We start from the raw sequence: 52,150 nt of genomic DNA, 5'->3' as shown, positions 1-52,150 counted from the left end.
CCCAGCACGATCAGCAGCACCGTCATCGCCCACCGGCCCCTCGCCGCACGTGCGCCACCGCCGCCCGCCTGGCAACCGCCGCTGTCATTTCGCCCCCGCCCGCGTGACGCCGGCGAACCGCCTGGTCAGCCACATGCCCGCGGCCACCGCCGCCACCGCCGCCAGCGGGGTGCCCACCAGATAGGCCAGCCCCGTCACCGGCGCGTCCGCCTCCACCGCCTGCCGTACGCCGTCCGTGTACGTCGAGAACGTCGTGTAGCCGCCCAGCACCCCCACTCCCAGGAAGGGCCGCACGAGCCGGTGGGCCCGCCGCACCTCGGTGATCACCACCATGAGGACCCCGATCAGCAGGCAGCCGGACACGTTGACCCAGAACGTCGCCCATGGGAAGTCCGCAGGACCGGCGGGCATGACGGTCTGCACGCCGTACCGCCCCAGCGCTCCCAGCGCACCGCCGGCCGCGATCACCGCGAGCACCCCGCCGCTCACCTCGGCGCGCTGTGCGGGAACATGGAGATCGACATCCGGATCGATCGGGCGTTCAGTCACGAAACACTCCCCGTGTCGGCACACTGGATGCCGGGAACCTCTCTAGACAGCCTGGGGAGCCGCACGGAGGACCGGTTGAGCACGAAGGACGCGATCGCCTTCCTCACAGGAGCCGTCATCGTCGTTTCTCTCATCAACAGCGCCAAGACCACACCGGCCACCGCGGCCGGCCCTCTGGGCAACGTCAGCGGGACGCTGCCCGGTCTGGCACCCATCATCTCCGATGCCGAGAAGGCCCACGCGCGCGCCCTCATCCGACGCCTGCGCGTGGCGAAGCAAGGCCCCAACACCGGATACCGGCGCACCAGGTACGGCGAGAACTGGGCCGACGACGCCGCCGGGGTGCCGTACGCGCGCAACGGCTGCCGCACCCGTGACGACCTCCTGGCCCGCGACGGCCGCGACGTGACCTACCGGGCGGGCTCCAGCTGCGAGGTCGTCTCCATGGAGCTGACCGACCCCTACACCGGCCGGACCATCCACTGGCGCAAGTCCCGCGCCGACGAGGTGCAGGTCGACCACGTGGTGCCGCTCAACTACGGCTGGCGCATGGGCGCGCCGCGCTGGTCGATGTCCAAGCGGCTCGACTTCGCCAACGACCCGCTCAACCTGCTGCCCGTGGACGGCGACACCAACGAGGACAAGGACGCCTCGGGCCCGTCGCGCTGGCTGCCGCCGCGCCGGGTCATCCGCTGCGCCTACGTCACCCGCTTCGCGCAGGTGGCGCTCAAGTACGACCTGCCCGTCACCCGCGCCGACAAGAAGGCCATGCTGGCCCAGTGCCGGTGACGGCTACCGCGGGTCGAGCCAGTCGAAACCGCGCTCGAACGTCTGCTCCGCCAGCACCCGCTGCCCGGCCGTGCTGGGGTGGAAGTAGTCCCACCTGCTGACGTGGTCGAGGGTGAAGGGGAAGGAGAACACCGCGCCGCCGTCGGTGCGGCAGGCGGGCCCGTACGCGGCGCACGCCCTGGCCGCCTCGCGGTTGTAGGCCATCACCCGCTCCCGCACCCTGGACCTGCGCTCCTTGTCGGCCCGCTTGACCGACTTGGGCCTGGCCAGCATCGTCTGGCAGATGCGGCCCAGCGTCCAGAACGATCGGGCGAGCGGGTTGTCCTTGCCCACGCGCCACAACCGCCGCAGGTCGGGGATGCTGGCGAAGAGCACCCTCGCGTCGGGCATCCCCGCCCGCAGCTCCCCCAGCGCCCGGTCCAACCGGGCCCGGTAGGTCGACACGGGGGTCATCGCCTGCTCGGTGCGCACGCAGGCGTCCTGGGCGCCGATGAGGATCGTCACGTAGTCGGCCTTGGCCGCGACCGCCTTCTTCACCTGGCCGAGCAGGTCGGCGCTGGTCGACCCGGGGGCGGCGAAGTTGAGGTTGTGCTTGTGGAGCGTTCCAGAGAGGTGCGACAGGCGCAGGTAGTGGCTGGACACCTCGCGGTGGTCGCCCGACGACCAGGAGCGCGAGGCGCAGGAGACGTACCAGCCGCAGGCGTTGAACCCGGTGGAGATCGAGTCGCCGAGCGCGGCCATGATCTCGGGTACGGGCTGGACGGCGGCGCGCGCGGCGCCGGTGCCGGAGCCGGAGAGGACGACCACGGCGGCGAGGGAGGCGGAGCCCAGACGAGCGATCATGGCCCCAAGGTAGGGAGCCGATCACGATGGTCCTATGGCGTCAGGGCAAGGCCTGCCATTTCAGGACCGACTTCATATCGCCGCTTGACAGGTCCGCAGGTGGTCGAGGTGTGGCCGATGCCCCTGCGCGTGCGGTTATATCCGGGTTCGATGTCCGTAACCTCACATTCACGGGGGTCCGAGTCGAACATGTTCAGTTCCCGCATAGAGTGTCTCGGGTGAGTGTCGCGCTCGGAACAACCCGCCCGCTACCGGTTCGCACCACCCCTGTCGGCGACCCCGGTGACCTGCTGGCTTCCCTGCCCAGGACGACACCTTACGCCTGGGTCAGAAACGGCGAGGGCCTGGTCGGCTGGGGTGAGGCCGCTCGGGTCGCCGTGCCCCCCGGTCCCGGCCGGTTCGCCTGGGCCCGCCAGTGGCTGGCCACCGTCCTCGGCGACGCCCACGTCGACGACGCCGTGCACGCCCCCGCCTCGGGCCCCGTCGCCTTCGGCAGCTTCACCTTCGACGAGGACGCCCGCGGCTCCGTCCTGGTCGTGCCCCGGGCCGTGCTCGCCCGGCGCGACGGTCACGCCTGGCTCACCACGATCGGCGAGGCGCCGCTGGAGACGTTCTCCCCCGTACGCGAGCCCGGCCGCATCAGCTACGGCGACGGCAGCCTGAGCGCCCCCGAGTGGGAGCACGTCGTCGCCCGCGCCGCGCGACGCATCCGCGACGGAGAGCTGGAGAAGGTGGTGCTGGCCCGCGACCTGCTCGCCACCGCCGAACGGCCCATCGACGTGCGGCTGCTGCTCACCCGGCTGGCCCGGCGCTACCCCGAGTGCTACACGTTCTCGGTGGCGGGGCTGGTGGGGGCCACGCCCGAGCTGCTGATCCGGCGCACGGGCCAGGAGATCGAGTCGCTCGTGCTGGCCGGCACGACCCCGCGCGGCACCGGCCCCGCCGACGACCTCGCCAGGGGCGCCGCGCTGTTCGCCTCGACGAAGGACCGCCACGAGCACGAGTGCGCGATCGCCTCCGTACGCGACACGCTGGCGCCGCTGTGCTCCGCGCTGATGACGCCCGACGAGCCCGAGCTGCTGATGCTGCCCAACGTCCAGCACCTGGCCAGCCACGTCACCGGCCGGCTGGCCGACGGGGCGTCGGTGCTCGACGTGGTCGCGGCCATGCACCCGACGGCGGCCGTCGGGGGCACCCCCACCGGCACCGCCATCGAGGTCATCCGCGAGCTCGAGGGCATGGACCGCGCGGGCTACGCCGGCCCCGTCGGGTGGATCGACGCCAACGGCGACGGCGAGTGGGGCATCGCGCTGCGCTCGGGGCTGGTGCAGGGGCGGCGGGCGCGCCTGTTCGCCGGCGGCGGCATCATGGGCGACTCCGACCCGGCCGCCGAGCTGGCCGAGGCCCAGGCGAAGTTCCGCGTCATGCAGTACGCCCTGGAGGGCTGACCGCTCCCGGCGTGATGATCCTCCCCGACGCCCTGGAGGGCTGATCACCGCGGGACCGGAGGTCCTCCGCCGACGCCCTCGAGGGCTGATCACTCGGGGACGTGGAGGTCCTCGCCCGGCGAAACGCGGGCCCGGCCGGCCGTAAGCCCGGCCACCCAGCCGGTGAACGCCGCCACCTCGTCGGCGCCCACCGCGACGGCGAAGCAGACCTCGCCCGCGTACGTCACGTCCCGCACCGTGTGGCGGGAGGCGCGCAGGTCGTTCTCCACCCGGCCGGCCTGGTCGTGCGCGACCGCCACGCGCACCAGCTTGGCCGGCACCATCCGCACCGGCTCGACCCGGTCCAGGGTCTCGGTCACGGCCGACCCGTAGGCCCGCACCAGCCCGCCCGCGCCCAGCAGGGTGCCGCCGAAATAGCGGGTCACCACCGCCACCACGTCGCTGAACCCCCTGCCCACCAGCGCCTGCACCATGGGCGTGCCCGCGGTGCCGCCCGGCTCGCCGTCGTCGTCGCCCTTCTGGACGCGCTCACCGATGACGTAGGCCGTGCAGTTGTGGGTGGCGGACGGGTGCCGCCGCCTGCGCTCGCCGATGAAGGCCGCCGCCTGCTCGACCGTGCGCGCCGGCGCCAGCGCGCAGATGAACCGCGAACGCCGCGCCTCGGTCTCGTGCTCGACGGTGGTGGTGATGGTCAGGTACGGCGCAGGCACATCCGACAGCGTATTGTCTCCCGGCCTCACCCCGTCGCCCCGGCATCCTCCTCCACCGGCAGGACCGGTGGCCCGTGGCCGCACAGCCGGTCCATCTCCCGCCATTCGGGCCGCAGACTCGTCAGGCCGGTGGTGAACCCGTAGGTGGACCCGCAGGCCAGCAGCACCGGCACCAGCCCGGCCGCCGCAATCGCGACCCCGCCCAGAAGACCGCCCAGCGGGATTCCGGCCCAGGCCAACGATGTCTGCAGGGCGTTCACCCGGCCGAGCAGGGGCCGCGGCACCCGCTCGTACGAGATCGCCCCCAGGATGGGGTTGACGAAGCCGCTGGCGAACCCGCCGACCGCGAACACCGTCACGATCGCCCATAGCGGCAGGTCGGTGGCCAGGATGAGGAACCTCGGCGGCCCGGCGATCAGGAAGGCGAGGAAAAACACCGGCCTGCGCCGCATACGGTGCGCGACCGCCGCGGCGACCAGGCTGCCGCAGACCGCGGTGAGCCCCATTACGGCGCTGTTCAGACCCAGGGCCGCGGGGCCGTGGCCGGACTCCATGGCCCACACGGGCGCGAGCACCTGGCTGAAGGCCGCGTCGAGCAGATTGGTGATGCCGACCATGACAGCGACGGCGAGAAGCAGCGGCTCACCACGCAGGAACGTGACGCCCTGGCCGAAACGCCGCCAGTACCCCTCCTTCTCCTCCGGCGCCCGCGCGCGGTGCCCCATTCCGCGCGGCAGCGCCCACGCCACGACCATGGAGCCGAGCGCGAAACACACGGCGCTGACCACCAAGCTCGTCATCGCGCCGGCCAGCGCCACGACCGCACCGCCGACTGCGGGCCCGGCCGTCTGCGCCAGGCGTTCCGTCACGCCCATGAGCCCGGCGGCCCGCTCCAGCGGCAGCCGCCCCCGCTCGGCCGCCTCCGGGATCATGACCTCCTTGGCCAGGTCTCCGGGCCCCCGGACCGCGCCGATCATCGCCACCAGCACGATCAGTGCGCCGAGCGGTAGCAGGCCGAGCCCGTGCAGCAGGACCACCGCCCCGGCCCCACAAGCGCTCACCACGTCGGTGACCCAGGAGATCCGGCGCGGCCCTCGGTCGACCATCGGCCCGGTCAGCGCCTTGGCCAGCACATACGGTGCCATCTCCGCGAACGCCACCAGCCCCGTCTGGGCCGCACTGCCCGTGGTCTCCAGCACGAACCAGGGCAGCGCGATGGCCGACACCCGCGTCCCTGTCAGCGACACGGTCAGGGCGGCGAGCAGCCCGGCCATCGGACATAAGGACCTGCGCGGTCCCATCAGGTGCTCTCCGGCGGCTCGGGCAGGACCTTCACGATCAGCGTGACTCGCGCGGCGCCCTCTGGCGCGGGCTCGCCGGGCACGTCACGCCGGTAACGCGCGACGACCTCGCCCAGCTCCTCGCGCAGCCGCCAGCCCTCCTCTGTGGTGAGCCGCAGCGCGAAGGAGCTGAGATCGAGCACGCGACGCCACTCGCCCGGCATCGTCTGCATCTCGTTGAGGGCCTGCTGGGTGCGCAGGTTGAACAGGGCGGCGACGGACTGCATGTAGGCCAGCACCGCTTCCGGCTCCCGCTCGGCCAGCTCGTCGCCGGTCAGGCGCGTGTTGCGGTGCACCGATCGCCACCAGCGTTCGCGCGCGTTGCCGCGTTCGGCGTCCTCCTCGACAAATCCCGCTGCGCCGAGCCTGCGCAGGTGGTAGCTGGCCGTGCCCGAGTTCACCCCGAGGCGCTCGGCCAGCCGGGTGGCGGTGGAGGGACCGTGCCGTCGCAGCAGGTCCACAAGCTGCACGCGGACCGGGTGGGCCAAGGCCCGCAGGCCCTTGGTGTCGAGGACGACCTCGCTCTCACTGGGTTGCGTCATGCGGAGAGGTTAAACCACCAACAGTTCTTCGCAAAGACATCTTCGCGAAGAACTGTTGGTGTTTGACTCGGGCAGGACATGCGACGGCCGCCCGGCCTCTGAGGGCTCGGGCGGCCGTCGCGGTCGGTAATAAGGGGCCGTACAGGAGCGAGCGCCACCGTACGACGCCGGGCGCCTTTACGTTGTAGATCAAATGATCCCCCGATGGCACTAGGCGTACCTATGGGGTCTTTGCCCCGTCCATCCGCCCAGGGGATCGCCAATCGGTCAAATGTCGCCCAAATTCACTCTCGTTCCAGCTCGTGTGCCAGTTCCTCCAGCTCCGCCCCGCCGGACATGAGCGCGGTCAGCTCCTGCGTGGTGATCTCGCCCTTGCCGTACTCGCCGAGGCTCGTGCCCCGATTGAGCAGCAGGAACCGGTCGCCCACCGGGTAGGCGTGGTGCGGGTTGTGGGTGATGAAGACCACGCCGAGCCCCCGGTCGCGGGCCCTGGCGATGTAGCGCAGCACCACGCCCGCCTGCTTGACCCCCAGCGCCGAGGTGGGCTCGTCGAGGATGAGGACGCGGGCACCGAAGTACACGGCCCTGGCGATGGCCACCGACTGCCGCTCGCCCCCGGACAGCGTACCGACCGGCTGGTCCACGTCGCGGATGTCGATGCCCATGGCCCGGAGCTCGTCGCGGGCCACCCGCCGGGCCTTGGCCACGTCGAAGGCCAGGCCCTTGCGCGGTTCGGAGCCGAGGAAGAAGTTCCGCCACACCGACATGAGCGGGATCATCGCCAGATCCTGGTAGACGGTGGCGATGCCGCGGTCGAGCGCCTCGCGCGGGCTGGCGAAGCTCACCTCCGCGCCGTCGACGAGCAGCGTGCCCGTGTCATGCCGGTGCACCCCGGCAAGGATCTTGATGAGCGTCGACTTGCCCGCGCCGTTGTCACCGAGCACGCAGGTGACCTGGCCGGCCGTCACGCTCATCGACACGTCGCGCAGCGCCAGCACGGAGCCGAACGTCTTGCCGATGCCACGGGTCTCGAGAATCAATGCCGCACCTCCTCGGCGTACCGCCGGACCAGGCGGTTGGCCAGCGTCGCCAGCAGCAGCATCGCGCCGAGGAAGAACTTGAACCAGTCGGCGTCCCAGCCCAGGAACACGATGCCCTTGTCGGCCATGCCGAAGATGACCGCGCCGATGGCGGCCCCGACGGCGGAGCCGTAGCCGCCCGTCAGCAGGCAGCCGCCGATCACGGCCGCGATGATGTAGATGAACTCCTGCCCGATGCCGATGTTGGCCTGCACGGACGTGTAGCGCAGCGCCATGATCGAGCCCACCAGCCAGGCCGCGAACGCCGTGGTCATGAACAACGCGATCTTCGTCCGCGCGGCCGGCACGCCCACGGCGCGGGCGGCCTGCTCGTTGCCGCCCACCGCGAAGATCCAGTTTCCGGCTCTGGAACGTACGAGCACCCAGGTGGCCACCGCGGTCACCAGGACCCACCACAGGATCGCCACCCGGAACGAGGTGCCGCCGATCTCGATCGTGCCCGCGAAGAGCGCGTTCGCGCCCTCGAACCCCTCCGCCCGGCGCAGCCCGCTGACCTGGACGGTCCCGGTGATGGCCTTGGTGACGCCGAGGTTGATCCCCTGCAGCATGAGGAACGTGCCCAGGGTGACGATGAAGCTGGGCAGCCGCGTCCTGGTGACGATCAGGCCGTTGGCGAACCCGACGGCCAGCGCCACGACGAGGCCGACCAGCATGGCCACCCACACGTTGAACCCGAACCGGGTGGCCAGCGTGACCAGGATCAGCCCGCTGGTTCCGGTCAGCACCCCGGCCGACAGGTCGAACTCGCCGCCGATCATCAGCAGCGCCACCGCGACCGCCATGATGCCGAGCGTGGCGGCCGGGTCGAGCCAGTTGGCGATGCCGGCCGGCGACCGGAACACCGGTGACTGGGAGGCGAAGAACACGAACACCACGACCAGGCCGACCACCGCGCCCAGTTCGGGCCTGATCAGCAGCCGCCGGACCAGGCCGACGTCGGCCATGCGGTCGTCGGCCCGGGCCTGCGCGCCCGTCATGCGGCCTCCCCGGCGGGCGGCGTCATCGGGTGCCCGCCTCGGCCAGCTTGGCCACCTGCTCGGCGTTGTCCTTGGTGACGAAGCCCGGCCCCGTGTTGACCGGCAGGCCGCCGCCGACGGTGTTGAGGTTGTTCTTGTACAGGTTCAGGAACGTGATCGGCAGGTAGCCCTGCAGGTACTGCTGCTGGTCCACGGCGAACAGGATCTCGTCCGCCTTGATCGCGTCGACCACGTCGGCCGACAGGTCGAACGTGGCCAGCTTGGCCTGCGAGCCGGAGTCGCCGATCGCGTCCCTGGCGGCGATCGCGATGGCCGGATTGAGCGCCAGCACGCCGTTGACCTGCTGGTCCGACTGGAGTTTCGCGGTGACCTTGGACGTCACGTCGGCCAGGTTGCTGATGTCCACCTGCAGCCGCTCGACCGTGCCGCCCAGCGTCTCCTCCGCTCCCTTGCAGCGCTGGTCGAGGCCGACGTTGCCGGCCTCGTGGACGACGCAGACCAGCTTGGTGACGCCGGCCGCCTTGAGCTGCTCGCCCGCGCCGCGCCCGGCGACGTCCTCCGACTGGCCGACGTGTGTGAGGGCGCCGAACGCCTTGGACGACTCCGCGCCCGAGTTGATCGTCACTACCGGGATCTTCGCCGCGACGGCCTTGCCGATGGCTTCCTTCAGCGCGTCGGGGTTGGCCATCGAGACCACGATGCCGTCCACCTTCCCCGAGACGGCCTGGTCGATGAGCTGCGACTGTTTGGCGGGGTCGCCGTCGCCCTGGTAGGTCACCCGCACGCCGTACTGCTCTCCCGCGGCCTCGGCGCCGTTCTTGACCACGTCCCAGAAGGAGTCGCCGGGCGCGCCGTGGGTGATGACCGCGAAACTCGCGTCACCACCCCCGGCCGCGCCGGAGGACGAGGCGGGCGGGGCGCTCTGCGCGGTCTCCCCTCCCGAGGAGCAGCCTGTCATGGCAAGCGCGCCCACCAGGGCCAGCACGATCGGGGTACGTCTCACAGGACACCTCCAAGACCAACGGGCTAGCCACGGTTCTACCTCAATGTCAACTCTATGTATAGACATACGGACTAATGCGGCGATCATTCCCTTCCCCGCGGGCGCGGCGCGAACGTGCTCGGGCACGTCTCCCCCGGTCACGGGGCACGGAGGATCAGGCGAGCAGCGGGGCGGGGGAGCGGCGGGCCCGTTCCAGGCGTCCCGCGCTCTCCTCGTCGCCGCCGAGCCGGTGGCAAAGCCGGCACGGGGAGCGGGGCGTCGAGCAGCGTCCACCCGGCGCGACGGGCTCGGGGATGCCCCAACCGGCGAACCGGCGCGAGCGCTCGGTGAAGAGCGACGCGGTGTCGACGGGGAACTCGAACATGCCGTCACCTCCGCGCGGCTCGATGCGTATCATATACGCATATCAGAGGGAATAGAACGGAACCGTACGTTCCCGTATGATGGCGGCATGACCAGCGCACCCATGAGCGGCCGCAAGGCCCAGGCCGCACGTAACGACGAGCTGATCCTCCAGGCGGCCAGGGCGGTGTTCACCGCCGACCCCGGCGCCCCCATTGCGGCCGTGGCCGAGAAGGCGGGGGTCGGGATCAGCGCACTCTACCGCCGTTACCCCAGCAAGGAGGCCCTGTTGCAGAAGCTCTGCGGCGACGGGCTGAAGCGATACATCGAGGTCACCGAGCTGGCGCTGGCCGAGGAGGGCGACGCGTGGGAGGCGTTCGCCGGCTACCTGCGCGGCATCGTCGACGCCGACACCAACTCGCTGACGATCCGGCTGGCGGGCACCTTCCGCCCGACGGAGGAGCTCTATCACGACGCCGCCAGGGCCGACGTCCTGGCCACGGCGATCCACCGCCGCACGGTCGAGGCGGGCGCGCTGCGGCCCGACGTGACGGTCGCCGACATCGCGCTGCTGCTGGAGCAGATCGCCTCGATCAAGCTGGGCGACGAGAAGCGCACCGCGCAGCTGCGCCACCGCTTCCTGGCACTGGCGACGGACGCGCTGAGGGTGCCGCCCGGCCACCGGGAGCTGCCCGGCCCGCCACCCGAGGACGGGGAGCTCGCGGCCCGCTGGAGCCCGGCCGGCTAGTCCCGGCTGGTCCTCGCCGGGCTTCCGGCCGGACACGTAAGCCACCCGGCTAGTCCTCGCCGGGCTTCCAGCCGAACACGTAGGCCATCACGAAGGCGAGCAGACCGGTCGCCCCCGCCGCCACGGTCATCGCCAGGCCCAGCGCGGACACCACGCCGGAGACCAGGCCGGGACTTCCGGCGGCGAGGCCGACCGCCTGGGTGAGCACGACGACGACCCCGAGGGCGAGGAACAGCACCAGACCGATCTTGAACAGGATCATGGTCGCGGTCTTGACGGCGTTCACGATGTGACTTCCTCTCAGATCGGCAGCGCGCCGGTCGCCACCAGCACGCCGATGACCAGGGTCGGGATGACGAACCAGACGATCAGCCGGACGAACGTCCTGGCCGGGTCCACCTGGGCGATGCCGCAGGCGATGTAGATGGGGGCCGCGCCCGGCGGTGACGCCCCCTCGGTCGAGGCGAAGATCATGACGGCGGTGGCCGCGGCCGCGGGGTCCATCCCGGCCGCGGTCAGCGCGCTGAAGGCCACCCCGCCGACCGCGGCGATCGTCGCGGTGGAGGTCAGCGGCGCGGCGACGACCACGATCAGCAGGCCGACGAGGGTGGCGATGACCACGGCGGGGGCGTCGAGCGCCTGCATGATCGCCGTCAGCTGCTCGACCAGGCCCAGCTCGCCCAGGGTGGCGGCGGCCGCGAAGGCGAAGAACAGCGTCGCGCCGATGACCGCGTATCTGGGGCCCATGTCGCCGAGCAGCTCGCTCCAGGCGCGGCCGGTGCGCGGCAGCCGCTTCCACGCCACCGCGAGGGTGACCAGCACCGTCAGCACGGGGATCCACACGACGATGCTGACGTCGTCGGCCGCCTCCCCCACCCGCGACTCCATGAGCTCGACGCCGAAGTCCAGGGTCATCAGCACCGGGATGACGATGCCCGCATACACCAGCAGCGACGTCCACCCGGCCCGCAGCGCGGCACGCAGCGGCACGATGTCGGCCGCGTCGGTGGCGGCGATCCCGTGCCGCCGCACCCAGAGGAACACCAGCACGAACCGGTACGCCACCGTCCACAACCCGCCCACCAGCGCGGGCACGAACAGCTGGTCGGCGGTCAGCACGGGCGCCACGGCGGCGGAGCCGAGCAGCAGGAAGATCGACGAGCTCGGCGGGATCGAGATGCCGAGCCCGGCGTTGCCCGCCACCAGCGAGGCGGCCAGGTCGGGCCGCCAACCCGATCTGGTCATCCACGGGATGGTCACCGACCCCACGGACGCGGCGATGCCGGACCCCGAGCCCGACGGCCCGCCGAGCAGGGCGGCCGCCGAGGTGGAGACGTATCCGGCGCCGCCGCGCAGCCGGCCGAAGACGGAGTTCAGCACGGTGACCTGCTCCTGGATGAGCCCCAGTTTGGTGAGCAGGTAGCCCATGAACACGAACGCCAGCGCGGCGAAGACGACCTCCTCGGCCAGCGCTTCGGTGATGCCCGCCCAGGCCAGGCCGAAGAACTCGGTGCCGCCGAACAGGCAGATGGCGACGAACCCGAGGAGCATCGCCTCACCGATGCCGCGTTTCAGCACGCCGTTCCAGACGACGATGATGGCGATGTAGGCGACGAGCGCCCATACGGCGATTCCCATGGCGAGATTTCCTTCGGTGGGGGACGGTTCCATGCGTGCCGGGGGACGGCGGCGGACGGGGTCCCGGGGGTCAGCCGTCCGGGGACGGCGGGTCGGCGAGCCTGCGGGCCAGGGCCACGGTGCGGCGGGCCCTGGCGACGATCGGGGCGTCCACGAAACGGCCGTCGGGCAGCGCGATCGCGCCCGTGTCGGTCCGCTCGGCCCGCTCGGCGGCCTCGACGATCTCGGCGGCTCTGGCCACCTCCTCGGCGTCGGGGCGGAAGGCCCGCCTGATCACGGGGATCTGGCGGGGGTGGATCGCGGTCCTGCCGAACAGGCCGAGCGCGCGGCCGGCCCGGCAGGAGGCCAGCAGGCCGGCCGCGTCCTTGACGTCCGGGTGGACGGACATGGGCACCGGCGGCAGTCCCGCCGCCGCGGCGGCCAGCACGACCTGGAGCCTGAGGTGGTTCATGGCGTGCTCGTCGCTGATGGCCAGCTCGGCGGCCAGGTCCTGCTCGCCGAGCGCGACGCCGGCGACGCGCGGGTGGGCGGCGATCTCGCGGGCGGCGACGATACCCGCCGCCGACTCCAGCAGCGCGTACGCGGGCGCCCCGGCGGTCGGGTCAGCTGCGCTGCCGAGCACGGTGTCGAGTACGGCGGGCGATTCGACCTTGGGCAGCCGTACGCCGTCGGCCAGTTCGGCGACCGCCTCCAGATCGGCCCGGCCGCGCCCGGTCGCCAGGTCGTTGACCCGGACGTGCACCTGGACCGCCGCGTCGCCGGGCGGGCCGTCACCGCGGGAGCGCAGGTAGGCGACGGCGTTGGCGCGGGCCTCGTCCTTGCGGGCGGGCGCGACCGCGTCCTCGAGGTCGAGGATCACCACGTCGGCCCCGGACGCGACCGCCTTGCCGAACCGCTCGGGCCGGTCGCCGGGAACGTACAGCCAGGTCACGGGCGGGTTCACGCGATCACCCCGGCTTCGCGCAGCGCCGCGACGCGGTCGTCCGGGTAGCCGAGCCCGGCGAGCACCTCGTCGGTGTCCCTGCCCAGGGGCCGGCCCGGCCAGCGGATCTCGCCGGGCGTGTCCGACATGCGGAACAACACGTTCTGCATGGTGACCGAGCCGAGCTCCTCGTCCGGCACCTCCACGAACGTGTTCAGCGCCGCGTACTGCGGGTCGCTCGCGACGTCGGAGACGTCGTGGATGGGCGCGACCGCGGCCTGCACCTCCTCGAAGCGGGCGATGACCTCGTCGGCGTCCCGCTCGGCGATCCACGAGGCGACCGCCTCGTCCAGCTCGTCGACGTGCTGGACCCGCCCGTGCCCGCTGGCGAACCACGGCTGCTCGACGAGGTCGGGCCGTCCCACGAGGGTCATCACCCGCTCGGCGATCGGCTGGGCGCTGGTGGAGATGGCCAGCCAGCGGCCGTCGCGGGTGCGGTAGGTGTTGCGGGGGGCGTTGCTGGTGGAGCGGTTGCCGGTGCGCTCGGGCACGATCCCGAGCGCCTTGTACGCGCTCACCTGCGGTCCCAACAGGCCGAGGATGGGCTCGATGATGGCCAGGTCGATGACCTGCCCGCGCCCGGTGTGCTCGCGGGCACGCAGCGCCACCATGATCGCGTACGACATGGCCAGGCCGGCGATGCCGTCGGCGAGGGCCAGCGGCGGCAGGGTCGGCGGGCCGTCGGGCTGGCCGGTCATGGCCGCGAACCCGCTCATGGCCTCGGCCAGTGTCCCGAACCCCGGCCGCGCGGACATCGGCCCGAACTGCCCGAAGCCGGTCATCCGCGCGACGATCAGCCGCGGGTTGAGCCGCAGGAGGTCGTCGGGGGCCAGGTTCCAGCGCTCCAGGGTGCCGGGGCGGAAGTTCTCGATCAGCACGTCGGACCGCTCGGCCAGGCGGCGCAGGATCTCCTGCCCCTCGGCCTGCGACAGGTCGACGGCCGCGTTGCGCTTGTTGCGCGACAGCGTCTTCCACCACAGCCCCACGCCGTTCACGGAGGCGCCGTGCCCGCGTGAGGGGTCGCCGCGGCGGGGATGCTCGATCTTGATCACGTCGGCGCCGAAGTCGCCCAGCATCATCGCGGCGGAGGGACCGGCGAACAGCGTCGCCGCGTCGATGACCCGCAGGTCAGCGAGGCTTGTCATGGGAATGTAACTTATAAGAAATATGTCATAGGTCAAGACTTTCGCCTGATCAGTCCGGATTCTGGGAGACACTTGACGCATGCCGACCCCACGACCTCCCATGAGCAAGGCCGAGTACGTCTACAGCGTGCTCCTCGACGAGATCCGCAGCGCGCGGATCCCCGGCGGCACGGCGTTGCGGGCCGGCGAGGTGGCCAAACGGCTCGGGGTGTCGGTCACGCCCGTACGCGAGGCCCTGCGCAGGCTGGAGAAGGACCGGCTGATCAGCTATGAGGCGCACCACGGCGCGACCGTGGTCGACCTGGGCGACGAGGCGCTCGCGGAATACTACGGCCTGCGCGCGGTCGTCGAGGGCCTGGGGGCGCGGCTGGCGGCGGCCAGGATCACTCCGGAGCAGCTGGCCTCGCTGCGCGAGCTGCACGCCGCGATGGCCGAGGACGCCGAGCACGGCAGGTACGACCTGCTCGGCGAGCAGAGCAGGCGTTTCCACCTGAGCATCGTCGACATCGGCGGCCCAGCCTTCCTGGGCGCGCACGCCCGATCGGTGCGCAACAGCTTCCCCGTGCCGGCCGAGGCGTCGCTCTGGCTGGACGAGGCCCAGGTCAAGGCCCAGATGGAGGCGCACGAGGGCATCCTCGCGGCGCTCGCGGCCGGTGACGGGGCGGCCGCGGAACGCATCATGGTCGACCACGTCAACCGCGCCGGCGAATATCGTAAGGAGACTCCCGGCCCGCTGACGGGCGGCCTGGCATGACCGGCGTCAAGGGCGTGCCGCCCGGCAGGGCCGGCGAGAGCGGCGTCAAGGGCGTGCTGTTCGACCTGGACGGCACGCTGCTCGACCACCGGGGCGCCGCAGACGCCGCCATCGTCTCCTGGGTGTCCGCCCGCGCGCCCGGCCATCCCCGGCTGGGTGAGGTGGCCGCGCTCTGGGCGGAGCTGGAGGGGCCGTACCTGGCGATGTGGCAGCGCGGCGAGTGCTCGGTCCAGGAGCAGCGGCGGCTCCGGCTGCGCGCGCTCTGCGCGGAGCTGGCCGTCCCCGAGCCCGGGGACCTCGACGCGGCCTACGCCGACTTCACCGACCGCTACCGGCGCGGCTGGGCGGCCTTCCCCGACGTTGCGGAGGCGGTGAAGGAACTGGGCGGGTATGCGCTCGGCGTGCTGACGAACGGCGCGCAACCGGTGCAGGAGGCAAAGGTCCGGGCGATCGGGCTCGGCGGGCTGGTCGGCCCGGTGCTGACGGGCGAGGTGCTGGGCGGGCACTTCAAGCCGTCACCCGCGTCGTACACGGGGGCCGCCGCGGCGCTCGGCCTGGCGCCGGAGGAGGTCGTGCTGGTGGGCGACGACGTGGAGAACGACGTGACGGGGCCGGCGGCGGCCGGGATGCCCTCGGTCTGGCTCGACCGGCTCGGCGTGCGGCGGCCGCCCGCCGGGTTCCCCCGCATCACCTCACTGGCCGGCCTGGCGGGGCTCCTCTGCGACCTCGGCCAGCGCGGAGTCCTCTAAGGCGAAGCCGCCCACGTGCGCCAGGTAGTCGCCGGGGACCAGGGGGTCTCCCAGATAGACGCCGCCGGCCTGGCGCACCAGCAGGGCTCCCGCCGCCACGTCCCACGGGTTGGACCGGGTGCCGTACGCGGCGTCGGACCATCCGGCGGCCACGTGCGCCAGGTTCAGCGCCGCGCTGCCCGGCCTGCGCACGGCGGCGAAGGACTCGAGGAAACGCCGGTAGCGCCGCAGCGCCTCGTCGCCCTCCGCGTCCAGGTCGTGGGGCGAGGGGTAGCTCGTCAGCAGCATCGCCTCGCGGTCGGTGGCCGCACCGGCGCTGCGCAGGGGGGTGCCGTCGCACCAGGCGCCGTCGGCGGAGGCGGTGAACTCGTCCTCGCGCACCGGGTCGTACACCACCCCCGCCACCAGCTCGCCACCGACGGCGGCGGCGATGGACACGCAGAAGAACGGCAGCCCGGCGGCGAAGTTGGCGGTGCCGTCGATGGGGTCGACGTACCAGACGAGGTCGCCGGAGCCGGTCGTGCCGCCCTCCTCCCCCACGATCACGCTGCCGGGGAAACGGGCGCCGATGACCGCGCGGATGGTCTCCTCGGCCGCCCTGTCGTGCTCGGTCACCGGATCGTGGAAGTCCCGTTTGGTGGTCACACCGGGCCGGGATCTGAAGGCCTTGCGCAGCCGGGGGCCGACGGCCCTGGCCGCCTCGGTGGCGGTGTCCAGCAGATGGGTCACGTCCATATGGGGCTCCAGCTTCAGCCGATCGAGGTCATCGCAACCGTCATGCCCAATCCCGAGCGCCCCGCACGCCCATTCATGACCTGTTTGTCAGGACATTATGACCTCGGTTAAGCTGATCAGCATGACCCGCGATCTCGCCATCGACCTGGATCGATCCAGCCCTGTGCCGCTTTATTTCCAGGTGGCCGAGCAGATCGCCGAGGCGATCCGGCGGGGCGACCTGGCGCCGGGCTCGCGGCTGGACAACGAGATCCTGCTGGCCGACAAGCTCGGCCTGTCGCGGCCCACGATCCGCCAGGCGATCCAGTATCTCGTGGACAAGGGCCTGCTCGTACGCAAGCGCGGCGTCGGCACGCAGGTGGTGCACGGGCAGGTCAAGCGCTCGGTGGAGCTGACGAGCCTCTACGACGACCTGCGCAGGGCCGGCCAGGAGCCGGCCACGCAGGTGCTGGCCCTGGAGCCGCGCCCGGTCGACGAGGACATCGCCGGCATCCTGGGCGTGGAGGCCGGCACGGAGATCCTCTATCTCGAACGCCTGCGCTTCGCGGCCGGCGAGCCGCTGGCCGTGCTGCACAACTGGCTGCCGCTCGGGCTGGCCCCGCTCACCGCCGCCGACCTCGAGGGCCGCGGCCTCTACGAGCTGCTGCGCGGCGCGGGCGTGCGGATGCGGGTGGCCAACCAGCGCATCGGCGCGCGCGCCGCCAGCCAGTCCGAGGCGAAGCTGCTGGACGAGCGCCGCGGCGCCCCCCTGCTCACCATGATCCGCACGACGTACGACGACCAGGGCCGGGCCGTCGAGCACGGCTCGCACGTCTACCGGGCCTCGCACTACTCCCTGGAGGTCACCCTCATCGAACGCTGAGGGTGACACGACGGGCCCCTCAGCGGCCCTCCGCGAGCGAGCGCGACAGGCGCGTGACGTCGGCGGGCGAGGCGATCCTGACGAAGGTCAGGTGAGCGTTGGCCGGGTCGGCGGCGGCCTCGCGGAAGAGCTCGCGCAGGCGGGTGTGGCCGGTCCAGGCGTGCCAGAGGATCGACTCGTCCTTGTCGAGCAGGAAGCGGAACGACTCCTTGTTGCCGTTCCACAACTCGGCGCCGGTCGCCATGCGCCTCAGCGTCCTGCCCAGCAGCCGGCGCATCATCGTTCGCCTCGGCAGGTCCAGCCAGACCACGGTGTCGGCGCGCGACCACACCAGGTCGCGCACCGCCGAGTAGTTGCCGTCCACCACCCATCCGACGGCGGCGGTGAACCGGTCGACGTCGGCGCGGAACTCCTCGGCGGGCCGGGGCGTCCAGCCGGCCATGTGGAAGATGGAGTCGAGCTCCAGCCAGGGCACGCCCAGGAGCTCTGCCAGCCCGGCGGCCAGGGTCGACTTGCCCGAACCGGAGTTTCCCACCACGGATATGCGTCGCACCGGGCAAATCTACTCGGCGCGCGGCGCGCAGGGAGCTTACGGAGACTCAACAGGTTCTCAACACGGCCCCGCCTACCGTCCTGTCATCGGCCATGACACCGACGGAAGAGGAAAGATGCGTACCAGAACGATCATCGCCGCGGGCGTCTTCGCGGCCGCCGCCATAGCCGTCTCCCCCGTCCCCGCGCAGGCGGCGGCGCCGTCGTGCCTCACGTACGAGCTCGACGACGACGGCGGCAAGGACGAACTGTGGGTCTGGAACACCTGCGAGGGGGCGCAGAGCTACAAGGTCAGGCTCGCCAACGGTCAGGACTTGCCCTGTAAGTACAAGAAGCCCGGCAGCGGCTACGACAAGTGGTGGTGGAACTGGCCGCGCCGCTTCGACGGGCTCGTGAGCTGCTGACCGCGCCCGACAGACCCCTTACGGACGAACAGGGAGAACCACGACATGCGCGCAACCACCATCGCCATGCTCGCCCTCGCCGGGTTCGCGGCCACGACGGTCGCCACGCCCGCCCATGCCGCTGCCGCGGCCTCGGGCCGGGCGCCCTCCTGCCTGGCGTACACGCTGGACGACGACGGCGCCCAGGACGAGCTCTGGGTCTGGAACAACTGCTCCAAGGGCGTGGAGTTCCGGGTCAGGCTGGCCAACGGGCCGGACGGCGTCTGCACGTACAAGGAGCCCGGCAGCCGCTACAGCAAGTTCACGTGGGAGTGGCCGCAGCGCTTCGACGGGCTCAGGACCTGCTGAGACGCGGCCGCCGTGCGCCCCGGCGGCGGCCGGCGGCGCCGAACTGACGCTACACCTCCCGACCCGTCCGGAAATTTCCGGACGGGTCATCTTCTTGTCACCAGTGCTTCCCCAGCCCTTGGCAACAGACCTTCCCGACATTTATGGTTCAGTGCAATGCCACACATTACTGGGATGGTTCATGACGTCTAAGCAGGTCAAGCCCACGGCGGGAGCCGTGCGTACGACCGCGGGAGCGGTACGGCCCGTCTCCGGGGTGCGCATTACCGGCGGTCTGCTCCACGACTGGCGGCGCCGGAACAGCACGGCCACGATCCCGCACACCATCGAGCAGCTCAGGGCGGCCGGCAACGTCGCCAACCTGAGCCGCCTCCTGGAGCCGGACCCCGCCCCCTACCGCGGTCGCTACCCCTTCCTCGACACCGATCTGTACAAGACCCTCGAAGGGCTCGCGTACGACCTGGGCGACGGCCGCGCCGCGGAGCCGGTGCGGGAGTTCTACGAGGAGGTCGTCGGCCTCCTGGAGCGTGTCCAGGCCCCCGACGGCTACCTCAACTCCTTCTTCCAGGACCCGGCGGCGGCCAGGAAGCCGTGGGAGGACCTGGCCTGGGGCCACGAGCTGTACAACCTGGGCCACCTGATCCAGGCCGCCGTCGCCGCGCACCGCCGGATGGGCGACGACCGGCTGCTGCGGGTGGCGGTGCGCTTCGCCGACCTGGTGGTCTCCCGGTTCGGGGAGGCGGGCGTCTGCGGGCATCCCGAGGTCGAGATGGCACTGGTCGAGCTGTTCAGGGAGACGGGCGAGCGCGGCTATCTCACCCAGGCGGCGCGGTTCGTCGACCGCCGCGGCACGGGCGCGCTCGAGCACCGCATCTTCCCCGGCGACTACTTCCAGGACCACGTGCCCTTCCGCGAGCTGCCGTCGGTGACCGGGCACGCGGTGCGCATGGGCTACCTGGCGGCCGGCGCGGCCGACGTCCTTCTGGAGACGGGCGACCCGTCGCTGGCCGGGGCGCTGGAGCGGCTGTGGGACGACATGGTGGCGGCCAAGCTGTACATCACGGGCGGGCTGGGCAGCCGGCACTCCGACGAGGCGATCGGCGACCGCTACGAGCTGCCGTCGGAACGGGCCTACAGCGAGACCTGCGCGGCCATCGCCGTCATGCAGTGGGCCTGGCGCATGTTCCTGGCCACGGGCGGCGCGAAGTACGTGGACGTGTTCGAGCGCGTGCTCCACAACGCCTACGCCGTCGGCCTGTCGGCGGACGGCACGGCCTTCTTCTACGACAACCCGCTCCAGCGCCGCCCCGACCACGAGCAGCGCAGCGGCGCGGAGCCCGGCGGCGAGCCGCTGCGGCGGGCCTGGTTCGGCTGCCCCTGCTGCCCGCCCAACATCGTGCGGTGGACGGCCCAGCTCGCCGGCTACGTGGCGGCCGAGCGGGACGGCGCCGTGCTGGTCGCCGCCTACACCGCGGCCAGGGTGGAGACCTCGGAGCTGGACCTGGCCATGGAGACCGGTTACCCGTGGGACGGCGACGTGCGCCTCACGGTCGGGCGGGCGCCGCGCGAGGCGTACGAGCTGGTGCTGCGTCACCCCGGCTGGGCCAGGGACGTGACGGTCACCGTCAACGGCGAGCCGCAGGACGCGACGGCGCGAGACGGATGGATCACCCTGCGGCGCGCGTGGGCGGCGGGCGACGAGGTACGGCTGCGCCTGCCCATGCCGGTCAGGGCGCACGGCTCCCACCCCTACCTCGACGCCACCAGGGGCGCGGTCGCCCTGGCCCGCGGCCCGCTCGTCTACTGCGTCGAGCAGCAGGACAGCCCGGTGCCCGTCGATGACCTGGCGGTCGGGGTCGCCGACATTGTTAACGCGAACATCGAGCGGCGGGACGGCGCCGTCGTGCTGCGCGTGGCGGCCGGCGCCGCTCCCCCGCCCTCCGCCGAGCTCTACCCCGAGCTGCCGCTGGAGGAGACGTCCCCGCGAGTGAAGGTCACCGCGACCTTCATCCCCTACTTCCTGTGGGGCAACCGCGGCCCCCAAGCCATGCGGATCTGGGTCAGGACCCCCGCGACCAACGGAAAGAAGGCGACATGAGGAGATCGGCGGCGCTCGCGAGCGTGACCATGACCGTCGTGCTGGCGCTGACCGCGTGCGGAGGGGGTGGCGGCGCGGCTCCCGGCCCCGGCACGGCGGCGGCCGGGCCGGCCGCGGAACCCGCGACGGGCGGCACGGTGCACGTCCTGGCCAAGGCGGACTTCTCCCACCTTGACCCGGTGCGCGGCTTCGACGGCGGCGTCAACAACTTCTACCGGCTCATCTACCGGGGGCTGACGATGTTCGGCGCGGGTCCGGGCGCCGAGGGCACGAAGATCGTGCCCGACCTGGCCACGGACACGGGCACGCCGTCCGACGGCGCCAAGACCTGGACGTTCACGCTCAAGGACAACCTGTTCTTCGAGGACGGCACGCCGATCACGAGCGAGGCCGTGAAGTTCGGCTTCTCACGCACGTTCGACCCGGAGGCCGGGATCGGCTCACCGTACGGGAAACTGCTGCTGGACGCGCCGAAGGACTACCAGGGCCCGTACCTCGACGGCGACCTGGACACCATCGAGACGCCCGACGACAAGACGGTCGTCTTCCACCTGAAGAAGCCCTTCGCCGACTTCCCGAGCGCGCTGGCGCTCGCCAACTTCACGCCCTTCCCCAAGGGCACGGGGGCGGGCGCGGCGTTCGACACCAAGCCGATCGCGAGCGGGCCGTACAAGGTGGCGAGCTACCAGCGCGGCTCCTCGCTGAGGCTGGTGCGCAACCCGCAGTGGAAGCCCGAGACCGACAGCGTGCGGGCGGCCAAGCCGGACGCCTTCGAGTGGACGTTCGGCCTGGACCCGGCCACGATCGACGAGCGCATGCTGGCCGGGCAGGGCACCGACGCCGACGCCATCGGCGAGTCGATCCAGGCGGCGACCGTGGCCCGGGTGCAGCAGCCGCAGATCAAGCAGCGCACCCTGTCCGGGCTCAACGGCTGCACCACGTACATGAGCCTGAACACCACCAAGAAGCCCCTGGACGACGTGCGGGTGCGGCAGGCGATCAATCACGCGATCAACAAGGACACCGTGGTCGCGGGGATGGGCGGCAGCGCCCTGGCCGCCAAGGGCACCTCGATCCAGCCGCCCACGGTCGCGGGCCGCGTGGACTACGACCCGTACCCGTACAACGTCGAGCAGGCCAGGAAGCTGCTGGCCGAGGCGGGCCTGGAGAACGGGTTCTCCCTGACGCTCGACACCCGCCCGGACCCGAAGATGGCGGCGGTGGCGGTGGCGATCCAGGACGCGCTCAAGCAGGTGAAGATCGACGTCAAGATCAACAACATCGACACCTCGACGTTCTACGAGGTCATCGGCACGCCGGCGCAGCAGCACGACGCAGCCGTCACCGGCTGGTGCCCCGACTGGGCCTCCGGCGCGACGTTCCTGCCGCCGCTGTTCGACGGCCGCAACATCACCACCAAGGGCAACGCGAACCTGGCCCAGATCGACGACAAGGCGATCAACGAGCGGATCGACGGGATCGCCGCGATGACCGACGTCGACGAGGCCAACGCCGCCTACGGCGAGCTGGACAAGGAGATCATGAAGCAGGCGCCGATCGTGCCGCTGGCCTACGAGAAGCTCATCCTCGTCGTCGGCCCGAACATCGCGGGCGCCTACCAGTCCAGCTCGTTCTCCGGCGGCATCGACCTCATCTCCGTCGGCCTGGCCAAGCCGGCCGAGTAGATGACGGTCGCAGCTCACTCACAGCAGGTGGCGGGCGCGCCCGCCACCTCGGGCCGGCGGGTCGCGGGCGCGCTGCTGCACGACAGGGCGGCCGTACTCAGCAGCGCGTTCCTGGCGCTGATCGTGCTGATGGCGATCTGCGCGCCGCTGATCAGCGCGATCACCGGGCACGGCCCGAACGACTTCGACACCGCCGCGGTCAACACCGACCTGGGCGGGGTGCCGCACGGGTCGCTGGGCGGGATCGGCGCCGAGCACCCGCTGGGCGTCGAACCGCAGAACGGCCGCGACATCCTCGCCCGCATCGCGTACGGCGCCCGGGTGTCGCTGCTGATCGCGCTCGCCGCCACCGCGCTCACGACGCTGCTCGGCGTGGTGCTGGGCATGCTGGCCGGGTTCTACCAGGGCTGGGCGGACCAGGTGATCTGCCGGGTCATGGACTTCCTGATGGCCTTCCCCGCGCTCATCTTCATGATCGCGATCCTGTCGTCGCTGCCGCAGGGCAACCGGTCGGTGCTGCTGGTCGTGGTGATCAGCGTGTTCGGCTGGCCGTACCTGGCGCGGGTGGTGCGCGGGCAGACGATGACGCTGGCGAACCGGGAGTTCGTGGAGGCCGCGCGGGCCTCGGGCGCCTCCACGGGGGCGCTGGTGTTCAAGGAGATCCTGCCCAACCTGCGCAGCTCGCTGATCGTCATGACCACGCTGGCGGTTCCCGGCTACGTCGGCACCGAGGCGGGCCTGTCGTTCCTGGGCGTCGGCGTCGCGCCGCCCACGCCGTCGTGGGGACAGATGATCGCCAGTTCGGTCGGCTGGTACGCCGTCGACCCGATGTACTTCGCGATCCCCGGCACGTTCCTGTTTCTCACCGTGCTGTCGCTGACCGTGCTCGGCGACCGGCTGCGGGCCGCGTTCGACTCCGGGGAGGCCGCGTGATGGCGCGTTACCTGGCCGGGCGGGCCGCCGGGGTGGTGCTGATCCTCTTCCTGGTGTGCCTGTTCACCTTCGTCATCTTCTTCACGCTCTCGCCCGACCCGGCGGTGATGATCTGCGGGAAGACGTGCACGCCGGAGCGCATCGACCAGATCCGCGACGTGCTGGGGCTGGACGAGCCGTTCCTGGCGCAGTTCTTCGGCTTCCTCGCCGGGATCTTCGCCGGGCGCGACTACGGCGCGGGTGCGAACCTCGTGCACTGCGCCGCGCCCTGCCTGGGCTACAGCTTCCAGACCAACCAGTCCGTGTGGGACATGGTCGTCGAGCGGCTGCCGGTCAGCGCGACCGTGGCGGTCGGCGCGGCGGTGCTCTGGTTGTTCCTCGGGATCGTCGCGGGCCTGCTCAGCGCGGTCAAGGAGGGCACCTGGTGGGACCGCGCCGCGATGGGTCTGGCGCTGGGCGGCTCCAGCGTCCCCAACTACGTGCTGGCGCTGGCCCTGCAGTACGTGCTGGTGGTGCAGCTCCAGGTGCTGCCGTTCCCGCAGGCCGTGGCGTTCTCCGACGGCCCGGCGCTCTGGTTCCAGTCGTACCTGATGCCGTGGCTCGTGCTGGCGACCGGCTACGCCTGCCTGTACGCGCGGCTCACCCGCGCCAACGTGATCGACACCCTGGCCGAGAACTTCATGCGCACGGCCAGGTCGAAAGGGCTCAGCCCGGCGCTGACCATGCGCAGGCACGCGCTGCGGCCGGCGCTGACGCCGATCGCCACGATCTTCGGCATGGACTTCGCGGCGCTGCTGGGCGGCGCGCTGATCACCGAGACGGTGTTCGGGCTGAACGGGGTCGGCAAGATGGCCGCCGACTCGATCGCCAAGAACGACCAGCCGGTGATCATGGCGGTGACGCTGCTGGCGGCGTTCTTCGTGGTGATCGGCAACGTGGTGGTGGACCTCGTCTACACGAGGCTGGACCCGAGAGTGAGGATCACGGCGAGATGAGCGAATTGCTGGTCGTAGAGGACCTCACCGTCACCTTCCCCACCACGCGCGGCCCCGTCGACGTGGTGAAGGACGTCTCCTTCACCGTCGGCAGGGACGAGACGGTCGGCATCGTCGGCGAGTCGGGCTCCGGCAAGTCGATGACCAGCCTGGCGATCATGGGCCTGCTGCCCAGGGGCGCCACGACCCGCGGCAGCATCCGGCTGGACGGCACCGAGGTGCTCGGCGCCTCCGCCAGGGAGCTGCGGCGGCTGCGCGGCGACCGGATGTCGATGATCTTCCAGGATCCGCTGTCGTCGCTCAACCCGTATTACACGGTCGGCCTGCAGATCGAGGAGCTCTACCGCGCGCACCGCGGCGGCTCGCGCGCGGCGGCGCGCGAGGTCGTCACCGGCGCGCTGCGCCAGGTGGGGCTGCCGGACCCCGAGCGGCGGGCGCGCCACTACCCGCACCAGTTCTCCGGCGGGCAGCGGCAGCGCATCATGATCGCGATGGCGCTGGTGTGCTCGCCGTCGCTGCTGATCGCCGACGAGCCGACCACGGCCCTGGACGTGACCGTGCAGGCGCAGATCCTGCGCCTGCTGGCCGACCTGCGCGGGCAGAGCGGCATGGGCATGGTGTTCATCACGCACGACCTGGCCGTGATCAGCTCGATCGCCACCCGCGTGCTGGTGATGCGGCGCGGCGAGCAGGTCGAGTACGGCACCGCCGAGCAGGTCTTCGCCGAGCCCCGCCACGACTACACCCGGATGTTGCTGGACAGCATCCCCCGCATCGACGACCCCCTCGACGAGGTGAGCGCATGACGCTGCTGCGCGCGAAGGACCTGACCAAACGCTTCGTCGCCCGCGGCCCGCTCGGCGCGAAGGCCGGGTTCACGGCCGTCGACCGGGTCAGCTTCGACGTACGGCTGGGCGAGACGCTGGCCGTGGTGGGCGAGTCGGGCAGCGGCAAGTCGACGACCGCCAGGATGATCGCCAAGCTGCTGGAGCCGAGCGAGGGCACGCTGGAGTTCGAGGGCGAGGACGTCACCCACGCCAAGGGGGCGGCGCTGGCCCGCTTCCGCGGCAACGTCCAGGTCGTCTTCCAGGACCCGTTCTCCTCGCTCAACCCGCGGCACACGGTGGAGCGCATCCTCATGGCGCCGCTGGTCTACCAGGGCATCGCGCCCAACGGCGGCCGGCGGGCGCACGCCAAGGAGCTGATGGAGCGCGTCGGGCTCAACCCCGACCACTCGCTGCGCTACCCGGCGCAGTTCTCCGGCGGGCAGGCGCAGCGCATCGGCATCGCCCGCGCGCTGGCCGTCAACCCCCGGCTGGTGATCTGCGACGAGGCCGTGTCGGCGCTGGACGTGTCCGTGCAGGCGCAGGTGATCGAGCTGCTGCGGCGGCTCCAGCGCGAGAGCGGCTTCAGCTACGTGTTCATCGCCCACGACCTGGCCGTGGTGCGGCAGATCGCGCAGCGCGTCGCCGTGATGAGCAAGGGCCGGATCGTCGAGCTCGGGACGACCGGCCAGGTGTTCGACGACCCCCAGGACGAGTACACGCGCACGCTGCTGGCGGCCATCCCGCGCATCGACCCGGAGTGGGAACGCCGGAGGAGGGAGAAAATTTGATCACCGCGACTTACACGATCCCCGGGATGCGGATGCGCGACCACGTCGTGGAGGTTCCGCTCGACTGGTCGCACCCGGAGGCGACGATCAGCGTGTTCGCCCGGGAGGTGGTGGACCCGGCGCGCGACGGCGAGGACCTGCCGTGCCTGCTCTACCTGCAGGGCGGCCCCGGGGGCAAGGGGCCGCGACCCACCGGCACGTCGGGCTGGCTCGGGCGGGCGCTGGAGACGTACCGCGTGATCCTGCTCGACCAGCGCGGCACGGGCCGCAGCTCGCGCGTCGACGGGCGCGTGATGAGCGCGCTCAGCCCGCGGGAGGGAGCCGGCCACCTGGCCCATTTCCGCGCGGACTCGATCGTGGCCGACGCCGAGCACCTGCGCACGACCGTGTTCGGCGGGCGGCGCTGGTCGACGCTGGGGCAGAGCTACGGCGGCTTCCTCACCCTGACGTACCTCTCCCGCGCGCCCGGCGGGCTGAGCGCCTGCTACGTGGCGGGCGGGCTGCCCTCGCTCGACCCCGACGCCTCGGAGGTCTACCGGCGCACCTATCCCCGGGTGGCGGCCAAGAACGACGCGTTCTACCGCCGCTACCCGCACCACGTGGAGACCGCCGGCCGGCTGGCCGACCGACTGGCCGCCGGCGACGTGCCGCTGCCGGACGGCGACACCCTCACCGTGCGGCGGCTGCAGTCGCTCGGCGTCGACTTCGGCATGAAGCCGGGCTACGAGCGTATGCACTGGCTGCTCGACGAGGCCCTGCCCGAGAACGTCCTGCCCGACGGGCGCGGCGACCTGCCGGAGACGTTCCTGCACCAGGTGCTGGCCCGCTCCTCCTACGCCGACAACCCGCTGTTCGCGGCGCTGCAGGAGAGCATCTACGGCTCGGGGCCCGGCGCGACGGCGTGGGCGGCCGAGCGGGAACGCGCCCGCCATCCCGCCTTCGCCGAGGACGCCAGGCCGCTGCTGTTCACCGGCGAGATGATCTACCCCTGGATGTTCAGGGAGATCCGCGCGCTGCGCCCCTTCGGCCCGGCCGTCGAGCTGCTCGCCGAGCGCGCCACGTGGCCACCGCTGTACGACCTGGACCGGCTGGCCGCCAACGAGGTGCCGGTGGCCGCCGCCGTCTATTTCGACGACATGTACGTCGACGCCGGCCTGCAACTGGACACCGCCGCCCTGGTCGGCAACACCCAGGCGTGGGTCACCAACGAGTACGAGCACGACGGCATCGGCGACGACCGGGTCTTCGCCCGGCTGACCGGGCTCGTCCGCGACCTAGGAGGAGGAATCACGCCGTGACCGACGGCCGGTTGCCCAAGCTGACGGAGATCCCCGCGTTCGCCGCGTACATCGCCGAGGGCTGGGACTCCCCCGCCCGCACGCCCGCGCTGGAGCCCGGCGCGGCCGAGGCCGCCGCGGCCCACCGGGCCAGGCTCGCCGCCGCGCTGCCCGGCACGACCGCCGTCGTGGCGGCCGGCCGGGCGCCGGTGCGCAGCAACGACACCGCCTACGACTTCCGCGTGGACAGCGACTTCTACTGGCTCACCGGCTGCGCGGTGGAGAACGCCGTGGCCGTCGTCGCGGGCGGGGAGGCCACCCTGTACCTGCCCGCGCCCGCCCGCCCCGGCGACCGGGGCTTCTACGCCGACGCCGCCTACGGCGAGCTGTGGGTCGGCCCCTCGCCGTCCCTGGCCGAGTGGGCCAGGGCGCTCGGGGTCGAGGTGCGGCCGCTGCCGGAGTTCGCCGGGCCGCCGGGCGGCGCGCTGCTCGCGGGACCGGGCTGGACGGAGCCGCCGAAGGGGCCGTCCGAGAAGCTCGGGCGGGTGCTGGCCGAGCTGCGCATGATCAAGGACGAGTGGGAGACCGCCCGGCTGCGCGAGGCCGTCGACCGTACTGTGGAGGGCTTCGCCGCGGTGCTCGCCGAGATCCCCGCCGCGGTGGCGGGCGGCGGCGAGCGCTGGCTGCAGGGCACCTTCGACCGCTACGCCAGGACGCACGGCAACGGCCCCGGCTACGCCACCATCGTCGGCGGCGGCGCGCACGCCCCCACGCTGCACTGGGTGCGCTGCGACGGCCCCGTCACGCCCGGCGAGCTGCTGCTGCTCGACATGGGCGTGGAGGTGCGCAGCCACTACACCGCCGACGTCACCCGCACCTTCCCCGTCTCCGGCGCCTTCTCCCCCGCCCAGCGGCAGGTGCACGACCTGGTCGAGCGGGCGCACCGGGCGGGGCTGGCGCAGGTGGCGCCGGGCCGCCGCTTCACCGACTTCCACCACGCGGCCATGGAGGTCATCGCGCGCGGGCTGCACGACTGGGGGCTGCTGCCGGTCTCGGTGGACGAGGCCCTGTCGGAGCGCGGCCAGCACCACCGCCGCTACCTGGTCTGCGGCATCGGCCACCACCTGGGCCTGGACGTGCACGACTGCGCGCGATCCCGCCCCGAGGCGTACCACGGCGCGGAGATGGCGCCGGGGATGGTGCTCACCGTCGAGCCGGGACTGTACTTCCACGCCCACGACCGCACGCTCCCCCCGGAGCTGCGCGGGATCGGCGTGCGGATCGAGGACGACCTGCTGGTCACGGCGGGCGGCGCGGAGAACCTCTCCGCCGCCCTGCCCATCGACGCGAGCGGGCTGGAGAACTGGAACAAGGAGAGATCATGAACGCCCCCGTCTGGCACGGCGTGCACGTCGCGACCGCGCTGCCCTTCAACGAGGACCTGTCCGTCGACTACGACGGTTACGCCGAGCACGTGCGGTTCCTGGCCGAGGGCGGCTGCGACGGCGTCTGCCCCAACGGCTCGCTCGGCGAGTACCAGACGCTCACGGACGACGAGCGCGCCCGCGTGGTGCGCACCGCCATCGAGGCCGCCCCCGACGGCTTCCACGTCATGCCCGGCGTGGCCGCCTACGGCGCGGCCGAGGCGCGGCGCTGGGCCGAGCAGGCGGCCGAGGCGGGCGCCGCGTCCGTGCTGCTGCTGCCGCCGAACGCCTACCGCGCCGACCGGCAGGCCGTGGTCGGCCACTACCGGGAGGTCGCCAGGGCGGGGCTGCCGGTCGTGGCCTACAACAACCCGCTGGACACGAAGGTGGACCTCACCCCCGACCTGCTGGCCGAGCTGCACCAGGAAGGGCTGATCGTCGCCGTCAAGGAGTTCACCGGCGACGTGCGGAGGGCGTACGAGCTGTCCGAGCGGGCACCCGGGCTCGACCTGCTCATCGGGTCGGACGACGTGCTGCTGGAGCTGGGCATCGCCGGGGCGGTCGGCTGGATCGCCGGCTACCCCAACATGATCCCGCGCTCCACGGTCGAGCTCTATCGCCTGGCCACCTCCGGCGACCTGGACAAGGCGCTGCCCGTCTACCGCGACCTGCACCCGCTGCTGCGCTGGGACTCCAAGACGGAGTTCGTGCAGTCCATCAAGCTGTCGATGGACCTGGCGGGGCGCAAGGGCGGCGTCTGCCGCCCGCCACGCACCGCGCTCCCCTCCGAGCTGGCGGCCCGGATCACCCGTGACACGCGGGAGGTGCTGGCGAAGGGCTACCGGTAGCCCTTCCTCTAGGCCCGCTCCACCTCGATGACCAGCGCCGACGCCGGGCGCAGCGTCGGCGCCGGCAGCCCGATCTCGCCGAGCACCGAGCCCGGCAGCCGCACCGGGGCGGCGGTCCACCCGGGCAGCCCGGCCCCCTCGGGGAGCGGCCCGGCCACCCGCACGTCGTAGGAGGCCGCGGGGTCGAGGCCGGGCAGCCGCAGCGGGTCGGGCCCGATGGCGAGCCGGGTGGTGAGCTGCACGAACGCGAACACGCTGCCCTCGGGCGTCACCACGCCGTGCAGCAGCGCCGACGGGTCGGGGTGGTCGGCCCGCACCACCCGGCCGGCGTGCAGCACCGGGCGCAGCCGCTTGTGCAGGGCGATCCACGTGGCCAGCTCCTGGAGCTCGGCCTCGCTCGCCGAGGTCAGGTCCCACTCCACGCCCATGTGCCCGAACAGCGCTGTGGCGGCCCGGAAGGCCAACGGCAGCCGCCGGCCGGAGCCGTGGTCCTTCGGCGCGCCGACGTGGCAGCCCAGCCGCTCGGGCGGCACCAGCAGCCCGGTCCAGCGCTGGATGGCCTGCCGGTCGAGCGCGTCGTTGCTGTCGGAGGTCCACACCCGGTCGGTGCGGGCCAGGATGCCGTAGTCGACGCGCGCGCCGCCGGACGAGCACGACTCGATCTCCAGCCCGGGATGGCGGCGGCGCAGCTCGTCGATCAGCCGGTAGGCGGCCTCGGTCTGGGCGTGCACGCCCGGCGCGCCGTCGTGCACGGGCTCGGCGATGTCGCGGTTGTGGTCCCACTTGATGTAGTCGAGCGCGTACTCGCCGACCAGGGTGTCCAGCCGCTCCAGCAGGTACGCGTACGCCTGCGGCCTGGCCACGTCGAGGACCTGCTGGTTACGCTGCGGCGGCGGCAGGCGCTCGGCGTGGCCGAGGATCCAGTCGGGGTGCTCGCGGGCCAGGTCGGAGTCGGGGTTGACCATCTCGGGTTCGAACCAGAGCCCGAACTGCATGCCGAGCTTGCGGACCCGGTCGGCCAGGGGGTGCAGGCCGTCCGGCCACACGTCCTCGTCGACGTACCAGTCGCCGAGCCCCGCCCGGTCGTCGCGGCGGTGGCGGAACCAGCCGTCGTCGAGCACGAACCGCTCGATCCCGGCCGCCGCGGCCCGCTCGGCCAGCTCCAGCAGCCGGTCGAGGCCGTGGTCGAAGTAGGTGGCCTCCCAGTTGTTCAGGGTGACGGGCCGCACCGGCAGCGGGCCCTCCGCGCGCAGGTGGTCGTGCAGCCGCCCGCTCGCCTCGTCGAGCCCTCCGCCCGACCAGGTGAAGAACACTCGCGGTGTGCGGTAGCTCTCCCCCTGCGCCAGCACGACTTCCCCGGGCTCGAGTAACTCGCCCGCGGCCAGCAGCGCCGGCCCCTCGGGCAGGCGCTCGGCGTGGTGCAGGTGGTTGCCGCTCCAGCCCGCGTGCACCCCCCACACCTCGCCGGAGCGGAAGCCGAACCCTCCGGTCCCCGCCACCAGCAGCCCGGTGCCGTCGTGCCCGGTGCGGCCCCGCCGGCTCTCCCTCGACCACACGCCGAACCCGAACGCCCGGCGCTGCGGCGCCTTCTCCATCGCCCACCGGCCGGTGAAGTCGAGCAGCTCCCCCGCCCGCGGCGGCACCGGCAGCGAGCAGGTCAGCCCCTCCAGCCGGTAGGGGGAGGCGGCGGTGTTGGTCACCGTGTGCCGCATCGTCACCAGGCCGCGGGCGTCCATGGCCAGCTCGCTCTCCAGCGCGAGCCCGGCCCTCGCGTCGGAGGCCGCGACGGTCACCGTGCCGCCCGCGCCGGGGGTGGCCGTCACGTCGAGCCGGTCGAGGCTCCAGCGGACCGGCCAGTGCTCGCCGGCCCGGCCGCCCGACAGGCCCGGCCTGCCGTACCAGCCGTCTCCCTGGGCCGGCAGCAACGGCGGCGCGGGAGTCAGGGACGCCAGCACTGGCTCCAGCGCGGATCCGGCGACCGGCCCCAGGCGGGCGCCGAAGTGGAGCACGCGCGGCAGACCGGGGCCGGAGCCGTCGAGCACCAGGGCGACGCCCGCGGCGGAAAGGATGTGGGGGGACACGTCGGGCTCCTCAACTCGGGGCAGGCGCGGGCCGGCGCCTGGCGGGCTTCAGCGGTACGACGCTATCGGACCACGCCGCGCCGCACCGTGCCGAGACTCCTGGCACGCAGGGATCTTTCCCGGGATGAAATCTTCGTCGCAGGACTGGTCACGCCGCGTGAAGAATGGCCTCCACCTGCACGTTTCCTGTCATGGCGGACATTCGATGACTCGGCGTGCACGTCCCCCGGCTGGTCATAACGGACGCGATCGATTAGGTTAGGCTCACCTAATTAAGATCGGAGAGTGCACGGGGATGACCGAGCCGTATCGCATGTTCGACGTACGGGTGGACCGGCTTGAGCGGCTGAGCCCGTCCTTCCTGCGGGTCACCTTCAAGGGCGACGACCTGCAGGTGTTCGCCGACAACGGCTACGACCAGCGGCTCAAGCTCATCCTGCCGCTGCCGGGGCACGGCCTGGCGCACCTGCCGACCGGCACCGACTGGTACATGCGCTGGCGGCAACTCGACGACGACAAGCGCAACCCCATGCGCACGTACACCGCCAGGCTGGTGCGCCCCGAGGCCGGCGAGGTCGACGTGGACGTGGTCATGCACCCCGACGGCGGGCCGGTCGCGCGATGGGCGGAGCAGGTGCGTCCCGGCGACGTCGCGGCGCTCTTCGGCCCCGACGCGCGCTACGACGGCACGCACGGCGGCCTGGAGTTCCGCCCGCCGGCCGGCACCGGCTGCGTGCTGCTCGCCGGGGACGAGACCGCGGTTCCGGCGATCTGCGGCGTACTCGAGCGGCTGCCCGCCGAACTGGCGGGCGAGGTGCTGATGGAGGTGCCCGGCGAGGACGACTTCCTGCCCGTGGAGACGGCCGCCTCGGTCAAGGTGACCTGGCTGGCCAGGAACGGGGGCGAGCGCGGCGCCGGCCTCATTCCCGCCGTACGGGCCGCCGCCGGACGCCTGCTGCCCCCGCTGCCCGTCCCCGAGACCTTCGACGACGTCGACGTCGACGTCGACGCCGACGCCGAGGAGCTGTGGGAGGTGCCGCAGGAGGAGCCGCCTTCGTACGGGCCGCTGTACGCGTGGCTGGCCGGCGAGGCGTCCGTGATCAGGACCCTGCGACGGCACCTGGTCGCCGAACGCGGCATGGACCGGCGCGCGGTGGCCTTCATGGGCTACTGGCGCCAGGGCCGCGCCGAGAACTGACGGCACACCGCCCCGCCTCGTACGACGGCGAGCCGTACCGGCGGGATCAGTGCGAGCCGGGTGAGCCCGTACCGGCGAGCACGATGCGCAGGTCGTCCTGCGAGGGCGGCCGGGTCCAGGTCAGCCCGGGCCCGCCGGAGGCGATCAGGCGCGGCAGGACCTCGCGCAGCAGCGCCTCGGGGGTGGCGTCCGGCTGCTTGCCGCGAGCCTCCCGGTAGCGGTCGAGCACCCGGGCCAGATCCAGCATCATCGTGTTGACGCGCCCGCTCGGCGTACCGTCCGGCACGGGCGCTTCGTCCGTACGGTCCTTGACCACCGCCGCAGCCGACCCAGGCGCTTCGTCCCTACGGTCCTTGACCGCCGCAGTGGTCGGCCCGCCCATCTCGTCCGGACGGTCCTTGACCGCCGCCGTGGTCGGCCCGGCCATCTCATCCGGACGGTCCTTGACCGCCGCCGTGGTCGGCCCGGCCATCTCATCCGGACGGTCCTTGACCGCCGCCGCTGCCGACCCGGCCATTTCGGGCACCGGCCTGCCGTTGACGTGCGCCGGTTCCTCGCTCTGCGCGGCGGACGGGTCGCCGAGCACGGCCACCTGGAGCGCCCCGATCGTCTCGTCGACCGACCGGCTCACGACGCCCTCGGCCTGTGCGCCGCACACGATGTCACGCACCGCCTCGGTGAAGCGCGCCCGGTCCATGCCGTCGACCTCACCGCTCAGCCAGCCGGGGCGCAGGTGCAGCACCCCCGGCCGCTCGGCCCCCGCCAGCCGGTCCATCAGCGCCGTCACCGTCTCCTGCGGGTCGTGCAGCGCGGCGTCCCCCCGGGCCGCGAACACGTCGGCGAGCAGGTGCAGCGAGATGAGCCGCGGCGGGTCGTACGTCGTGAGCACTCCCTGCTCGCCGACGACGGCCAGGCGGTTGCCCGCGTCGTTGTAGGCCCGCAGGCCCTCCATGAACGCCGCCTGGGCCTCCGGCGTGAGCCGGAGCTCCCAGGGCCACTTCCGCTCCACCTCGAACTGATCGGCGGCATCGCCACCGACGGGGTCCCTGCGGAGCCACCAGACCACCATGCCCACGACGATGGCGGCCGGCACTGCGACTGCGATCCACACTGTTCTTTGCTTTCCCTCGTACCTTACCGAGTAGCAGCGTAGTGTGATCATGCCTGACAAATCATACAATTTCCCTAAAATTCGGCTGGTCGTTCCCGGTGCGAGAACAGCGCCCGGGTGGCGGCGCTGTTCCACGGCGACAAGGCCACCGGGCGGCACCGTTCGCCACACGCATGCCCCTGGTCCACCGCCTGGGCGGCCTCGCCCAGGCGAACCCCCGCCACTGCCCAGGCGGACGCCGGCGCGACCACCGTCTGCCACCAGCCAGGCACCTTGAGCTGCCCTGTCACCGGCGGGACTCCCCCGGCCAGGGCGCCTTCGGCCTACCCGGGACCAAAGCACGCTGCAGAGCAGGGAATCTTGCATCTGGTAACCGGAATTGTTTTCCTAGGGATTTCTCTTTTCCCCCGAAACACCGCAAGTCCCCTGAACACGCGGCGCCGGACCTGTACACTCCACCAGAAACGCACACGAAACTGCGTGTAACGCGAATACAGCATCCGGCGTGTACGGCAAGGGCGGGGTTCGCGCCACCGACGGGACGAATCCGGCCCTGGAAAGAACGCGGATGGACCCACTGCACCTGACCACCAGCCGCGACGACGGCACGGTGACCGTGAGCGTCTCCGGCGAGCTCGACATCGCCACCGCCGAGGTGCTCCGCGGGCGGCTGGCCCGGCTGCTGCGGGAGGCCGGTCATGTCCGCAACGGCACGCTCAGCCTGGTCGTCGAGGTGAGCGGCCTGTCCTTCATCGACGCCGCCGGGCTCGGCGCCCTCGTCTCCGCCCAGAATCAGGCCATGAGCCAGGACACCCCGCTGCGCGTCACGGGCGCACCGCCCTCCATGAGGCGGCTGCTGCGCATCACCGGCCTGGACGCGCACCTCACCTGAACGCTTCGCCCTCGGTTACCGGGCCGGTATCCATGATCCACCCCGGCCGCTCGCCACGGCCCTCGCGCTGCGGGCCCATCACCGCCCTCCCCATCACCGCCCCACGACCGGGCTGCGGGCGGGTCGTGGACAAGGTTGGTGGACGTCGGGTGACAGGTCAGCAGCCGGCCCGCATGCCGTCGCAGATCACGTCCGCCATCCGCACCGCGCCGTGCCTGGACCGCGCCCTCCGCTCGGCGACCAGACATCCTCTCAGCAGGTCGGCCACGTCCTGGCCGGTCAGGCCCGGGCGTACCGCGCCGACCCGCTGGGCCCTCGCCAGCAGCCGGTCGATCGCGGCGGCGAAGTCGTCCTCCAGGATGGAGCCCGACCGTAAGGCCATCCCGGAGCCGCTCTCCAGCATGTCGCAGAGCGCCTGGTTGGCCGCGGCCTCATCGACGACCTTCGCGAACCAGCCGAAGAACGCCTTGCCCGGATCCTCGGCGGTGGCCAGCCCGCGGGCGTCGGCCACGAACCTCTCGATCCGCCCCAGCAGCACCGCCTCGAACAGCGCCTCCTTGGTGGGGAAGTGCCGGTAGACGGTGCCGACGCCGACCCCGGCCCGTCGGGCGATCTCGTCGAAGGAGATCGTCAGCCCGTCGCTGGCCAGGGCCTCCTGCGCGATCTGCAGCACCCGCTCCCGGTTGCGCCGGGCGTCGGCGCGCAGCGGCCGGGCCGAGCTGTGGTCGTCGCCCATCAGACCCGGCGTGCGGGCTGCCGAGAGCCCCGGCAGGGACGCCGACTCCCCGGCCGAACACCGACGCTCGCGGCGGGCAGCGCTCGGGTGTCGCCGGCCTCGGCCGGTGGAAGCGAAAAGCCGCTCCCACCAGGCAGTGGAGGAGTCACGAAAGGAACCTGCCTTCGACGCGGGGAGAGTCTCTCCGCGCGGTCGGACGCAAGCGGAGAGAGCCTCGCGATTGTATCGGGCGGCCGCTCCGGCGGCGAGCCGGGCCCGGAACCACGACACCCGCCCCGTAGGGCGGGTGTCGCAGGCCGGGGCAACCATCCGGCGGGTCAGGGAGGGGGTCAGCAGCGCGCCGGGGAGCGGGTGCCGCGGGCGCCGACGCGCTTGAGCCGGATGCGCTCCGGCCCTCGCACGGGCTCCAGCTCCACCCTGCGCGCGCCTTCGGGCACGTGCCGCGGGTCGTGCGTGATCATCAGCGTCGTACGCCCTGTCATGAGCCGCCGCAACGGCTTCATGACCTGCGCTGCCGTGGCGGCGTCCAGCCCGGTCATGGGCTCGTCGAGCACCAGCACCGGCGCGTCGCGCAGGATGGCCCTGGCGATCGCGATCCGCTGCCGCTGCCCGCCGGACAGGAGCCGTCCCCGCTGCCCCACCGGCGTGTCGTAGCCCTGGGGCAGCAGCTTGACGAAGTCGTGCACGCCCGCCGCCTCGGCGGCCTTGATGACCTCGTCGTGCGAGGCGCCGGGCCGCCCGTAGGCGATGTTGTCGCGGACCGACCCCGAGAACATCAGCGTCTCCTGGTGCAGGATCGTGACGTTCTCGCGCAGCGACCGGCGCGTCAGGCCCCGGATGTCGGCGCCGTCGAGCAGGATGCGTCCGGCGTCCGGGTCGTAGAAGCGCAGCAGCAGCTTGGCCAGCGTGGACTTGCCCGATCCGCTGGGTCCGGCGATGACGACGACGTCGCCCGGCTCGGCGGTGAACGACAGGTCCCGCAGGACCGGCCGCCCTCGTCCCGGGTAGGCGAAGCCCACCCGCTCGAACGCGATCCGCCCGCTGCTCCTGCCCGCGGGCACGGCGTCGGGAGCGTCGGTGACGGTGGCCCCGGTCCGCAGGATCTCGATGACCCGGTCGGACCCGGCCGCCGCCTCGGACACCGTCAGGGCCAGCTCTCCCAGCCCTTGCACGGCCGGGTACAGCATGGCCAGGTAGGCGGCGAAGGCGAGCAGGCCGCCGATCGTCAGCCGGCCGGCGGCGATCTCCCACGCGCCGAACCCGAGGATGACGATCAGGCAGACGGTCTCGATGACCTGCACGGCGGGGCCGTACAGGCCGGACAGCCAGGCCTGCGTCATGTTGGCGCGCAGCCAGTTGCGGCCCTCCCCGTGCAGGCGCCGCGACTCGGCGCCCTGCCGGTTGTACGCCTGCACGAGCGGCTGGTTGGCCAGCCCCTCCTCCAGGACGCTGTTCATGACGCCGTTGCTCTGGCGCTCCCGCGCCGCGGCGGTCCTGAACTTGGCGGCGAACACCTTGGAGACCACCAGGAACGCCGGGATCAGGGCCATCGTGATCAGCGCGAGGTCCCACCGGATGAAGAAGGCGGCTCCCGCGAAGAAGATCACGCTGGCGACCGTGGTGACGGCTTTGACCACACCCGATCCGACGAGTTCCTCGATGGCCTCGACGTCGTCGGTCAGGCGCGCCATCAGGTCGCCCAGTCGGCGCTTCTCCGAGAACTCCGGCGCGAGCGTCTGCAGGTGCGCGTAGACCCGGTCGCGCAACTTCAGCAGGAACCGTTCGGCGCCGAGCGCGGTGATGTACGTCCCGCCGAAGGACGCCGCCCCCGCGACCGCGGCGAGCGCGAGCCAGGTGAACGCCGGGGTCCAGAACGCCCCGAGCTCCTTGGTGGTGAGCACTTCGTCGGTGATGTGGCCGAACAGGCGGATCGCGGCGACCTCGCAGAGCGCGGCGACGATGGCGAAGACGACACCGGCCGCGAATAGGCGGCGCAATCCGCGAGTGTCCGGCCAGAACTCGCGGAATGTGCGGCGAATGGAAATCGCCGGAGCGAGCTCTCGGCCGGAGACAGAGAATGAGAGCCGGCGGCTGAGCCGCCGGCCCTCAGCGGGGCGGTTTACCACCCCCAGCCCCACCAGCGGCGACGACGGCATCCGCCGCACCAGCGGCGACGACGACGCCTACGGCATCCCCATCCGAGCTGGTGGCCGACCTGTGTGAACTGCGTGCTAGCCATGATTCCTCCCCCGTTGGCTAACTTGCACAAAACGGACACTAGCACCCGAATTGCGATATAGCACGGCATATTCACCATTTAAAAGAGACTTGACCAGAGAATCCCGCTGAGAACGGCACTTCGCATCGCCGTTAAATCTCATGCAAACGGGATAATGTCCTGGCAGAAGTCAGCCGAACGTCAAAGATGCTTCTGAGAACTGGTTCCAAGGAACAGGTGGGCCGATACTTTGGTTCGATGATCCGGCCGCCTCTGGCTGCGATCGTCGAGGCATGGCTATCCTCGGCATACTCCTCATGATCCAGGGCTTCGGCGGCCTCGTCGCCGGCTTCTTCTTCGACCGTCACTTCGGCCTGCTGCACCTGGTGCTCGACGGCGGCGCGCTGACGGCCGCCAGCGTCGTCGCAGGCCTGCTCGGCCTGGCACTGACCGTGTTCGGCGCCCGCGCCGAGAAATAGCGCCGAGAAGTAGCGCAGGGAAGTGGCCCTGGAGCGTGGCCCTGGGCGCCCGCGCGCCGGCCGGTGCGGGGCTCGCGCGCGCGCGGGTGCTCAGGTGAGCGAGGAGTAGGCCACCACCCCGCGCCGCATGGCGTCCATGGCCTTGACCGACGTCTGCTTGATCTTGCTGCCCTGCGGTGCGGCGCTCCCCAGCTGGCCGAGCAGGTCCATCAGCTGCTTGACCCACCGTACGAAGTCGCCGGCCGCCAGCTCGTTGCCGTTGACGCCCTCCAGGAGCACCGCGTCGAGGCTGTGCCCCTTGGCCCAGCGGAACGCCGCCCACGCGAAGCCCATGTCGGGCTCCCTGATCGTGGAGAGCCCGTGGTCGGACTCGATGGCCTCCAGCTCGCCCCACAGCCGCGCCATCGACGTCAGGGCGTCCTGGGCCCGCCCTGCGGGGATCTTGGGCCTGCGGGCGTCGTCGGCCGCCCGCGACTCGAACACGAGCGCCGACACGCACGCCGCCAGCTCGCTCGGGTCCAGCTCCTCCCACAGCCCCATCCGCAGGCACTCGGCGGTGAGCAGGTCGAGCTCGGTGTAGATGCGGCCCAGCCGGCGGCCCTCGTCGGTGACGGCCTCGCCGTCGAGGTAGCCCAGCTGCTCCAGCACCGCGCAGATGCGGTCGAACGTGCGGGAGATGACGTGGGAGCGGCCCTCGACCCGGCGGCGCAGCCCTTCGGTCTCGCGCAGCAGCTTATGGTAGCGCTCGGCCCAGCGCGCGTGGTCCTCGCGCTCGTCGCAGCCGTGGCAGGGGTGTTGCCGGATGCGCCGGCGCAGCTCGTTGACCTCGTCGTCCTCCAGCGCGTGGTCGCGGGCCCTGGGCGGCTTGCCCAGGTCGCGGTCGCCGATCTTGGCCAGCAGCGTGGAGACCAGGTTGGCGCGCTCCTTGGGCGAGCGCCCGTTGAAGTTCTTCGGGATGCGCAACTTCTCCAACGGCTCGACCGGCACGGGGAAATCGGCCGGGTCGAGCTTCTTGACCTGCTTGCCGATCGTCAGCACCAGCGGGCTGGGCCCGGCGGCGTGGCCGCGCGGGTTGCGGCCGGGGTCGAGCACGATCGCCAGGCCCGCCCTGCGCCCGCCGGGCACCCGGATCACGTCGCCCGGCTGCAGCGCCTCCAGCGACCGCACGGCGGCGGCGCGGCGGGCGGCGCCGCGCTGCCGGGACAGCTCGGCCTCGCGGTCGGACAGGCGGCGGCGCAGCGCGGCGTATTCGGGGAAGTCGCCCAGGTGGCACGTCATGGCCTCCTGGTAGCCCTCCAGCGCCTCCTCGTGCTTGCGCAGCTGCTTGGCCAGCCCCACGACCGCCCGGTCGGCCTGGAACTGCGCGAACGACTCCTCCAGGAGCGTGCGGGCACGCTCCCTGCCGAACTGGCCGACGAGGTTGACCGCCATGTTGTAGGAGGGCTGGAAGCTGGAGCGCAGGGGGTAGGTGCGGGTGCCGGCCAGGCCCGCCACCGACAGCGGGTCCATGCCGGGCTGCCACAGCACCACGGCGTGGCCCTCGACGTCGATGCCGCGCCGCCCGGCCCGCCCGGTGAGCTGGGTGTATTCGCCGGGGGTGAGGTCGGCGTGGGTCTCGCCGTTCCACTTGTCGAGCTTCTCGATCACCACGCTGCGGGCCGGCATGTTGATGCCCAGGGCCAGCGTCTCGGTGGCGAACACGGCCTTGACCAGCCCGCGCGTGAACAGCTCCTCCACGACCTCCTTGAAGGCCGGCAGCATGCCCGCGTGGTGCGCCGCCAGGCCCCGCTCCAGGCAGTCGCGCCACTCGAGGTAGCCGAGCACGGCGAGGTCCTCGTCGGGCAGGTGGGCGGTGCGCTCGTCGACGAGCTGCCTGATCTCGTGCCGCTCGCGCTCGGTGGTGAGCCGGATGCCGGCGTACAGGCACTGCTGCACGGCCGCGTCGCAGCCGGCGCGGGAGAAGATGAACGTGATCGCCGGCAGCAGCCCCTCGGCGTCGAGCTTCTCGATCACCTGCACCCGGTCGGGCGGGCGGGAGCGCTGCGGCCTGCCGTAGCCGCGCCTGCCCCGGCCCGCGGTCAGCCGCTCGGCGTCGCGCGTCACCCGCATCAGCGTGGGGTTGATGCGCGGCGTCAGGTCGTCGCTGACGAACATGTCGTAGACGCGGTTGCCGACCATCATGTGCTGCCACAGCGGCACCGGGCGGTGCTCGTCGACGATCACCGTGGTGTCGCCGCGCACCTCGCCCATCCACTCGCCGAACTCCTCGGCGTTGCTGACGGTCGCTGACAGCGCCACCAGCCGGACCGACTCGGGCAGGTGGATGATGACCTCTTCCCACACCGCGCCGCGGAAGCGGTCGGCGAGGTAGTGGACCTCGTCCATCACGGCGAACCCGAGCCCGGCCAGCGTCGCCGAGCCGGCGTAGAGCATGTTGCGCAGCACCTCGGTGGTCATGACCACGATGGGGGCCTCGCCGTTGACGCTGTTGTCACCGGTCAGCAGGCCGACCTTGGCGGTGCCGTAGCGCTTGACCAGGTCGTTGTACTTCTGGTTGGACAGCGCCTTGATGGGGGTGGTGTAAAAGCACTTGAGGCCCTGCTCCAGCGCCAGATGGACGGCGAACTCGCCGACGACCGTCTTGCCCGACCCCGTCGGGGCCGCCACCAGGACGCCGTCACCGGCCTCCAGAGCCCGGCAGGCGTCCAGTTGGAAGTCGTCCAGCGCGAAGTCGTAGAGACCCCGGAACGATCTGAGAGCGGCCCCGTCGTCCCCGTGCTTCTGACGGAAGGCCGCATAGCGTTCCGCTGGCGTTGTCATACCGGCCAGCCTACCGAAATCGCCATTCCGGTCCGTCCCGCCGGGCTTGCGGGGCCACGCGCCGGCGCCCGGGCCAGGGCTTTTACATTGTAGATCTCATACGAGCACGCGTAACGCCCCAGGCCGGACCTCGCAGTGCACCGGCACCGGCCCCACCCGTTCGCCGTCGGCGTAGGCGACGACGTCCGCCGCCTCCACCCGCACGCTGCGCACCCGCCGGATCGACACGGCACGGTGACCCACGTGCGTGCCCCGGTAGACGCTCGGGAACACCCGCAGGAACTCGGCCTTCGACACGGCGCCCAGCATCACCACGTCCAGCAGCCCGTCGTCGGGGCTGGCGTCCGGCGACACCCGCATCCCGGCGCCGTACGAACGCGTGTTGGCCACGGCCACCAGCATGGCCTCCCGCTCGATCACCTCGTCCTCGTCGAGCGTGACGCGGAACGGAATGGGCCGGAACGAGCGCAACTCGTCCACCATCGCCACGACGTATCGCGCCATCCCCGGCGGCCAGGTGAGCCGGTTGGCGCGCTCGTTGACCCGCGAGTCGAACCCGCAGCACAACACCCCGGCGAAGAGCTCGTCCGCGGGCCCGGCCACGACGCGGGCGGCGTCGACGCGCCGCGCTCTCATCCGCAGCACGGTCCTGGCGGCGGCGACGGGGTTGTCGCACGGCACTCCGAGCGCCGCCGCGATGTCGTTGCCGGTGCCGGCGGGGATGATGCCGAGCGGCACGTCCGTGCCGGCCACGGCCTGCACGGCGAGGTGCACCAGGCCGTCACCGCCGAAGGCCACGAGCGCGTCCGGGCGCTCGGCGACGGCGGTGCAGGCACGGTCGAGGGCGTCGCCGGCGTCGTCGCCGACGATCACCGACAGCTCGGCTCCGCCGGCGCGCAGGCGCCGCGCCACCGGCTCCAGCAGGCGCAGTGTGCGGCCGCCGCGCGCGGCGGGGTTGACGAGCAGGGCGAGTTGAGGGGACACGCCCGGAACTTATCGCCTATCGCCCGGAACCGGAATCCTCTTCGGCGCGGGGGGCGTCGGGACCGTCGTCGAGCGGCGTGTCGTCCCCCGTCAGCGGTGAGGCCTCGTCGTCGGACAGGTGCCCGAACTCGCTCGCCGGGTTGCGCTTCTCCCGCAGGTACATGAACAGCTCGGCCGCCGCGAACAGCAGGATCATCGGCGCGGCCAGCGCCATCATGGTGATGGGGTCGCCGCCGGGCGTGACGACGGCGCCGAACACGAACATCAGGAAGATGACCAGCCGCCGGTGCTTGGCCACCGCCTCATGGGACAGCACCCCGATGATGTTGAGGAAGACCAGCAGCAGCGGCAGCTCGAACGACACCCCGAAGATCAGCAACATGATCAGGACGTAGTCGAGGTATTCGTCGATCGAGATGGTGGCGACCGAGCCGTCGACCGAGAAGCCCAGCAGGAAGCCCAGGGCGGTGTCCATGATGACGTAGGACAGCCCCGCGCCCAGCGCGAACAGCGGGATGGCCAGCGCCAGGAACAACACCGTGTAGCGCTTCTCGGTGCGGTAGAGGGCCGGGGTGACGAACGCCCAGATCTGGTAGAGCCAGGCCGGCGACGAGAGCACCAGGCCGACCATCAGCGAGACCTTCAACGTCAGGAAGAACGACGAGAAGATGCTGTTGTAGGTCAGGCTGCACTCGCCCGTGAGCTGGTGCGACTGTGCGGTCGAGCAGTAGGGCGCCTTGAGCACCGCCCACACGGGGTCGAAGACGATCCAGCCGATGATCAGGCCCACCACGACGGCGGCGAGCGCGATGAGCAACCGGTTGCGCAGCTCGCGCAGGTGCTCCATGAGCGGCATCCGGCCTTCGGGATCGGGCTCAGGCTTGCGCTTGGGCCCCGACCGTTTCAGCAGCGCCATCACCAGTCCAGGGAGTGAGGAGGAAAGGAGGGGTCAGGGGCGCTTGTCGGCCTGGGCACTCGCACGCAGCTTGGCGGCCTGCTCCTCGAGCCGGCGGGCCTGCTCCTCCGGCGACGGCTCCGGCGCGGAGGCCGCGGCCTGGAGCTGCTGCGGCGTGGCCGGCTGCTGCTGGGCCTCGGGCTGTGCCTGCACGACGGTCGGCTTGTCGTCGTCGTCATCGTTCATCTTGCTGGTCTCGGCCTTGAAGATGCGCAGGGACCGTCCGACGCCACGGGCGAGGTCCGGCAGCTTCTTGGCGCCGAAGAGCAGGACCAAGGCCACCAAGATCAGGATGATCTCCGGAGCTCCCAAGTTCATGTGACGTCCTTCATGGTTAATGAGTGCTGTCCTTCACGACCGATCGTACGCTGCCGGGGCCGCTGCCTCATCCCTTAGCGTCCTGTTTATCCCTGAATTGCTCGTGAACCTGTGCGACTTCCCTGTTCAGGTCACGTGCGGCGGCCACCACCCGGGCGCCGGCGACCCCGAGCACGGCCAGCCCGGCCAGGCACAGCCCGGCGGCCAGGAGTATCCACGTCATGACCGGTGAGCGTACAGCGCCAGGGCCCGCTCGGCCTCCTGGCGCACGGCCTCCGCCATCGCGGGCGGCGCGACGACCCTGCCGGTGTCGCCGAGGCGCAGCGCCAGCTTGAGGATCCAGTCCTGGTCGCGGGCGCGCAGCGCCACCCGCAGCCGCCCCTCGCCCAGCTCGGTGACCTGCTCGCACGGGTAGTACTCGGCGACCCACCGGCCGGCGGCGCTGACCTCCAGCTCGACCAGTTCGTCGGTGGGCGAGGGCCGGAAGACCCCGTGGGCGAGGTCGATGGGCTCGGCCTCGGCGGGCGGGTCGGCGGGCACGTCGAGGACGTCGACGCCGAGCATCCGGTCGAGCCGGAACAACCGCATCGCCTCGGCGCGGTAGCACCAGCCCTCCAGGTAGGCGCGCCCGTCGACGACCACGATCCGCATGGGGTCGACCTCGCGCGGCGTCACCTCGTCGCGGCCCGGCACGTAGTAGCGCAGCGACAGCCTGCGCCCCCTGGTGAGCCCTTCGCGCACGCGCGGCAGGGCGTCGGGGGCGGCCTCGACGTCGACGGCGACCTGGCTGCTGACGGTGGCCGCGCCCTCGCCTGCCGCCTGCTCCAGCTTGGCCATCACGCGGGGCAGCGCGTCGCCCGCGCCCTGCATCTCGGCCAGCTGCGGGGTGGCGGCCAGCATGCGCAGCGCGACCAGCAGCGCGCTGGCCTCGTCGATGCCCAGCCGCAGCGGCCTGGCGATGGTGTCGGCGTTGTCGATGAGGATCTCGCCGCCGTCCCAGGACACGTCGATGAGGTCGCCGGGGGTGTGGCCGGGCAGCCCGCACATCCACACCAGTTGCAGGTCGTCGATGAGCTGCTTCTCGCTCAGCCCGAACATCGCTGCCACCTCGCCGACCTGCGCGCCGGGGTGGGACATCAGGTACGGCACCAGCGACAGCAGCCGCGGCAGCCGGTCGGCGGACCCGCTCATGTGAGCGCCCCTTTCAGTCGGCGGATGACGGCCTCGCGGGCGTCGGGGGGCTCGACGACCTCGACGTCGGCGCCGAGGCTGGCCATCCAGCCGGCCAGCCGCTCGGGGTCGGAGAAGGTCAGCTCGGCGTCGTCCCACCCGTCCGCACCGGGGTGCACGGCCTTGGCCAGCTGGCGCAGCCCCTCGCACGACCCCTGTCGCACGCGGATCACCGCGACCCGCTCGTCCATCGCCTCGTCGGGGAAGCCGACCATGGCCCGCACGTCGACGCCTTCGGGCACCTCGACGGCGCCCGGCTTGCCGACTGTCGTGACCTGCCCGGTGATGCGGCTGAGGCGGAAGGCGCGCGGGGCGTCCCTGCCGCGGTCGAACCCGGCGAGATACCAGCGGCCGCGCCTGCTGACCACGCCCCACGGCTCCACGGTGCGGGTGCGGACCTCCTCGCTGCCGGCGCCGCGGTAGTCGAAGCGCACCACCCGCCGGTCGCGTACGGCGTCCCACAGCGCGGGGAACGCCGGGTCGCGGGTGTCGACGCGCAGCTCCAGCGCTCCCCCGCCCATCGCCGCGCCGACGGGCTGGTCGGTGGCCACACCTCCGGCGCGCAGCTTCAGCAGCGCCCCGGAGGCGGCCTCGGCCAGGCTGGCGCGCTGCCACACCTGGGCGGCCAGCCCCAGCACGGCGGCCTCGTCGGGCTCCAGGGTGATCTCGGGCAGCTCGTACGACTGCCGCTCGATCCGGTAGCCGGGCTCGTCCTCCCACGGGTCGCGCACCACGTCGATGGGGATGCCGAGCTCGCGCAGCTCGTTCTTGTCGCGCTCGAACATGCGCTGGAACGCCTCGTCGCCGTCGCGGTCGTAACCGGGGACGGCGTGGCGGATCTGCTCGGCCGACAGCGGGCGCCGGGTGGCGAGCAGGCAGATCACCAGATTGAGCAACCGTTCTGTCTTCCGGCGCGACATCTGCCTCACTCCTCCTTCAATCGACGCTACCCTGCCCCCGTGATCAGATGGCGCAAGGGCGAGGTTGTCCGGATCCGACGCGAGTGGCCGGGAGCGGTGGAGCTGGATGTCGCCGTCCCCGAGGGGGAGTGCCGGGCGCTGGCGTATCCGCCGTTGGTCGGGCGCCCGGAACCCGGCGACGAGGTGCTGCTCAACACGACCGCGCTCGCGATGGGTCTCGGTACGGGAGGTTACGCCATGGTGGTGGCCGTCCCTAACCGTTTGCCGCAAGATCCTGACGGTCCCGGGCACCTGGTGAAGGCCCGGTACACCCCGCTGCAGGCCACGGTGCTGGGGGCCGACGAGCAGGGCTCCCCTCATCACGACCGGTTGCGTGAGGCCGACTCGCTGGACGGCATGCCGGTGATCGTGGCGGATCTGCACTCGGCGCTGCCGCCCATCCTGTGCGGCCTGTACGCCTCGGCTCCCGGCGCGCAGCCCGCGATCCGCGTCGCGTACGTGATGCTGGACGGCGGCGCGCTGCCCGCGTGGTTCTCGATGGCGGCGGCCCGGCTGCGTGAGGTCGGCTGGCTGGCGGGCGTGGTGACGGTCGGGCAGTCGTTCGGCGGCGACGTGGAGGCGGTCACCGCCCACACCGGGCTGCTGGCGGCCAGGCACGTGCTGGAGGCCGACCTGGCGATCGTCACGCAGGGGCCGGGCAACCTGGGCACGGGCACCCGGTGGGGCTTCTCGGGGGTGTCGGCGGGTGAGGCGGTGAACGCGGCGGGCGTGCTGCTGGGGCGGCCGGTGGCCGCGCTGCGGGTCAGCGAGGGTGACAGGCGCGAGCGCCACTACGGCGTCTCGCACCACTCGCTGACCGCCTACGGCCGGGTCGCCCTGTCGCCCGCCGACGTGCCGGTGCCCGAGCTGCCGGGCGAGTTCGGCGAGCGGGTCAGGGACCAGGCGGAGCTGCTGGCGGTGCGCCACCGTCTCGTCTCCGTGCCGGTGGACGGCCTGCACGAGGCGCTGCGCGCCTCTCCGGTGCGGCTGTCGACGATGGGCAGGGGTCTTGAGGAGGACCTGCCCTATTTCCTGGCTTCTGCGGCGGCCGGCAGGCTGGCGGCCTCGCTGCTGGAGTAGGAGTCCTTGAAGGTGAACGCCTCGGGGCTCGGCCCTTCGGCCTTGAGGCGTTCCAGCCGCCGCATGCCCTCCGCCAGCGGCGGGATGTGCCCTTCCGGGATCCACCACATGACGGTGTACGGCTCCGCCACGCGCAGGAACCACTCCCTGCGCCGGCGCAGCACGCCCAGGTGAGCGCTGCGGTAGACGTAGTCCCACAGCGCGTCGAGCGACTCCCACACCGAGAAGTTGACCAGCAGGTGGTCGCCGTAGTCGTGCACGACGGTCGCGGTGGGGTCGGTCTCGCTCTCCTTCAGCCGCCACACGAACCCCGGCGCCGCGTCGGCGATCGCGTTGACGGGTTCGAGCAGGGCGATGAACTCGGCGAGTTCGGGACTGTCCACGGGCGCGCGCATGTGCGCGATGTTGAGCTGGGCCAGATGCATGTCGCTCAGCACATCACCTCTCCGCCTTCTATGTCAATCTTCATTTGTTTTAGAAGCGGCGAGCGCCACGCAGCACTCCCCCGGCCGGGGGTCGAGCCGCGCCCTGCCCGGGTCGTCGCCCAGCCCTTCCAGCAGCCCCTGGCACAGGGCCAGATTGACCGAGCACACCAGCAGCGGCTGCTCCTTCGCCAGGACGTGGAACGGGCAGTTGCGCAGCCGCAGCAGGCCGTCCTCCTCGTAGGGCTCGTAGCCGCGCTCGCTCAGCACCCGCTCGACCGGCTCGCCCCGGTGCCGCCCCGCCATCCTCGCGCCGGCGTCGCGCGCCGCCCGCTCGGCCTGCTCCTCGGCGCCGAGCAGGTCGACCACACCGGCCAGGACGGAGGCGAGGGTGGTGTAGTCGCGCGGCGGCAGGCTCACCGACCGCTCGCCGCTGGCCCTGCGGTAGACCTTGGCGGGCCGGCCGCTGCCCGGCCCCTTCTTCTCCGGCCGCCGCAGGCCGCTCTCCAGCAGCCCGGCCTCGACCAGCCGGTCGAGGTGGTGGCCGGCGAGGGTCCTGGACACGCCCGCGGCCTCGGCCGCCTCTCCCCTGCCGACGTCGCCGCCGCTGCCCGCCACCACGTCGTACAGGCTGCGGCGTACGGGGTCGTGCAGCAGGGCCAGCGCGTCGAGGTCGTCGCTACTCACAGCGGGAGTCTACGAAAGCCTCCGCCCGGCACGGACGACCGGCGGCCCCGGCGGCCCCGGCCCCGGCGGCCCCGCGGCCTCAGTAGGCCGCGATGACGTCCACGACGAAGGCGAGCGTGTCGGAGCCCTTGACGCCGTACGCCGGGCTGCCGGAGCGGCCGTACCCGTAGGAGGGCGGGACGACCATCACGACCCGGCTGCCGGTGGGAACGCCGACGAGCGCCTTGTCCCACGCCTTGATCACGCCGCCGTCGCCGAGCTTGAACGCCTTGGGCCCGCCGGTCGTCCAGGTCGCGTCGAAGACGCGGCGCCGGCCCCAGATCGCGCCTTCGTACTGGGTGACCACGAGCTGCCCCGCCTGGGTCCTGCGCCCCTTGCCGCGGTGCAGCACCTTGGCCGCGAACCGGGCGGGCGGCGCGGTCGCCGGCACCGACAGCGCCGGCCGGGCGCCGCCGGAGACGCGCACGCCGGCCAGCGAGCCGCCGCGCGCCTTGACCGACGCGCCCTTGGGGTGGGCGCCGAGGATGTCGACGACGTAGAACAGCTCCTCGTCCGCGGCGATCCCCCGCGGCGGGTTGGCGCCGAAGCCGTCGCCCGGCGGGATGGCGGCGATCACCCTGCTGCCCACCCTGCGCCCCCGCAGAGCCCGCTCCAGCCCCGGCAGCAGCCGCCCCACCGGGAACGCGGCGGGGGTGCCCCGGGTGAAGCTGGAGTCGACCAGGCGGTTGTCCCTGCCGTTCCAGACGTGCGCGGTGTACTGGACGATCGCCACGTCGTCGGGGCGCAGCCGCTCGCCCTTGCCCGCGGCCAGCTCGTCGACCTGCAGCTCGTCCACCGGTTTGCCGGCGGGGAAGACGATCGTGGGCCGGGCGCCGAACGCGCCGCCCACCTTCAGCTCCATGCCGTCGGCGGCCTCGCCCGTGCAACCGGCCGGCGCGAGCAGCGCCGGAAGCAGCAGTACGACGATACGGCGGCGCATGGGTGACCTCCCGCGTGGCCCCGGCTGGGGGCTGCCGGGCCAGGCGATGCTACCGCGCCACCAGGCCGCAGATGGCGTAAGCGGCTCCGGTTCCCGGATGCGCCGTGCGTTCGGCCGTCGCATGCCAGGCCATCATGAGTCGTGCATGTTAAAATGAGGTATGCATGATTCCAACACGACGGCGAACCTGTTGGGCGCCACCGCGCTGGCGCTGACCGACGTGACGCTCGGCAGCGTGACCCGCGCCGCCGGGGTGAACGCCCGGGGGGCCACGGCGCTGGTCACGCTGTCCGCCAGCCCCGGGCTCAGCGTGTCGGAACTCGGCAGGCGCGTGGGGCTGACCCAGTCCGCCGCGGCCCGGATGGTCGATGCGCTCGAAGCCGACGGCCTGCTCACGCGCTCACCGCATCCCTTCAACAGTCACTGGGTGACCGTCTCGCTCACGGAAACGGGCTGGGCCACGACCCAGCACATCCTCGGAGCGCGGGCGACCCCGCTCAGCGGCGTGCTCGAATGCCTGGACGAAGGAGAGCAGCAGACCCTGTCCGACCTGCTGGTCAAGATCCTCACGCAGCTGTACGAGGACAACGGGAACGCGCAGTACATCTGCCGGCTCTGCGACCGGGGCGCGTGTGCCACGGAGCACTCGACCTGCCCGGTCGGTGAAGCCGAACGCCGGGACCGGCGACAGCCGGGCTGACCGCGCCCGGAGCGGCGTCCCCGCCCGGACGCCTTCGGTGCGGCGGACCGCGCCGGCCGGGCCCAGCGGCCCCTTCTACGGTGGGTCCAGCGGGCCGGAGGCACGCGGTGCGGCGCCCAGCCCGAGGGGGTTCCCAAGAAGGTCTTCCTCCCGGACGGGCGGACAGCGCGCAACGGCGGCTCACCCGCGTCCGGCAGGAGGCTCATCGGCGCGTCCGGCGTGGACGTCAGGAGATGCGCGGGGTGACCAGGCCCGACTCGTAGGCGAGGACGACGAGCTGGGCGCGGTCACGGGCACGAAGCTTGGCCATGGCCCGGTTGACATGGGTCTTCGCCGTCATCGGGCTGATCACCATGCGGTCGGCGATCTCGTCGTTGGACAGGCCCTGCGCGACGAGGACGACGGCCTCCCGCTCGCGCCTGGTCAGCTCTTTCAGGCCCGTGGCGGCCCCGATGTGACGCGGCTGGGTGACGTACCGGTCGATCAGCTTGCGGGTGATCGACGGTGCGAGCAGGGCGTCCCCGCGCGCGGCGACGCGTACGGCGTGCAGCAGGTCGTCGGGCACGATGTCCTTGACGAGGAATCCGGCCGCGCCGGCGCGCAGCGCGTCGAAGACGTATTCGTCGAGGCCGTAGTTGGTCAGGATGACGACGTGCACCCCGGCCAGGGCCGGGTCGGCGGCGATGCGCCGGGTCGCCTCGATGCCGTCGACGACCGGCATCTGGATGTCGATGAGAGCGATGTCGGGCAGGTGCTCCCTGGCCAGGGCCAGCCCCGCCTCTCCGTCGCCGGCCTCGGCCACCACCTCGATGTCGTCCTCGAGGTCGAGGAGGGCGCGGAATCCGCTGCGGATGAGCGGCTGGTCGTCGACCAGCAGGACACGGATCACGACGTCCCGTCCACGGGGAGCTCGGCTCGTACGGAGAATCCGCCCTCCCCGCGCGGTGCCGCCCGCAGCTCACCGCCGAGGGCGGTGACGCGTTCGCGCATCCCGAGCAGCCCGACGCCGGGCACCGGCACGGCGCCGGACGCGGCCTTGCCGTCGTCGTCGACCTGTATGAGGAGGGCGCCGGGCCGGTAGCCGATCCGGACCGACGCCGTCGCGGCGGCGGCGTGCCGGGCGATGTTGGTCAGCGACTCCTGGACGATCCGGTAAGCGGTCCTGTCCACCGCCGCCGGCACGCCCTGGCGTCGCCCCTCGATGGTGAGCGTCGCGTCCAGGCCGGCCGTCCGGGCCCGCTCGACCAGTTCGGGGACGTGGTCGAGCCCGTGCGGCGGGCTCCTGTCGTCGTCGCGCAGCGTCTCCAGGGTCGCCCGCAGCTCCCTGGCCGCCTCACGGCCGGCCTCCCGGATCGCCAGCAGGGCCTCCGGCACCTCTTCGCCGCGCTTGCGCGCCACGTGGACGGCGACTTCCGCCTGCACCTTGATGATCGAGATCTGGTGGGTGAGCGAGTCGTGCAGCTCCCGCGCGATGTGCAGCCGCTCCTCGTCGGCGCGGCGCCGTGCGGCCTCCTCCCGGGTGCGCTCGGCCTCGTCCGCCCGTCGCTCGGCCTGCCGCAGCGCTTCGCCCGCGGCGCCGGCCGCGATCAGCCAGGCCAGTTCGAGGGCACCCCTGGCCTGCGCGAACGCCTCGCCCGTGTCGTGCAGGCCCGAGGCCATGGCCGCGAACGGCAGGGCGGCCAGCATGATCACGCTGGCCGCCACCGTGACGGTGCGGTGTCCCGCCCGTACGGCCGCGTACACCGCGAACAGGTACGCGATGGCGGGCACGTCGAAGCCGGCCGCCTGGTAGGCCAGCGCGCACAACCCGGTGACGGCCAGGACGGGGACCGGAGCCCGGCGGCGCGCGGCCAGCGCCAGGCCGCCGGCCGTCAGCAGCGCGTAGCCGAGCAGATCGAGTGAGGCGCCGGAGCGCTGCACCGACAGCCCGGTGACCAGCAGTGTCGCCGCCACGCCGACGGCGATCGCCCCGTCCGTGACGACTGACCGAACTCCGGACCGTCCTGTGCTCATGCGCGCACCTTAACCGGAACCCGCCGCGAGCGGGTCCCGCGCGCGGACGACCGGCCGGCTACCGCGGACGCGGTACGTTCGCGGCCGCTGCGGCGGACGCGGTAGCCGGCTGTGCCGCCGGCGGCAGCGCGAATTGCCCGCGCCCGGCGGACGACAGGCGGCAGGTCCGGCGGAGATGATCGGACGACGTCCCGCCGGGGGGACGTCCCATCCGGGTGAGGACGTCCCCTCGCGGGTCCAGGACGTCCGCCGCAGGTCGGACGTCCGCCACGGGGTCCAGGGGACGTCTGCGGCGGGTCGGACGTCCCGTCACAGGTCCCCGGACGTCGCGCCACGGTGAGGACGTCCCGCCCCGGGTTCAGGACGTCCTGCGGCGGGTCGGACGTTCCGTCGCAGGTTCTATGAAGTCACACCTCAGGTGAGGACGTCCCGTCACAGGTCCCCAGACGCCCCGCCACAGGTGAGGACGTCCCGTCGCAGGTTGAGAAGGAGTGCCTCATGTCCGTCCGACGTGTGCTTGCCGCTGCCGGAGCCGCCCTGTCCGGAGTGGTCTGGTCGGCCGCGCCGGCGGCCGCTCACGCCCTGGCTCCGGCCGACCCGGCCGGTCTCTACGCCATGAGCGCCGGGCGGCTCGGGGCCATCGTGGCCGCGCTGTCGGGGCTGGCCGGCGTGGTCGTCGGGGGGTGGGCCCTGGCCCGTACCTCCGGCCGTACCCGCTCACGCAGAGCCGTCGTGGCCCTGGTGGCGGGGCTGGCCGGCATGGCACTGGGCGGGCTGGTGGTGGCGACCGCCGACGGCGGCCTCGGCACCGGCAACGGGCTGGGCGGGGGCATCGTGGCCCTGGTGGTGGGGC

At 72.2% G+C, this 52,150-nt stretch carries 54 protein-coding genes; 23 read left to right on the top strand and 31 right to left on the bottom strand.

All coding sequences use genetic code 11. From position 1 onward, the window contains the following. Positions 1-84 precede the first annotated feature (84 nt). A complete protein-coding gene (locus tag E1292_RS19705; RefSeq protein WP_132596686.1) occupies positions 85-549 on the bottom strand; it encodes a fluoride efflux transporter FluC in 465 nt (154 codons plus the stop codon). 75 nt (positions 550-624) lie between these two features. Between E1292_RS19705 and E1292_RS19700 the strand changes: the two genes are divergently transcribed. Next, entirely contained in the window at positions 625-1,338 is a 714-nt protein-coding gene (locus E1292_RS19700) for an HNH endonuclease family protein (RefSeq protein WP_220446943.1), read from the top strand. 3 nt (positions 1,339-1,341) lie between these two features. Here the strand turns inward: E1292_RS19700 and E1292_RS19695 are convergent, their stop codons facing one another. Beyond that, positions 1,342-2,181 (bottom strand): SGNH/GDSL hydrolase family protein, encoded by an 840-nt coding sequence (locus tag E1292_RS19695; protein WP_132596685.1) that lies wholly within the window; start codon positions 2,179-2,181, stop codon positions 1,342-1,344. 218 nt (positions 2,182-2,399) lie between these two features. On the opposite strand from E1292_RS19695, the gene E1292_RS19690 reads away from it, so the two are divergent. Beyond that, on the top strand, positions 2,400-3,629 hold the full coding sequence (locus tag E1292_RS19690) for an isochorismate synthase (protein ID WP_132596684.1): 1,230 nt from the start codon (positions 2,400-2,402) through the stop codon (positions 3,627-3,629). A gap of 89 nt (positions 3,630-3,718) precedes the next feature. Here E1292_RS19690 and E1292_RS19685 read toward each other — a convergent pair whose 3' ends face one another. The 7 genes from E1292_RS19685 to E1292_RS19655 form a co-directional block, all read right to left on the bottom strand. After that, complete coding sequence (locus E1292_RS19685; RefSeq protein ID WP_246090210.1) at positions 3,719-4,339, bottom strand: IMPACT family protein; 621 nt, start codon at positions 4,337-4,339, stop codon at positions 3,719-3,721. Positions 4,340-4,365: 26 nt separating this feature from the next. Beyond that, on the bottom strand, positions 4,366-5,613 hold the full coding sequence (locus tag E1292_RS19680) for an MFS transporter (protein ID WP_246090209.1): 1,248 nt from the start codon (positions 5,611-5,613) through the stop codon (positions 4,366-4,368). Positions 5,614-5,639: 26 nt separating this feature from the next. Continuing rightward, positions 5,640-6,221 (bottom strand): ArsR/SmtB family transcription factor, encoded by a 582-nt coding sequence (locus tag E1292_RS19675; protein ID WP_132596681.1) that lies wholly within the window; start codon positions 6,219-6,221, stop codon positions 5,640-5,642. Positions 6,222-6,505: 284 nt separating this feature from the next. Continuing rightward, entirely contained in the window at positions 6,506-7,261 is a 756-nt protein-coding gene (locus tag E1292_RS19670; protein WP_132511430.1) for an ATP-binding cassette domain-containing protein, read from the bottom strand. Further along, the gene (locus E1292_RS19665; protein WP_132596680.1) at positions 7,258-8,298 is read right to left on the bottom strand and encodes an ABC transporter permease; all 1,041 of its coding nucleotides are present in this window, start codon (positions 8,296-8,298) and stop codon (positions 7,258-7,260) included. Before E1292_RS19665 ends, E1292_RS19670 begins: the two co-directional genes overlap by 4 nt. Before the next feature lie 22 nt (positions 8,299-8,320). Beyond that, a complete protein-coding gene (locus tag E1292_RS19660) occupies positions 8,321-9,301 on the bottom strand; it encodes a sugar ABC transporter substrate-binding protein (RefSeq protein ID WP_220446942.1) in 981 nt (326 codons plus the stop codon). A 154-nt stretch (positions 9,302-9,455) separates the two neighbouring features. After that, a complete protein-coding gene (locus tag E1292_RS19655; RefSeq protein WP_132596679.1) occupies positions 9,456-9,665 on the bottom strand; it encodes a hypothetical protein in 210 nt (69 codons plus the stop codon). A gap of 87 nt (positions 9,666-9,752) precedes the next feature. Between E1292_RS19655 and E1292_RS19650 the strand changes: the two genes are divergently transcribed. Beyond that, positions 9,753-10,391, top strand: coding sequence for a TetR/AcrR family transcriptional regulator (locus E1292_RS19650; RefSeq protein WP_246090208.1), 639 nt, complete (start codon positions 9,753-9,755; stop codon positions 10,389-10,391). Between the two features lie 49 nt (positions 10,392-10,440). Here E1292_RS19650 and E1292_RS19645 read toward each other — a convergent pair whose 3' ends face one another. From E1292_RS19645 to E1292_RS19630, 4 genes are all read right to left on the bottom strand, one after another. After that, complete coding sequence (locus E1292_RS19645; protein ID WP_132596678.1) at positions 10,441-10,677, bottom strand: hypothetical protein; 237 nt, start codon at positions 10,675-10,677, stop codon at positions 10,441-10,443. 14 nt (positions 10,678-10,691) lie between these two features. Further along, positions 10,692-12,029: a TRAP transporter large permease subunit gene (locus E1292_RS19640; protein WP_132596677.1), complete on the bottom strand. Its 1,338-nt coding sequence runs from the start codon at positions 12,027-12,029 to the stop codon at positions 10,692-10,694. A gap of 70 nt (positions 12,030-12,099) precedes the next feature. Then, positions 12,100-12,972, bottom strand: coding sequence for an HpcH/HpaI aldolase/citrate lyase family protein (locus tag E1292_RS19635; protein WP_132596676.1), 873 nt, complete (start codon positions 12,970-12,972; stop codon positions 12,100-12,102). Then, positions 12,969-14,156, bottom strand: coding sequence for a CaiB/BaiF CoA transferase family protein (locus E1292_RS19630; RefSeq protein WP_132596675.1), 1,188 nt, complete (start codon positions 14,154-14,156; stop codon positions 12,969-12,971). Before E1292_RS19630 ends, E1292_RS19635 begins: the two co-directional genes overlap by 4 nt. A gap of 79 nt (positions 14,157-14,235) precedes the next feature. Here E1292_RS19630 and E1292_RS19625 point away from each other — a divergent pair, with 79 nt between their 5' ends. Then, complete coding sequence (locus E1292_RS19625; protein WP_246090207.1) at positions 14,236-14,910, top strand: GntR family transcriptional regulator; 675 nt, start codon at positions 14,236-14,238, stop codon at positions 14,908-14,910. Then, a complete protein-coding gene (locus E1292_RS19620; protein WP_132596674.1) occupies positions 14,907-15,659 on the top strand; it encodes an HAD family hydrolase in 753 nt (250 codons plus the stop codon). Before E1292_RS19625 ends, E1292_RS19620 begins: the two co-directional genes overlap by 4 nt. Here the strand turns inward: E1292_RS19620 and E1292_RS19615 are convergent. After that, the gene (locus tag E1292_RS19615; protein WP_132596673.1) at positions 15,603-16,394 is read right to left on the bottom strand and encodes an inositol monophosphatase family protein; all 792 of its coding nucleotides are present in this window, start codon (positions 16,392-16,394) and stop codon (positions 15,603-15,605) included. The genes E1292_RS19620 and E1292_RS19615 overlap by 57 nt on opposite strands. A gap of 121 nt (positions 16,395-16,515) precedes the next feature. Between E1292_RS19615 and E1292_RS19610 the strand changes: the two genes are divergently transcribed. Then, entirely contained in the window at positions 16,516-17,256 is a 741-nt protein-coding gene (locus tag E1292_RS19610; RefSeq protein ID WP_132596672.1) for a GntR family transcriptional regulator, read from the top strand. Positions 17,257-17,275: 19 nt separating this feature from the next. Here the strand turns inward: E1292_RS19610 and E1292_RS19605 are convergent, their stop codons facing one another. Then, positions 17,276-17,809 carry a P-loop NTPase family protein gene (locus E1292_RS19605; protein WP_220446941.1) on the bottom strand — a complete coding sequence of 178 codons (534 nt, stop codon included), beginning with the start codon at positions 17,807-17,809 and terminating at the stop codon, positions 17,276-17,278. 115 nt (positions 17,810-17,924) lie between these two features. On the opposite strand from E1292_RS19605, the gene E1292_RS19600 reads away from it, so the two are divergent. The 11 genes from E1292_RS19600 to E1292_RS19550 all read left to right on the top strand — a co-directional run bounded on the left by E1292_RS19600 (position 17,925) and on the right by E1292_RS19550 (position 29,435). Beyond that, complete coding sequence (locus tag E1292_RS19600; protein ID WP_132596671.1) at positions 17,925-18,212, top strand: alpha-amylase inhibitor; 288 nt, start codon at positions 17,925-17,927, stop codon at positions 18,210-18,212. 45 nt (positions 18,213-18,257) lie between these two features. Next, on the top strand, positions 18,258-18,560 hold the full coding sequence (locus tag E1292_RS19595) for an alpha-amylase inhibitor (protein WP_132596670.1): 303 nt from the start codon (positions 18,258-18,260) through the stop codon (positions 18,558-18,560). Between the two features lie 181 nt (positions 18,561-18,741). Beyond that, the gene (locus tag E1292_RS19590; protein ID WP_132596669.1) at positions 18,742-20,658 is read left to right on the top strand and encodes a glycoside hydrolase family 127 protein; all 1,917 of its coding nucleotides are present in this window, start codon (positions 18,742-18,744) and stop codon (positions 20,656-20,658) included. Continuing rightward, positions 20,655-22,343 (top strand): ABC transporter substrate-binding protein, encoded by a 1,689-nt coding sequence (locus E1292_RS19585; protein ID WP_132596668.1) that lies wholly within the window; start codon positions 20,655-20,657, stop codon positions 22,341-22,343. Before E1292_RS19590 ends, E1292_RS19585 begins: the two co-directional genes overlap by 4 nt. Then, positions 22,344-23,276 (top strand): ABC transporter permease, encoded by a 933-nt coding sequence (locus E1292_RS19580; protein ID WP_132596667.1) that lies wholly within the window; start codon positions 22,344-22,346, stop codon positions 23,274-23,276. After that, positions 23,276-24,271, top strand: a complete 996-nt coding sequence (locus E1292_RS19575; protein WP_132596688.1) for an ABC transporter permease — start codon at positions 23,276-23,278, stop codon at positions 24,269-24,271. Before E1292_RS19580 ends, E1292_RS19575 begins: the two co-directional genes overlap by 1 nt. Further along, complete coding sequence (locus tag E1292_RS55435; protein ID WP_132596666.1) at positions 24,268-25,077, top strand: ABC transporter ATP-binding protein; 810 nt, start codon at positions 24,268-24,270, stop codon at positions 25,075-25,077. The genes E1292_RS19575 and E1292_RS55435 overlap by 4 nt, the downstream gene beginning before the upstream one ends. Beyond that, positions 25,074-25,886, top strand: coding sequence for an ATP-binding cassette domain-containing protein (locus E1292_RS55430; RefSeq protein ID WP_132596665.1), 813 nt, complete (start codon positions 25,074-25,076; stop codon positions 25,884-25,886). Before E1292_RS55435 ends, E1292_RS55430 begins: the two co-directional genes overlap by 4 nt. Continuing rightward, a complete protein-coding gene (locus tag E1292_RS19560) occupies positions 25,883-27,184 on the top strand; it encodes an alpha/beta fold hydrolase (protein WP_132596664.1) in 1,302 nt (433 codons plus the stop codon). Before E1292_RS55430 ends, E1292_RS19560 begins: the two co-directional genes overlap by 4 nt. After that, positions 27,181-28,548, top strand: coding sequence for an aminopeptidase P family protein (locus tag E1292_RS19555; protein ID WP_132596663.1), 1,368 nt, complete (start codon positions 27,181-27,183; stop codon positions 28,546-28,548). The genes E1292_RS19560 and E1292_RS19555 overlap by 4 nt, the downstream gene beginning before the upstream one ends. Continuing rightward, on the top strand, positions 28,545-29,435 hold the full coding sequence (locus E1292_RS19550) for a dihydrodipicolinate synthase family protein (RefSeq protein ID WP_132596662.1): 891 nt from the start codon (positions 28,545-28,547) through the stop codon (positions 29,433-29,435). Before E1292_RS19555 ends, E1292_RS19550 begins: the two co-directional genes overlap by 4 nt. Positions 29,436-29,443: 8 nt before the next feature. Here E1292_RS19550 and E1292_RS19545 read toward each other — a convergent pair whose 3' ends face one another. Further along, positions 29,444-31,516 (bottom strand): alpha-galactosidase, encoded by a 2,073-nt coding sequence (locus E1292_RS19545; protein WP_132596661.1) that lies wholly within the window; start codon positions 31,514-31,516, stop codon positions 29,444-29,446. Positions 31,517-31,811: 295 nt separating this feature from the next. Here E1292_RS19545 and E1292_RS19540 point away from each other — a divergent pair, with 295 nt between their 5' ends. Beyond that, positions 31,812-32,714 (top strand): siderophore-interacting protein, encoded by a 903-nt coding sequence (locus E1292_RS19540; RefSeq protein WP_132596660.1) that lies wholly within the window; start codon positions 31,812-31,814, stop codon positions 32,712-32,714. A gap of 46 nt (positions 32,715-32,760) precedes the next feature. Here E1292_RS19540 and E1292_RS19535 read toward each other — a convergent pair whose 3' ends face one another. Continuing rightward, a complete protein-coding gene (locus E1292_RS19535; RefSeq protein WP_132596659.1) occupies positions 32,761-33,825 on the bottom strand; it encodes a hypothetical protein in 1,065 nt (354 codons plus the stop codon). A 568-nt stretch (positions 33,826-34,393) separates the two neighbouring features. Here E1292_RS19535 and E1292_RS19530 point away from each other — a divergent pair. Beyond that, entirely contained in the window at positions 34,394-34,717 is a 324-nt protein-coding gene (locus tag E1292_RS19530; protein ID WP_132596658.1) for an STAS domain-containing protein, read from the top strand. 157 nt (positions 34,718-34,874) lie between these two features. On the opposite strand, the gene E1292_RS19525 is transcribed toward E1292_RS19530, so the two are convergent. Further along, positions 34,875-35,453: a TetR/AcrR family transcriptional regulator gene (locus E1292_RS19525; protein WP_132596657.1), complete on the bottom strand. Its 579-nt coding sequence runs from the start codon at positions 35,451-35,453 to the stop codon at positions 34,875-34,877. A 329-nt stretch (positions 35,454-35,782) separates the two neighbouring features. Beyond that, positions 35,783-37,450 carry an ABC transporter ATP-binding protein gene (locus E1292_RS19520; RefSeq protein WP_246090206.1) on the bottom strand — a complete coding sequence of 556 codons (1,668 nt, stop codon included), beginning with the start codon at positions 37,448-37,450 and terminating at the stop codon, positions 35,783-35,785. A 514-nt stretch (positions 37,451-37,964) separates the two neighbouring features. Between E1292_RS19520 and E1292_RS51215 the strand changes: the two genes are divergently transcribed. Beyond that, a complete protein-coding gene (locus tag E1292_RS51215) occupies positions 37,965-38,150 on the top strand; it encodes a hypothetical protein (RefSeq protein ID WP_165974631.1) in 186 nt (61 codons plus the stop codon). 90 nt (positions 38,151-38,240) lie between these two features. On the opposite strand, the gene E1292_RS19510 is transcribed toward E1292_RS51215, so the two are convergent. The 7 genes from E1292_RS19510 to E1292_RS19485 all read right to left on the bottom strand — a co-directional run bounded on the left by E1292_RS19510 (position 38,241) and on the right by E1292_RS19485 (position 45,377). Then, positions 38,241-40,970, bottom strand: a complete 2,730-nt coding sequence (locus E1292_RS19510) for a DEAD/DEAH box helicase (RefSeq protein ID WP_132596655.1) — start codon at positions 40,968-40,970, stop codon at positions 38,241-38,243. A 96-nt stretch (positions 40,971-41,066) separates the two neighbouring features. Then, a complete protein-coding gene (locus E1292_RS19505) occupies positions 41,067-41,954 on the bottom strand; it encodes a diacylglycerol/lipid kinase family protein (RefSeq protein WP_132596654.1) in 888 nt (295 codons plus the stop codon). A gap of 16 nt (positions 41,955-41,970) precedes the next feature. Further along, positions 41,971-42,870, bottom strand: a complete 900-nt coding sequence (tatC, locus tag E1292_RS19500) for a twin-arginine translocase subunit TatC (RefSeq protein ID WP_246090205.1) — start codon at positions 42,868-42,870, stop codon at positions 41,971-41,973. 33 nt (positions 42,871-42,903) lie between these two features. After that, positions 42,904-43,227 (bottom strand): Sec-independent protein translocase subunit TatA, encoded by a 324-nt coding sequence (tatA, locus tag E1292_RS19495; protein ID WP_132596653.1) that lies wholly within the window; start codon positions 43,225-43,227, stop codon positions 42,904-42,906. A gap of 67 nt (positions 43,228-43,294) precedes the next feature. Further along, a complete protein-coding gene (locus tag E1292_RS51210; protein ID WP_165974630.1) occupies positions 43,295-43,450 on the bottom strand; it encodes a hypothetical protein in 156 nt (51 codons plus the stop codon). Beyond that, complete coding sequence (locus E1292_RS19490) at positions 43,447-44,418, bottom strand: helix-turn-helix transcriptional regulator (RefSeq protein WP_132596652.1); 972 nt, start codon at positions 44,416-44,418, stop codon at positions 43,447-43,449. The genes E1292_RS51210 and E1292_RS19490 overlap by 4 nt, the downstream gene beginning before the upstream one ends. Beyond that, positions 44,415-45,377: a helix-turn-helix transcriptional regulator gene (locus tag E1292_RS19485; protein ID WP_132596651.1), complete on the bottom strand. Its 963-nt coding sequence runs from the start codon at positions 45,375-45,377 to the stop codon at positions 44,415-44,417. Before E1292_RS19485 ends, E1292_RS19490 begins: the two co-directional genes overlap by 4 nt. A 39-nt stretch (positions 45,378-45,416) precedes the next feature. Here E1292_RS19485 and E1292_RS19480 point away from each other — a divergent pair, with 39 nt between their 5' ends. Beyond that, on the top strand, positions 45,417-46,496 hold the full coding sequence (locus E1292_RS19480; protein WP_132596650.1) for a DUF3866 family protein: 1,080 nt from the start codon (positions 45,417-45,419) through the stop codon (positions 46,494-46,496). Here E1292_RS19480 and E1292_RS19475 read toward each other — a convergent pair. The 3 genes from E1292_RS19475 to E1292_RS19465 all read right to left on the bottom strand — a co-directional run bounded on the left by E1292_RS19475 (position 46,442) and on the right by E1292_RS19465 (position 48,584). Next, positions 46,442-46,933 (bottom strand): DUF3291 domain-containing protein, encoded by a 492-nt coding sequence (locus E1292_RS19475; RefSeq protein ID WP_132596649.1) that lies wholly within the window; start codon positions 46,931-46,933, stop codon positions 46,442-46,444. The genes E1292_RS19480 and E1292_RS19475 overlap by 55 nt on opposite strands. 21 nt (positions 46,934-46,954) lie before the next feature. Continuing rightward, positions 46,955-47,605 (bottom strand): helix-turn-helix transcriptional regulator, encoded by a 651-nt coding sequence (locus E1292_RS19470; RefSeq protein WP_132596648.1) that lies wholly within the window; start codon positions 47,603-47,605, stop codon positions 46,955-46,957. Between the two features lie 79 nt (positions 47,606-47,684). Further along, on the bottom strand, positions 47,685-48,584 hold the full coding sequence (locus tag E1292_RS19465) for an FKBP-type peptidyl-prolyl cis-trans isomerase (RefSeq protein WP_165974629.1): 900 nt from the start codon (positions 48,582-48,584) through the stop codon (positions 47,685-47,687). A 160-nt stretch (positions 48,585-48,744) separates the two neighbouring features. Here E1292_RS19465 and E1292_RS19460 point away from each other — a divergent pair, with 160 nt between their 5' ends. After that, positions 48,745-49,284, top strand: coding sequence for a MarR family winged helix-turn-helix transcriptional regulator (locus E1292_RS19460; RefSeq protein WP_132596646.1), 540 nt, complete (start codon positions 48,745-48,747; stop codon positions 49,282-49,284). 226 nt (positions 49,285-49,510) lie between these two features. Here E1292_RS19460 and E1292_RS19455 read toward each other — a convergent pair whose 3' ends face one another. Further along, positions 49,511-50,173, bottom strand: coding sequence for a response regulator (locus E1292_RS19455; protein ID WP_132596645.1), 663 nt, complete (start codon positions 50,171-50,173; stop codon positions 49,511-49,513). Further along, positions 50,170-51,297, bottom strand: a complete 1,128-nt coding sequence (locus E1292_RS19450; protein WP_132596644.1) for a sensor histidine kinase — start codon at positions 51,295-51,297, stop codon at positions 50,170-50,172. The genes E1292_RS19455 and E1292_RS19450 overlap by 4 nt, the downstream gene beginning before the upstream one ends. Before the next feature lie 498 nt (positions 51,298-51,795). On the opposite strand from E1292_RS19450, the gene E1292_RS19445 reads away from it, so the two are divergent. Then, positions 51,796-52,150: DUF6223 family protein (locus tag E1292_RS19445; protein WP_132596643.1), on the top strand; the 355-nt coding region annotated here is incomplete at its 3' end.

The sequence above is a fragment of the Nonomuraea deserti genome (assembly GCF_004348685.1).
Classification (GTDB): Bacteria; Actinomycetota; Actinomycetes; order Streptosporangiales; family Streptosporangiaceae; genus Nonomuraea; species Nonomuraea deserti.
Note: the sequence above shows the minus strand (reverse complement) of the source record. Positions and strands in the feature narration are given on the sequence as shown.

Bases quoted from the DNA above. Each gene is read 5' to 3' on its own strand.
- E1292_RS55435 (WP_132596666.1), top strand. From the start codon at position 24,268: ATGAGCGAATTGCTGGTCGTAGAGGACCTCACCGTCACCTTCCCCACC.
- E1292_RS19530 (WP_132596658.1), top strand. From the start codon at position 34,394: ATGGACCCACTGCACCTGACCACCAGCCGCGACGACGGCACGGTGACC.
- tatC (WP_246090205.1), bottom strand. From the start codon at position 42,870: ATGGCGCTGCTGAAACGGTCGGGGCCCAAGCGCAAGCCTGAGCCCGAT.
- E1292_RS19460 (WP_132596646.1), top strand. From the start codon at position 48,745: ATGCATGATTCCAACACGACGGCGAACCTGTTGGGCGCCACCGCGCTG.
- E1292_RS19525 (WP_132596657.1), bottom strand. From the start codon at position 35,453: ATGGGCGACGACCACAGCTCGGCCCGGCCGCTGCGCGCCGACGCCCGG.
- E1292_RS51215 (WP_165974631.1), top strand. From the start codon at position 37,965: ATGGCTATCCTCGGCATACTCCTCATGATCCAGGGCTTCGGCGGCCTC.
- E1292_RS19675 (WP_132596681.1), bottom strand. From the start codon at position 6,221: ATGACGCAACCCAGTGAGAGCGAGGTCGTCCTCGACACCAAGGGCCTG.
- E1292_RS55430 (WP_132596665.1), top strand. From the start codon at position 25,074: ATGACGCTGCTGCGCGCGAAGGACCTGACCAAACGCTTCGTCGCCCGC.
- E1292_RS19510 (WP_132596655.1), bottom strand. From the start codon at position 40,970: ATGACAACGCCAGCGGAACGCTATGCGGCCTTCCGTCAGAAGCACGGG.
- E1292_RS19595 (WP_132596670.1), top strand. From the start codon at position 18,258: ATGCGCGCAACCACCATCGCCATGCTCGCCCTCGCCGGGTTCGCGGCC.
- E1292_RS19540 (WP_132596660.1), top strand. From the start codon at position 31,812: ATGACCGAGCCGTATCGCATGTTCGACGTACGGGTGGACCGGCTTGAG.
- E1292_RS19575 (WP_132596688.1), top strand. From the start codon at position 23,276: ATGGCGCGTTACCTGGCCGGGCGGGCCGCCGGGGTGGTGCTGATCCTC.
- E1292_RS51210 (WP_165974630.1), bottom strand. From the start codon at position 43,450: ATGACGTGGATACTCCTGGCCGCCGGGCTGTGCCTGGCCGGGCTGGCC.
- E1292_RS19610 (WP_132596672.1), top strand. From the start codon at position 16,516: ATGACCCGCGATCTCGCCATCGACCTGGATCGATCCAGCCCTGTGCCG.
- E1292_RS19600 (WP_132596671.1), top strand. From the start codon at position 17,925: ATGCGTACCAGAACGATCATCGCCGCGGGCGTCTTCGCGGCCGCCGCC.
- E1292_RS19585 (WP_132596668.1), top strand. From the start codon at position 20,655: ATGAGGAGATCGGCGGCGCTCGCGAGCGTGACCATGACCGTCGTGCTG.
- E1292_RS19580 (WP_132596667.1), top strand. From the start codon at position 22,344: ATGACGGTCGCAGCTCACTCACAGCAGGTGGCGGGCGCGCCCGCCACC.
- E1292_RS19650 (WP_246090208.1), top strand. From the start codon at position 9,753: ATGACCAGCGCACCCATGAGCGGCCGCAAGGCCCAGGCCGCACGTAAC.
- E1292_RS19550 (WP_132596662.1), top strand. From the start codon at position 28,545: ATGAACGCCCCCGTCTGGCACGGCGTGCACGTCGCGACCGCGCTGCCC.
- E1292_RS19620 (WP_132596674.1), top strand. From the start codon at position 14,907: ATGACCGGCGTCAAGGGCGTGCCGCCCGGCAGGGCCGGCGAGAGCGGC.
- E1292_RS19615 (WP_132596673.1), bottom strand. From the start codon at position 16,394: ATGGACGTGACCCATCTGCTGGACACCGCCACCGAGGCGGCCAGGGCC.
- E1292_RS19465 (WP_165974629.1), bottom strand. From the start codon at position 48,584: ATGCGCCGCCGTATCGTCGTACTGCTGCTTCCGGCGCTGCTCGCGCCG.
- E1292_RS19450 (WP_132596644.1), bottom strand. From the start codon at position 51,297: ATGAGCACAGGACGGTCCGGAGTTCGGTCAGTCGTCACGGACGGGGCG.
- E1292_RS19630 (WP_132596675.1), bottom strand. From the start codon at position 14,156: ATGACAAGCCTCGCTGACCTGCGGGTCATCGACGCGGCGACGCTGTTC.
- E1292_RS19655 (WP_132596679.1), bottom strand. From the start codon at position 9,665: ATGTTCGAGTTCCCCGTCGACACCGCGTCGCTCTTCACCGAGCGCTCG.
- tatA (WP_132596653.1), bottom strand. From the start codon at position 43,227: ATGAACTTGGGAGCTCCGGAGATCATCCTGATCTTGGTGGCCTTGGTC.
- E1292_RS19625 (WP_246090207.1), top strand. From the start codon at position 14,236: ATGCCGACCCCACGACCTCCCATGAGCAAGGCCGAGTACGTCTACAGC.
- E1292_RS19680 (WP_246090209.1), bottom strand. From the start codon at position 5,613: ATGGCCGGGCTGCTCGCCGCCCTGACCGTGTCGCTGACAGGGACGCGG.
- E1292_RS19640 (WP_132596677.1), bottom strand. From the start codon at position 12,029: ATGGGAATCGCCGTATGGGCGCTCGTCGCCTACATCGCCATCATCGTC.
- E1292_RS19590 (WP_132596669.1), top strand. From the start codon at position 18,742: ATGACGTCTAAGCAGGTCAAGCCCACGGCGGGAGCCGTGCGTACGACC.
- E1292_RS19665 (WP_132596680.1), bottom strand. From the start codon at position 8,298: ATGACGGGCGCGCAGGCCCGGGCCGACGACCGCATGGCCGACGTCGGC.
- E1292_RS19490 (WP_132596652.1), bottom strand. From the start codon at position 44,418: ATGAGCGGGTCCGCCGACCGGCTGCCGCGGCTGCTGTCGCTGGTGCCG.
- E1292_RS19485 (WP_132596651.1), bottom strand. From the start codon at position 45,377: ATGTCGCGCCGGAAGACAGAACGGTTGCTCAATCTGGTGATCTGCCTG.
- E1292_RS19695 (WP_132596685.1), bottom strand. From the start codon at position 2,181: ATGATCGCTCGTCTGGGCTCCGCCTCCCTCGCCGCCGTGGTCGTCCTC.